This is a genomic window from Cohnella fermenti, assembly GCF_004801405.1.
Lineage (GTDB): Bacteria > Bacillota > Bacilli > Paenibacillales > Paenibacillaceae > Cohnella > Cohnella fermenti.
Genome location: NZ_SSOB01000052.1, coordinates 1 through 57,671, shown reverse-complemented (window position 1 = coordinate 57,671; position 57,671 = coordinate 1). Strand labels below are relative to the sequence as shown.

Genomic DNA, 57,671 nt, shown 5'->3' with positions numbered 1-57,671 from the left:
GTATCGATGAACGAGTCAATCGCATCGATGAACGGGTCAACCACATCGATGAGCAACAGCAACAACTGACGCTTAAGGTTGACCGCATCGATGAACGAGTCAACCACATCGATGAGCAACAGCAACAACTGACGCTTAAGGTTGATCGCATCGATGAACGAGTCGATCGTATCGATCAGAATCAGAAGCAGATGGCGGTTCAGGTCGATCAAATTTACCAGGCCGTTGTTCGTTTGGAAGATGGACAACCTCTCGATATTATTGCACTCTTAGAGAAGTCGAACAACCATTTTCTGGACCATGGGTTCGAGATTTCCGCTCTAAATAAAAGAGTGTTCCGTGTAGAGTCCGAGCTTGAGAAGTTTAGCCGGCAATAGTCTCCCCTGCACAGGTCACTTACATAAATTATTCCTGTTACCCGCACAGCCTCGCTTCTTGATGAAGCGGGCTTTTTTGTTTGGGCGAACAAATATTCGCTGACAGATGGTTGTCCGGGTTTCCCTTTAGAATGGTGTCAGATCGACATTATGATTGAGGTGAACGGAATGGAATTTATTGCATTCGTTGCGATTACGGGGATGAATCATTATTACGGGGCGAGTCTGCATAAGCCGGGCCAGCCCATCCACTTCCGGAAGGAACCGGACAATCCGCATGACGAAGAAGCGATTGCAGCGGAGATTCCCCCTATGGGGATCATCGGCTATGTTGCGAATAGCATTCACACGGTGCCGAGAGGCTGCCGGAATGCAGGTCGCATCTATGGGGAGCTGCGCCTGGCTGGCCTTCAATCGGAAGAACTTGATGTGTCATGCTTCACTAGCGCAAGCAAAGGGCGACGGATTTCGCGGGGCTGATCGACTTCTTCCTGGATCGGACGGACGATTCCGTCTATCTGGCGTTGGACAAGGCGGGATGTTCGAAGGTCGAACACTTGATGATCGATAGGCTGGCGGGCGGCAGGCTGGAAGTGCTTCATGCAGAGGCGGCTTTCTATGAGAATAAGGTATTCGCAGGCAACACGTTCGAGATGTTCCGAGCGACTGGAAGCTTGGTGGAGGTGCGGAAAGGCTTCCAGCGTCCAAGAAGAAAAAAGCAAAGAAGAAGCGGTAGAGCCTGTCGATTTGAAAATAAGCCGATGCCGCTGCGTGCAACGTTACCGCGAACGGGAGGCGGCCGGAGGCGCCGTCTATATGGCATTATGAGAGAAGAGAAGCAAGCCCGGGTACGCCCCCCCCAGGCTTGCTTCTTTCTCAGGTATCGATGATGGACGATCGACCCGGCGCTCAGCCGTGTTCGTAAGATTTGACGATGACGTCATCCGTATGAGTCCCGCCCGCGAACTCGAACGCGTCGATCCCGGCGGGAGCGGGAAGGAGCGAGGCTTCGACCGGGTTGCCCGTGTGATCGAGATAGGCATCGACCGCGATATGGTCATGGTACAGGCAGACGGCATCCCGCCAGCCCTCGCCTTCGATCAGCAGGCCGGTCGCTTCGTGCGGTGCCAGCTCGCAGCCGTTCCGCATGACGGGAAGTCTGCGGACGGCGATTCGGGGAGCCTCCGCCCCGCGATAAGGCAGGATGACGGCGGCGAGCTCCGTCCGCCCGGCGGAGACCAATGTTCGGGTCGCGACGGGGGAGCGATGGTAGTCTCCCTTCTCGAAGAGAAGACCGGTCGTTAAGCCGAGTTCGTCGGCCAACAGGTCGGGGGAGATTGGCGCATCGTTCGGCTGCTGCGCCGTCTCCGCGTATGCGATAAGCACGTTGGCGTCGCGGGCGTTCGTGCGGATCTGCCGCGCTTCGGGAACGTAGATCGCTTCCCCGCGGGGGAGGTGGAACAGTTGCTCGTAGCGGTGCCGCTCCTTCGCTTCGAACAGATCGACGATCACGCAGCAGCGGTTTTTGATGAAGAGTGTTTTGCGCGAATGGATGACGGGGTCTTCGTAGCGCGTATAGCCGAAATGGCTGGCGAACTGGTAATCGAAGCGATCGCTGGGGCGAAAGTCCCAGATCTTGCAGGAGGCGCTTGGCGGCGTCGACCAGTGCATGCTGCGGACATGCTGGTCCTGCCCGTCGACGACGACTGTGTTGTGGGCGCGGGTGGAGACGATGTGCTTGCGCTCCTTGTTCCATTCGAACAGCCCGATACCCGAATCCGCGATCAGCTCCTTGCCGCCGGTGTACACGATCACGCTGAGCGCATCGGAATGGGCGTGGCCCGCGATGCCGATCCCGGCCCGCATCGCCAGGTACATCGCGTCCCGTTCCCAGCTCTCGCGGCTGATCAGATAGCCGCCGACCGGGAAGCACGCCGCCGTTCTCTCCGAAGGCGCGGAAGGAATCCGTTCGTACCGCTCGATGGCCCCGGGTCCCAGTCTCCAGAGCAGGGAGTACGGGAGGCTCGGCTTCCCGGCATGCTTGTAGTCGGGCCGCTCGAACAGATACGCGCCGAGGCTCATGATATCTCTGAGGTCGCTCTCGGAGGAATCGCCGGTATCCCCGAACTTCGGAAGGCTGATGTCGGGTGCCATGAGATGATGAAGCAGCTCGTACATCCGCTCCAGGACCGGCGTATATTCCTTCTCGTCCATACCGACGGCTCTGAGCAGCGTGACCAGCTCATAGAGGTCCCGCATAACAACGATATGGTAGTTCGGACTGCCCTCGAACTGGGCCCCGTCGGGGTAGACGTTCTGCCGGATATAGGCGGGCAGCTCCCGAAGGCCGTAAGCGAGCCATTCCTCCGCCTCCTTCAGCTCGGGCAGGAGAAGCGCGATCGTGATCAGGCCGCGAAGCTGCATGCACGCATGATTGCCATGGTCCGCGTGGTACTTGCGGACGTAGCGGGCATGCTCGGCGAACGACTTGATCAGCTTCATCTTCGTCTCGGGCCGGAAGGACGGCGAGGCGAAGAAGGTAATGAACGCTTCCGGCAGTTGGAACATCCGCACGCCGACCGACAGCGGTTCCCATGTGTTGTGCTGAACGCGGAACGCATCGCCGAGCGGTGCCGGATTGTCGTCGATGAAGTGGCTCATCATGCGGTCGAAGCATTCGGCATACTTCTCGTCGCCGGTCAGGGCGTAGGCGCGGGAGAGCGACTTCGTGTATGCGAACCGGACGAGCTGGAGCTGGTATTGCGAGCTGTCGTAGAACCAGTCGTTCCAACGATATTCGCCGTTCTTGAAGCTGATCAGCCGCCCCTTGAGCGTCGGAATGCTGCCGGCCGCGATCAGGTCCGCTTCGCGGATTGTCTCCTTCGCATCCGCGCTGTCTCCGTATGCATTCCGCGCCGTCTCCATCAGCGAGGGGACGTCATGGACGCCGTAATAATAACGCCGGATCGACCCGTCCTCGAACCGCTTGAGGAAGGCGTTTCTCGCTTGCTCTTCTTCCTTCGCGTCCAGGTGCCGCCGAACGTCGGCGAGCTCCGGCTTGTCCGTCTTCAACTCCCCGGCGAGGAACGCCGCATCGGTCGGCTGGGGCTTCGTGTAGCGCGGGTCCAGCCGCAGTTCCTTATAGCCAGACATGGGGGTCCACTCCTTTCGGTATTCCTGTTCGGTTAGATTCCCTAGGTTCCTTAAATCCCCTAAATTCACCATATTCCCCAGATTCCCCAGATTCCCCAGATTCCCTAGTCGGTCCTTATTCCTTGATCGACCCCAGCAGCGCACCCTTGGCGAAGTACTTCTGCAGGAACGGATACACCGCGATAATCGGCAGCATGGCCAGCAGGATGGCGGCGTTCTGCACGTTCGGGCCAAGCTGGGCGGCGAGCGAGGCATCGAGCGCAGCTTCCGACGAGATGTTAGAGGACCCGATCGCCACCATCTGGCGCAGAAGCGGCTGAATCGGCCATCTCGTCGTATCGTTCAGGTAGATGATCGCGGAGAAGAACTCGTTCCAGTATTGCACCATGAAGAACAGGGCGAAGGTCGCGATGATCGGCTTCGAGAGCGGGAGCACAATCGAGAACAGGATGCGGAATTCGCCCGCGCCGTCGATTCGCGCCGCCTCGTCGAGACTCTCCGGCAAGCCCTGGAAGAACGTGCGGATGACCATGATGTTGAATGCGCTGCTTGCCGCCGGGAGCACGACCGCCCAGAGCGAGTCAATGAGGCCGAGGTTCTTGACGACGAGATAGTTCGGAATGAGGCCGCCATGGAAGATCATCGTGAAGAAAATAAACAGCAGAATGATGCGCCTTCCCGGTACGAACTTTTTGGACAAGGCGTAAGCAAGCGTAATCGAGATGATGAGGTTGACGCAGGTGCCGAGAGCCGTAATGACGACCGAATTCCGAATCGATCGCAGGAAGGTCGGCGCTTGCAGCAGGTATTCGTAAGCCGCCAGCGTCAAGCGCTTCGGAATCAGATAGAAGTTGCCCGCCAGCGACTCGGAAGGAGGGCTGAACGAGACGGCAATAATGTACAGGAACGGCAGAATGATCGTCAGGCTGAAGAGAATGAGCAGCAGGACATTCAAGCCGTCGAACGCGGAGATGCGCTTAAGTTTCATCCGGTGTCCCTCCTAGAAGATTCCGTCTTCGCCCATCCAGCGGGCGGCGTAGTTCGCGGCGAGGACCAGAATCAGGCTGACGACGGACTTGAACATGCCGACCGTGATGCCGAAGCTGTAGTTGAACTGTTCCAGGCCGACGTGGTACACGTACAGGTCGAAGACGTTGGAGACGTCGAGGTTGAGGCTGTTCGTCATGAGGAAAATCTGCATAAAGTTCGAATCAAGCGACGATCCGAGGCGGAGCAGCAACAGGATGACGATGGTGGACTTGAGGCTTGGCAGCGTGATGTGCCATATATTCTGGAAGCGATTCGCCCCGTCGACCTTGGCGGCTTCGTACAGTTCGGGGTTGATGCCGGCCAGCGCCGCGAGGAAGATGATCGTTCCCCAGCCCGCGTCCTTCCAGATGGCCTGGAACACGACAAGCGGCCGGAACCAGTCGTTGCTGATCAGGAAGTTCGCGCTTCCGCCGAACCAATCCTCGAGCACGTGATTGATGACGCCCGATGGGCCGAAGAACGAGATCGTGATGCCGTAGATAACGACCCACGAGAGGAAGTGGGGAAGGTAGACGATCGTCTGCGAGACTCGCTTGAATAGGCTGAATCGGAGTTCGCTGAGCATGATGGCCAGCAGAATGGTAACGGGGAAGAATACGATCAGGTTGTAGAAGCTCAGCAGCAGCGTATTCTTGAGCAGCAGCCAGAAGTCGTTTGTGCTGAAGAAGTCGCGGAAGTGCTCGAGTCCGACCCAGGGACTATCCCAGATGCCGATGAACGGGCTAAAGTCTTTGAAGGCAAGAAGCAACCCCCACATGGGGACATAATGGAACACGATGAAGTAGAGAATTCCGGGAGCGGCCAGCAAATAAAAAGGCCACAGCCGTTTAATATGGTTGAGACGAAGCAATCCCGTCATCTCGTTCCCTCCTACCCGGATCAAACGAGGGGATGAAGCCCCCTCGTTTGTTCGGTTTATCTAATGTTCGGTTTATCCGATAATTTGTCTGTCTTTACGGATGATCGACATTGTATTGGTCGAGCAGCTCTTGCTTGATCTTGATGCCGACGCCGTTGGCCCAGGCATCGATCTCCTTCTGTACGGCGGCCCAATCGGCTTCGCCGAGGACGTATTGCGTCATGACCGCGCTCATCTTCGAGAAGCTGTCCGGGTTCTTGGCCGCCGTCTCGGAGTTGTACGTCAGGAACGGATTCACGATGCCGAACTCGCTGATGACGTCAAGCGACTTCTTCTGCACTTCGAGAATCGCCGGAACCTTGGAGCTGGCATAGACATACGGGTCGGAACGGTTCTCAAGCACGAACGCGCTCGGCTTGTCGAGGTCGTATTGCGCCTTCTGTTCTTCGGTCTGTACGGCGACCCCGTCCTTGAATTCGCTGGAGTGAATGCCGGTTACGCCTGCCTTGGAGAAGGCGATATTCTCTTCCGATGCGCTGAAGTCGAGGAAGTCGATGATCTTCTGCACCTTCTCTTCCGGCACCGAGCTCGGAATGGCCCACAGGCCGTAGTAGCCGTTCTGCACGCCGACTCCCTTGTCGCCGTTAGGGCCTTCAAGCAGGTCGATGACGGCCAGCTCCGCGTCCGGATCGGTCTGCCGAAGCTGCTCGATGTTGGCTTCGTTCAAGTCGGAGACGTTGCCGGCGAAGACGCCAGCGACGCCAGCGAGCAGCTTGTTTCGCGATTGCTGCTGGTTCTTCAGCACCGGGGAATCCTTGTCGATCAAGCCTTGGCTCCAAGCGTCGCGCAGCCAGTCCAGATACGTCTGCTCTTCCGGAGTCTCGACGTCGCGGATCGCTTGGCCGTCCTGAACCTCCCAGTCGAACGGCATGCCCAGGGCGAAGCGGATCGGAGCCGTGCCCGAGAACGGCCCAGGAGCGCTGCCTCCTTCGGAGGCGTAGAGGGTCAGCGGAACGGTTTTGCCGCCGCCGGCCGGGTCCTTCTCCTTGAACACTTGAAGGACATTGGTCAATTCGTCCAGCGTTGTCGGCAGCTCGAGGCCGTAATCGTCGAGCCAGTCCTTGCGGATGATGAAGCTCGCATCGCCGCCGCCGTACAGGCCGCGAGGACGCGGAATGCCGTAGACCTTGTCTTCGATCTTCACATTGTTCCATACGAGGTCGTCAATGAGCTTGAGGTTCGTTGTGTTCTCGATATAAGGCGTCAGGTCGTGGAAGGCGCCCATCTTGACAAGGTTGAGGAACTTGTCGTTCTTGCCCCCGTCCATCAGCAGGAGATCGTAGGAATCCCCGGCCGACACGGCGACGGACAGCTTATCGGAGTAAGCCTCGGAAGGCACGAAGGTGATGTTGAGCTTGACGTTGGCGCGCTTCTCGATATCTTCGAGCGCTTTGTTGTTGCTGGTTGCGGGAGGATCGCCGAACAGGATGGTCATCGCTTTGATATCGGTCGGCGCCGAAGCCGTTGTCGAGGCGGACGAGCCCGCCGTCGAGGTGGAGCCGGTCGAAGATGAGTTCGCGGACTCGTCCTTGTTGCCGCCGCAGCCGGCAAGCGTGGTTCCCATCAGGGCCAGGCTGGCCAGGACGAGGAGATGTTTCTTTTGCGATTTCATGGTATTCCCCCATTTCGTAATGTCGTGCCAGGAATCGGCTTACAGATCGGATTATAGAAGGAATCGCAGAGCGGCAACATGACGGATACGAGCGAAAGTGTCACCGATTTTCACATCGAGGGGCTTAAGAGTACCTTCTGCATCGTTCGATGTACTATAATCGAGGAAGCGTCATGGAAGCCAACCAAGGCACACGATCCCATTCGAATAGAAGGAATGCCGCATGTCATCCCCGTTTATCTCGTTTCTGACCAAGAGCTTCTATGCCAAGATGATTGCGGTCATGCTTGCCGTATCCATTCTGCCACTAATTGTGCTCTCCGTCATCTCGGTCTCGGTGTCCAGCACGACGGTCAAGAGTCAGGTGAACCGCTTGAACGCCCAACTCGTCAACCAGGTCGTCGATCGGATCGAGCTGACGATGACGCGCTTCCGCGAGCTGAGCGGCCAATATTCGGCGATTCCGTCCATCCAGGACGCGCTGGTCGCCCCATCCGCCAAGTACTACGAAGACGTGGTGAGGAAAAAAGACCTGATCACGGTGCTCGGAACCGCATCCGCCGTCATCGGCAACGTGGAGGGACTGCAGGTGTACTCCGCGATTACGGGGGAGGTGCTGTCTTCGGACGAAGCGCCATCCCCGCTCGAGGATTCGCCGTACAAGCTTATCGTCGAACGGTTCCTGGAGTCGGGCGCGAATAATCAGTTCATCGACAAAAGCGATACGGCCGCGATGGGCATGCAGGACAATTCCTCCTATTACGTTAGCCGCCTGCCGATCGAGCCTTACGAGGAACTGAAGGGAGTGCTCGTCATCTCGATGAGCAACGACGAGTACCTGCGTCAGATCGAGAACATTCAGCTCGGCTCGAAGGGAGCGATCTCCCTGCTCGCGGAGAACGGCGACACGATTGCGACGACAAGCCGGCTGGGCGGCGAGGAGGATGCCGCCCGGATTGCGCATATTCTCCAGAGGTGGAGAGAGGCGGGGCAGCCGAACCAGTTCGCGATGGACGCCTCGATTATCTCAATCAAGATGACGTCCACGTACGACCGCTGGATTGTCGTCTCCGAGATTCCTTCCGGGGAGCTGAACCGAAGCGCCGACATCATCCGCAAGACGGTGACCTACTTCCTCCTTGTATTGATTCTGGTCGGGGTGCTGTCCGTCATTCTGTTCGGCTATCAGCTTTACAAGCCGCTGCAGGCGATCAAGCGGCAGGTGACCGCCTTCAAGAAGGGGCGCTTCGAGGTCCGGGACGCGAAGTTCGCGAACAACGAGATCGGCGAGCTCGGGCGCATGCTCAACACGATGGCCGTGCGCATCCAGGAGCTGCTGGACAATCTTCAGGAGTCGGAGGACCTGAAGCGAAGGCTGGAGATCCGCGCGCTTCAGTCCCAGATCAACCCGCACTTCATGTACAACACGCTGAATACGATTCGCATGTTCGCCATGCTGAAGGACTACGGCAAGATCAACGAGGTCATGGGGCGGCTGGTCTCGATGCTGCGCTATTCCATGGAGAACTTCGATCAGAACGTCCCGCTGAAGCAGGAGCTGGATTATGCCCGCGACTATGTAGAGCTGCTCAATACGAGGTACAAATGCCGCTTGAATCTGCTCTTCGATGTCGATCCGACGTTGGAGAACCTCGAGATTCCGAAGCTGAGCCTGCAGCCCCTGATCGAGAATTCGGTCTTCCACGGGATTCTCCCCATGAAGAGGGAATCCGGCCTCGTCAGCGTCAAGGTGAAGCGGATTCCGGACGACGGCGGCATTGAGATGGTTGTCGCCGACGACGGCGTCGGCATCGAGGAGGGGGAGCTTGAGAAGCTCCGGCTTCATCTGCTCCGCGAGCAGCTCGGCGACAATATCGGTTTGCTGAACGTATGGTTGCGGCTGCGGCTGCACTTCGGCAAGGCGGCGCAATTCGAATTGCACAGCGTGCCGGGGAGAGGACTGCGCATCCGGTTCCTTCTCCCCGCCGATGCGATTCATGTTAAGGAGGCAGATCATCATGAACAAAACTAGAGTGCTCCTTGTCGAGGACGAGTTCCCGGCGCGCACCGTGTTCCGCGGCATGATCGAAGCCCGGCCCGACCTGTTCGAGCTGGTGGGCGAGGCGGAGGATGGCCGGGACGGCCTTGAGATGTACCGGACACTCAAGCCGCATGTTATCGTGACCGATATTACGATGCCGGGGATGAACGGGCTGGACATGCTGCGGGAGATCGAGAGCATGGGAGACGCGCAGCCTCAGAAGATCATCCTGACCTGTCATCAGGATTTCCATTATGCGAAGCAAGCCATTCAACTGAAGGCGGCTTCGTACCTGCTCAAGGACGATTGCCTGTCCGATCCGGAGCTGCTGACCCGCACGATGGAAGAGCTGACGACACAGATGGCTACGCTCGATCGCGACCGGCAGAAGCAGCAGCAGATGGAGCAGCAACTGCGTTCCGGCGAGCTGGAGCTGGAACGCAGCCTGTTCCTGGAGCAACTGCGCAGTCCCGCCGCCGAAGCGCAGTGGCTGAGCAGCCTCAGGGAAGCGGGCTTCCCGGAGAGGGGCGGCTCCGCGGCCGCCATTCTGCTGGAGCTCGACAGCGGTTCGCTGCGGTTCTCGCTCGATCAATTGGACGAGTTGAAGCTGTGGCAGTTCGCGGGAGCGAATGTGTTGAAGGAATTGCTCGGGGGCTATTCCGCTCACAAGGTCATTTCCCTCGATAAGGGGCGGTTCCTGGGGCTGTATGCCGCAGCTCCCGAGCTGCCATTCGTCCCGGTCAACCTGGAGCATATGGTCCAGTCGTTCCATACGTTCCTCAAGATGAATGCCTTCGCCCTGCAGACGGTCTTCGACCGCGGAGTCGGGGAATGGGGCCCGGTTCTGCGGCGGCTCGCGACGAGCTCCTACCCGTTCTTCTATTCCGGAGGCCGTTCCTCGACTGCCGATGAAGGGGGCAAGCGGAATCGGTTCGAAGATGTCCCGGAGCCGATGAGTCGGCTCTGGACCAAGCGGCTGAAGCAGGCGCTGCTGGAATCGCGGCTGACCGATGCGCCGCTTGAGGAAGAGCGGGCTGCGCTGTACCGGCAATCGAAGGAGCAGCACTGGCAGCCGGAGCAGATCAAGGCGCTGTACGGCCGGGTGCTCCTCGAGCTCTCCCGGTTCACGGCGGAGGCCGAGCGGACCACCAATCTGGAGGTGGAATACCGGCGCAGCCTGGAGCAGTGCCAGACGTTCTTCGCGGTGCACGATACGACCGTCGCCTGCTTCCGGCAGCTTCGGGAGCTGCAAGGGGACAGCCGCTCGATCGATGCGTCGATTGCGGAGCTCGTTCGGCGAATGCACGAGGACTTGAGCTGCCCGTACAGCCTCGAGGAGCTGGCGGCGTCTGTCAATTACAGCGTTCCTTACTTCAGCGCCATGTTCAAGAAGACAACCGGGGAGAGCTTCGTGGTGTACCTGACCCGCCTGCGTATTGAGAAGGCGAAGCTGCTGCTGCTCACGACCGATCAGAAGACGTTCGAGATTGCCGAAGCGGTAGGCTTCGAGAATTATCGTTCCTTCAACCGCATCTTCAAGAAGGAGACGGGCATGACCCCGTCGGATTACCGCCGAGGATGAGGAAAGCGGCTCATCTCCCGGCTATATCGGCGACCGGTTCGCACAAGCTGTTGGATGAGCTCCAGGTGACGGATGGATGATGATTTTCGCTAATAGAATCGAGGGGCTTCCCTATGACAATGACTGACACTGGCGCCAACGCACGGGCAATCGAACGAATCGCCAAGCTGTACGAGCAATTGGAGAAGGACTGTCCGGCTCGTTCGGCGGAAGAAGCGCGCGGGCTTGTCGTACGGTTGGCGGAGCTTCTGTATCGCTTCATGGCGGGGGACGAGACGACGGGCGGGGAGGAGAGTCCATTGCGCCTCTCGGAAGCCTCGCGCCGGGCGTTGCTCGAGTGCGGGGAGCTGATGCGGAGCGAGATCGAGCCCGATCTGTTCGGATCGCTGCTGCAGACGGTCGCGGAGCCGGAATATCGGAGCCGTCTGGGCATGCACTACACGTCCGTTCCGAATAGAATGAAGCTGCTGAAGCCTCTGCTGATGGACGAGCTTTACGAGGAGCTGGAGCGCAGCCGGGACTGCGCGGAGCGGCTGGACAGGCTTCATGGACGCATTGCCGGCATCCGCCTCTTCGATCCGGCTTGCGGCTCGGGCAACTTCCTGATTCAAGGGTATAAGGAGCTTCGTCGGTTGGAAATGGCGATTGTGAAGCGGCGGCAACGGCTGGTTGACAGGATGGGCAAGGGTGCCTTATCCCCAAGGGTCAGTCTTGCGCAGCTGTACGGGATCGAGCTGGACAGCTTCGCCTGCGAGACGGCGCGCATCTCGCTGAAGGTGGCCGAGTGCCGGATGAATGCCGAGTTCGAGCGGGAGTTCGGGCGTGCGCAGCAGGGAGGACGGGGATATCTGGAAAAAGCGGCCGCAGTGGAGAACGAGGAGATAAAGGAGAACGAGGAGACTGGGACGGACGAGGGCAAGGGGCCTGGAGCGACGATCGTATGCGGCAATGCGATTCGGCTCCGGTGGGAGGACGTATGCCCGAGGGATGAGGGGTATGCCGTATATGTGATCGGCAACCCGCCTTTTCTGGGGGCGCGGTTGTTAAGCTCGGAGCAGAAGGAAGACATCCGCGAGGCGTTCGCCGACAGAATTGAGGAGCGGGGGCGGGGGAAGCCGGGACAAGCGAACGATCTGGACTACATAGCCTGCTGGTTCGTTCGCGGGGCCCGGTACATTCGGGGGCGGGGCGGCAATGCCAAGCTGGCGTTCGTCTCCACCAATTCGATCTGCCAAGGCGCGCAGGTGCATCATCTCTGGCCAAGCCTCCTGCAGGGCGGCGTGGAGATCGGCTTCGCCCATCGCTCGTTCCGCTGGGCGAACGATGCCAAGGACAACGCGGCCGTCATCTGCGTCATTATCGGGCTGAGGAATCGGTCGGACTTGCCCAAGCATCTGTACGACGGCGAGACAAGACGGCAGGTTCGCCGCATCTCGCCTTATCTGACCGATACGGCAGACATCGCGATTGCCGGAGGCCGCAAGCAGCCGCTCTCCGCGCTGCCGCCGATGGCCTTCGGAAGCATGCCGAACGACGGCGGCCACCTGCTGCTCAGCGACGAGGAGCGGGCGAACATCGTCGCGGAATATCCGGAAGCGGAGCGGTTCCTGAGGCGGTTCGCGGGAGCCCGCGACTTTATTGGCGGCCGCGCGAGATGGTGCATCTGGCTGGACGGGGAGGATGCGGCGCAGGAAGCGATGAGGCTGGCTCCGCTTCGCGAACGGATTCGCCAGGTCGAGCGGCATCGGCTGTCGAGCCGGCGCGAGGCGACGAGGAGGCTGGGGGCGATGCCGTATCGATTCGGCGAGGTTCGCCATCGGGAAGCTCCGGCACTGCTCGTTCCGTGCCATTCCTCCGAGCAGCGGGATTACATTCCGATCGGCCTTGTGGACAGCCGGACAATCGTCGGCAATTCGGCGCTTGCCGTCTACGATCCCGAGCCATGGACTCTCGGCGTGATCGCCTCCCGGATGCACATGGCGTGGGTGAGGACGGTCGGCGGACGAATCAAGACGGATCTCCGCTATTCTGCGGATATTTGCTACAACTCGTTTCCTTTTCCAACGATTATGGAGCCTCAGCAGCAAGCCATTGCCGACCATGTCCGCCTCGTTCTGACCGCGAGAGAAGCGTATCCGGGCCGAACGCTGGCCGAGCTCTACGATCCCGGCGCGATGCCGGAAGAGCTGCGGCTGGCGCACGAGCGGCTGGACCTGGCGATCGACGGCTGTTATCGTCCCGAGCCGTTCGGCTCCGACGAGGAGCGGCTCGAGTGGCTGATGCGGTTGTACGAGCGAATGGCGACGTGAGCAGGCGGCCTTGAGCGACTTTAAGTCCGAATGCCGTGCAAACAGGCTGTTCCGCAAGAACACTTCACCCTTAAGATGCTGGTTATAGTTCGCAAGACCCCTCCATATCGGAAAATGATATAATCTGTTTAATACAGACTTCGGAGGGAGCCCTGCAATGAAGTTTTTCGACGTGTTGCCGGATGGACTGTTCCAGCTCCTTACAGGCGCGAACAAGCAGCTCTACGCGGAAGCATTGCTGCTCATCTACGACATGTGCAGACGGAACGATTCGGCATTCGCTATCATGGTCACATCCGACAACGATTCGAGGTATCGCTTCTCGCAGGTGCTTAAGGAGAAATCCGGGGGCGAGACGCAGACGCCGTTGACTATGTTGGATGTTGGTCTAAGGCTGGAGCAGGAGAGTATTGTAAGATGAACTTAAAGATGGGCTGCATCTCTTTCCCTATGGAATCCTGCGTTGGAACGTGTATAATGGGAATAATTAGAAGTTCGGTACAATGGGGAGGGCGAAGATGAGAGAAATCAATCTTGCCGACGTAATTGGACCTCGTTCAGGAGATGGTCGGCAGCGTATTCAGTCGCGAATCGTTACAACCTCTGCCTCTAGCAAGCTTCGTTCCGAAGAGGAGATGGTCATGCTGATGAAGAGCGCGCGAAGGCGATTCCGGAAGCAGCTCGCCGAAGGGAACATCCAGATCGTAAGCAATCGCGAATGGATTCTCCGATAGGAGGGATAAGGATTGGCGGATCAATGGACTTCGGAGGAATTCCTCTCCCAAGTCAGGAACGCGAAGCAGAGAATTCGCGAGTTGGCGAACTCTTCTAAGCATGATCACTTGAAGGAGTTCCACTTGATGGGAATCGTTACTCCCCTACTAGACATGTTGGGCGCTGATCCGGCTGTCATTGTCGGGGGCAATGCCGTTGAACTCTATACTTCGGGAAGCTACAAGACGGTGGATGTCGATCTTGTTATGGTGAGGGACGATATCGCCCGGGAGTTATTCGACAGGCTCGGATTCAAGAGAGATATTGTTATGTCATCGGGATCGAGGACCTAATATTGGATAGGTTGAACGCGGCAGAGTTCTGGCAAGACGCTCGCAGCTTGGAATGGTCACGTTACTTGTTGGCCAGCCAGTTGGAGAGTGTCGATCTGATTTATCTGAGAGAGAAGGCCTCCGAGGAGAATCCGGTTCTGCTGAAAAGATTGGAAGAGACGATCGAGTGGGTGCAACGGAACGAGAGCGATTAGCGACTTCTATAAGTGTGTGTCAAGGCAGCCCGGGATACTTCTCGAGCTGCCTTCGACGTTTCTTCGCCTATTCTTCTCTTCGTCTATCCTGCCATTCGCAGAGCAGCGGAATCAGTCAGTATCCCCGCTGCCGCTCATAGCAGCGCCTGAGCCAGCATCCGCAGCGAACGCAGCCGGATGTCCTGGCTGATGCCGGAGGCGACGATCATGACTTCGTCGAAGCCGTACTCCTCCCGGTCGGCGTGAAGCTGGGCGGCGATGTCGGCGGGGGTGCCGACGAGGTGCAGCTTGCGTTCCCGGTTCGAACGGATGAGCGAACGGTCCAGCTCGGAGAGCGGATAGTCGCGCGCTTCCTCGGGCGTGAGCGGCTCCCGCAGGCGGCCCTTCATCAGGAACAGGCGGCCGAGGTCGACGGGGAGGCCGATGTACTCCGCTTCCTCGCGGGTGTCGGCGACGGAGACGGAGTAGGTGACGTTGATGACGGGCTTGTCCATGAACGCCGACGGCCGGAAGCTGGAACGGTACGCATCGAAGATCGCCTTCGACATCTCCCCGTTGAAGAACTGGGCGAACGAATACCCGACGCCAAGCTGTCCCGTGCGTACGGCGCTGTTGCCGGTCGAGCCGAGCAGCCAGGCTTCGGGCAGCGAGACGTTCGTCGGCGTGACGACGAGCTCGTCGTGCAGGCCATCGTCGACGGGGTTGCCTTCGAGAAGGCGCAGCGTCGTATGGAACTTGTCGTACAAGTCCGTCGGAATGTACGGGCGCCCTTCGGCAAGCGCACGCGTGGAACGGGAATCGCCGCCCGGCGCGCGGCCGGCGCCGAAGTCGACGCGTCCCGGAGCGAGGGCGCTGAGCGTGCGGAACGTCTCCGCGAGCTTATACGGGGCGTAATGCATCATCATGACGCCGCCGGTGCCGACGCGGATGCGCTTCGTCTTGGCCGCGAGGAACGGAGCCGCAATCTCCGGAGCGCAGCTTGCCAGCGTGCCGAGGTTATGGTGCTCGGCCATCCATATGCGGTGGTAGCCGAGCTCGTCCGCCAGCACGGCCGTCTCGACCGCATAGCGCAGCGCGTCCTCGGCGGTGCTTCCCTTGGCGATCGGGGCTTGATCCAGAATGCCGATTCTCATGCTTGTCTCCTCCATGTCTCAATATCTCTCTATCTCCAGGCTTCCGTGTGTCCCAATGCCGAATATCATCCATCATATTCCGCCCATTGTCAATTGTTCGGCCGCCCCCCGGCGAGTAAGCTTGAAGGGTATCGAAGATGAACCAGGGGGTGTCGATGTTGAACGAATCTACGAAGAGAGCGCGCGTATGGGAAGCGACCGTGCAGATTCCCACCTACGGCGTGGGCAAGCCGGACAAGAACCCGATGTTCCTGGAGAAGCGGGTGTACCAGGGCAGCTCGGGCCGGGTGTATCCGCACCCGGTCATCGACAAGATCGAGGACGAGAAGAGGCTCCAGGATTACCGGATGATTTTCCTCGAGAACGAGTACGTCCGAATCGAGATCATGCCGGAGCTTGGGGGACGGATTTACCGCGCGGTCGACAAGACGAACGACTACGACTTCGTCTACTACAATCAGGTGATCAAGCCGGCGCTTGTCGGCCTGGCGGGGCCGTGGGTGTCGGGCGGCATCGAATTCAACTGGCCGCAGCACCATCGTCCGAACACGTACGGGCCGGTCGAGTGCAAGCTGACGGAGAACGAGGACGGCAGCGCGACGGCATGGGTGGCCGAGATTGACCGGATGTACGGCACGAAGGTGACGACCGGCTTCACGCTCCATCCGGGCAAGGCGTATGTGGAGATTACCGCGCAGTTGTACAACCGGACCGACGCGCCGCAGACGTTCCTGTGGTGGGCGAACCCGGCGGTGGCGGTGAACGATCATACGCAGTCGGTTTTTCCCCCGGATGTGACGGCGGTGTTCGACCATGGGAAGCGGGACGTGAGCCGGTTCCCGATCGCGACGGGCACGTACTACAAGATGGATTACTCCGAAGGCGTCGACATCTCGCGCTACAAGAACATCCCGGTGCCGACGTCCTACATGGCGTACAAGTCGGACTACAACTTCGTCGGGGGCTACGATCATGCCAAGCGGGCCGGCCTTCTGCACGTGGCGAACCACCATATCTCTCCGGGCAAAAAACAGTGGACGTGGGGCAACGGGGAGTTCGGGCAGGCATGGGACCGCAATCTGACGGACGAGGACGGCCCGTACATCGAACTGATGACCGGCGTGTTCACTGACAACCAGCCCGACTTCACGTGGCTCCAGCCTTACGAGGAGAAGTCGTTCACGCAATACTTCATGCCCTATAAAGACATCGGTGTGGTCAAAAACGCTTCGACAGAAGCGGCGGTGAATCTGGAGTTCGATAGCGAAACGGGGATTGCCGAGGTTCATGCCTATGGAACCTCCCGGCAGGAGGGAGCCTGGATCGAGCTGGAAGGTCCCGGCGCAATCTACTTGAAGGAGCAAGTCGAGCTCGCTCCCGATGCGGCCTATCGCAAGCGGGTCGACATTCCGACGGGCGTCCGGGAGCATGAGCTTCGCCTGACCGTGAAGGATGCGTCCGGGCGGCTGCTGATCGGCTACCGGCCGAAGCGGCCCGCGGAGGAGCCGATTCCGGACGCGGCGACTCCGCTGCCGGAACCGCGCGAGCTGAAGACGAACGAGGAGCTGTACCTCGCCGGGCTTCATCTGGAGCAGTATCGCCATGCGACGTTCGAGCCGGAGGCGTATTATCTTGAAGGGCTGCGGCGCGACGAGAACGACAGCCGCATCAATATCGCTTATGGAACGCTGCTGCTGCGCCGGGGATTGTACGCGGAGAGCGAGCGGCACTTCCGCCGCGCGGTCGCCCGCGTGACATGGCGCAACCCGAACCCGTACGACGGCGAGGCGTATTACCAGCTCGGCGTGTCTCTGAAGCGGCAAGCTCGGCTGGAGGAGGCGTTCGCCGCCTTCTACAAGTCCGTCTGGTCGGCCGCCTGGCAGGACGCGGGCTACCTGTCGCTGGCGCAGATCGCCGCCGGCCGAGGCGAATTCGCCGAGGCTCTGGAGCTGACGGAGTCTTCGCTTGTCCGCAACTCGCGCAGCTACAAGACGCGCCACTTGAAGACGGCGGTTCTCCGCAAGCTCGGCCGCTGCGAAGAAGCGGTTCGCTGGTGCGAGGAGACGCTGGCGCTGGACATCGCCGACTTCGGCGCGAGCCGGGAGAAGAAGCTGGCGCTGGAGGCGCTCTGCCTTGGTGCCGAAGCTGCAGCCGCAGAGGTCGAGTTCGAGCGGCTTCTGCGCGGCGACGCGCACAACTATCTCGCGTTGGCGGAAGACTACGCAGCCGCCGGGCTGTACGAGGATGCCGCGATGCTGCTGGAAGAGGCGCCTGCTCAAGCGCGGGCATATCCGATGGTTCCCTACGCGATCGGCTATTGCCTGGCCAAGCTGGGCCGCAATGAGGAAGCGCGCATCGCCCGCGAAGAAGCGGCAAGCGCTTCACCGGACTATTGCTTCCCGAATCGCCTGTTTGAGCTCGATGTGCTGGAAGACGCCATCCTCCGGAATCCGGCCGATGCCCGCGCGCCTTATTACCTTGGCAACCTGCTGTACGATAAGAAGCGTCCGGAAGACGCCGCGCGGAGCTGGGAAGCGTCCCTCGCGCTCGACGATACGCTGCCGGTCGTTCACCGGAATCTCGCGCTGGCGTATTACAACAAGCTAGGCCGGCCGGAGCAGGCCGAGTGTTCGCTGGAGCGGGCTTACGGGCTTGATCCTTCCGACGCCCGCATCCTCTACGAGCTCGACCAGTTGTACAAGAAGCGGGGAGTGCCGCCGGAGAAGCGTCTGACGTTCCTCGAATCGCACGGGGAAGCGGTCGCCCGCCGCGACGATCTCTACCTCGAGTACGTCACGCTCCACAATTCGCTCGGGAAGCACGCAGAAGCGCTGGCTCTTCTTGGCAGCAGGATTTTCCACCCGTGGGAGGGCGGCGAAGGGAAGGCTACCGGGCAGTACGTGCTCGCTCTCGTCGAATTGGCGAAGGGAGAGCTTCGGAGCGGGAACGCGGCGGCGGCCATCGAGCGGCTTCGGCAGGCGCTCGTCTATCCGGCGAACCTCGGGGAAGGCAAGCTCGAAGGGGCTCAGGAGAACAATATCTGGTATTGCCTGGGGGAAGCCTACGATCGACTGGGACGGAAGGAAGACGCGCTCGCGGCCTACGTCAAGGCGTCGCAAGGCTTGGAAGAGCCGGCCAGCGCGATGTACTACAACGACCAGCCGCCGGACATGATCTATTACCAAGGGCTTGCGTGGCTGGCGCTCGGCAGCGTCAAGGAAGCGCGCCGCCGCTTCAACAAGCTGATCGACTACGCCGAGAAGCATCGCTTCGACGATGTGAAGATCGATTACTTCGCCGTCTCGCTGCCGGACTTCCTCGTGTTCGAGGACGACCTGAATGCGCGGAATGCGATTCACTGTCTCTATATGAAGGCGCTCGGGCTGCTTGGCCTGGGGCGGAACGAAGAGGCGGCGGAGCACTTCGCGGAAGTGCTGCTGCGGGAGCCGAATCATCAAGGCGCGATCGTTCACCGCAGCGCCGATCAACCTTGACGGGAAGGAGCGAACACGCGTGGAGACGAACAACATGAACACGAACAACCCGAACGCGAACAAACTCAATACGAACACACTAAACACGAACATGCTAAACACGAACATGCTAAACACGAATAACCTTGCGCCGGCCAATCTCGAGACGAATTTTCCCATGGGCCATGTTCCGGAGCACCTCCCCCGCAAGCTGACGATTACGATGTGGGACTTCTCCTGGTACACGATGACGCTGCCGGGAGAACCGTATCGCGATCTCGGCGCTCGGTTCGCGGAAGCGGTCGACCGGGGCTACAACACGATCCGCATCTGCGCGATGCCGTATCTGCTGTTCACTGCGGACGGCAAGCGTCCGGGGCTGCTGAAGCTGGGCAATCTCGGGGAAGTCGGGCAGCGCACCCGCTGGTACAACTGCCAAGGAGGCGCCGAGCTGGACGGCCACGCCCATCTGCTTGAGCTGTTCCGGCAGGCGAAGGAGCACGGCTGCTACATCATGCTCTCCTCCTGGGAGTATCAGCAGAGCCCGAGCTTCCTCGCTCATCCCGAGCTGCGCGACGAGCTCGCGGCGATTCCGCCGGAGGAGCGGTTCCTGGCGATCGCGAGGTCGCTGGATCAGCTTATCCGCTTCGTCAAGGCTGCGGGTTACGGGGACCGGATTGTCTACGCCGAGCTGCATAACGAGGTCGAATTCGGCCAACTGACGGCCGTCGGCACCGCCCGGGGCATTGCCGGGAGCGACACGCCGGGACTTGTCGAGGCGATGCAGCCCTATATCGAAGAGGCAATCGGCTATCTGCGGGAGAGTCATCCCGACATTCTGATGACGGCCAGCTATACGCTGAACGAGGCGTACCCGAAGGAATTCCTTGCGCGGAACATGCAGGTCGGCCACTTCCACCTCTACATCAAGGGCGTGCTGAACGAGCTGATGGCGAAGGCGGGGCTGGCGGACGAGAGCGCGGTTTTCCCCAACCCGTTCGTAAGGTCGCTGCTCCGCGATGACGCGCCTCCGTTCGAAGCATGGACGCTGCCCCCCGGCCAGGAGTGGCGGATGGAAGGCAATCCGGTCGGCATGAAGCTCATCTACCTGCACGATTGGGCCGATCCGGACAAGTGGGACCTGTTCCTGTATGAGCGCTACCCGGACCACCGGCTTGCCATGCTGCAGAAGGCGGACGACCGCTTCGACGAGGTCGCCGTCTGGAACCGCCGCTATCGGCTGCCGATCGCAATCGGGGAAGGCTACGTCGGCTATACGCCGCTGCTTGCGGGCTTCGAGGAAGGGCCGGTCGGCAAGTTCATCGCGGAATATTGCCTCCGCAAGGGCATGGCGCTCGGCTTCTGGGGGATGACGCTATGCTCGAACTGCGCGCCGCATCACCCGTTCTGGAACGACATCGCCTGGCAGCGGAAGTGGAATCGGTTCATCGCGGAATTCGAGTAGAAGGCGACTTGCTCCAAAGTCACGCAAGCCTCCAGCCTCCGGTGTCGTTCGCGCGCGCTGGAGGCTTTTTGGGAGGGCGCTGTTGAAGATGCCGAGGGGGGCCGGTGCCGGGATTTATGCGAAATTTCACATTCGTGCCGCCCGTTAACGGGCCATTCGGACGATTCTATGCGAAAAATCACATATATGGAAAAAATTCCGCCGCGAACTTCGGTATGTATGCTAAAAACCGCATAAAACTGCTCGATTCAACCTGAATCCGCGATGACGAATGTGAAAAATCGCATAAAATCGCCTGAGTCACCTGAGTCACCTGATTAGGAGAGGGGGCACGAGCCGACAGCGACGACCGGCTTCTCCATCACGTAATCGTCCATGACGTAGCCGCCGCCGATATCGGCAACCTGCGTGCGCACGGTGCGGAAGCCTTTCTTCTCGTAGACGGCGATCGATCCGCTGTTGTGGCGGTTAACCGTCAGCCAGATGGCGGACAGCCCGTCCGCTTGGCATAGATCCTCCACGAAGGCGAAGGCGCGGCTGGCGAGCCCTCTTCCCCGATGGTCCTTGCGAATGTACAGCTTGCTCAGGAACAGCTTGCCGTCATCGGGCTTCACGGCTAGGTAGCCGATCGGATTCCCCTCGAGCACAATTAAATAGTAGGAATAGCCGCCGAGGCGAAGCTGCTCAGCGATAGCCGCGGTCGACTGGAATGTCTCCACCATGTAATCGATCTGTCCCTGGGTGATGATGCTGGAGTAATGCTCGTTCCAGATGTCGTGCGCGAGTCGGGAGACAGCGGCGATCTGGTCGTTGGATTGAACGGGGTCGATGTTCAGGGACATAAGGCAAAGCTCCTTCGCAGCGATGGATTGGAATCAGGGAGATTCGAGCGGCAGTCGCCTCGAAGCTTGCCCGGACTGTTATCTCCCATTGTAGGCGGCCCCGCCCTCCGAGGCAACCTTCCCGAACGCCGCAGACCTCAGGAACGGAACACCCTTGGTCCTCCTCGATCCGTCTAACTCAAGGCGATGCTGCCATCCGGATTCGCGCGGGTTCGGACCGCCGTTCCGGCACTTCTCGCAGCGATTCTCTTGACGTCCAGAAGCGGGTAATCGTACAGATTGCCTTCGTAGACAAGCTCGAATGAGCCATGCCGCAGAAAATCATCGGGGGTCACAAGGGCGGAAGAGCGGTCCCACAGCGGAATTCCGGAGCGGCGGAGGGCTTCGGCAACGAACTGGGAGCAGAAGTAAGCGTTTTTGCGGCAGAGGTCACGGTTCATCAGCACCCCGAGCAGACCGATCAGGTTGTACCGATAGTCGTCCCGGTTCTGTTGGAAGGCGCGGATCGTTCCCCAGGCTTCCGCCCGCTGTTCATCGGTGACCCGCAGCCGAAGCAGCGCGCAGCGCGTATTCGGATAACGGCTGAACGTCCCTTCGTAGACATCCTCCTCGACGAAGCCCGCCGACAGCGGATTGCGCGGGCGCTTGCGGCCGAAGCTGTACAGGCGGCTTAATTCCGCGTCCATCGCGAGGGATGCGTGATTATAAGGGGCGGAAGTAACGCCCCGGATCAGTGTCGTAAATAAAGTCCCGGTATGGGTCAGCAGGACGTAGATAGGCTTGTCTGAGCGGCTGATGGCAGGAATCATGCGGCTTGCCCTCGCTTTCTCTTGGCGCGGCCACGCCTTGCGTTGGCTGCTGATCTTAGCGTAGCAGATAGATTCCGCGAGGGAATCGAGCAAGAGAACGGTTCGAAGCTGGACTCGGGTCGCGGAGAGGAGCCGGACCTTGGAGGGGCGAAGGACCGATTGGCGGAAAAAGCGAAGGAAGAGGGTGGACGAAGAGAGCGGCGGAGAGAGTGAGCAAGAGGGCGGCTCCATCGGCTTGCGGCATGAATCGTTCGCAGAGAAGCTTGCTTCAGTTGCTCGCGCTCAGCGCCCGAACGAAGCGGGCGAGCGCCGTTGCGGTCTCGGCGCGGCTGGCGGCGGCGTGCGGGTCGAAGCTGCCGTCCGGCTTGCCGGTGAACACCCCTGCCGCGACCAACGCGTTAACCGCTTCGACGGCCCACGGGCTTACGCGATCTCCGTCGGCGATCGGCGCGGCTGCGCCGTCCGGCAGCTTGTAGCCCTTATAAGCGGCGTAATTAAACAGCATAACCGCCATCTGCTCGCGCGTAACCGGCTGGCCGGGATCGAAGCGGTCCTGGCCGGTGCCGCTGACGATGCCGCTCTCGGCCGCCCAAGCTGCGGCTGCCGCATACCACGCTTGGCCCGGCACGTCGACGAAGGTCGAAGGCGCTTGGCCGTCCGCTTGAATGCCCTCCAGATTGGCCAGCGTCTGCGCGAACATCGCGCGCGTCATGCCGGTCTGCGGGCTGAAGCGGCCGTTGCCTGTGCCTTCGAACAAGCCGCGGGCCGTCACGAAGGCGATATTCCCGGAAGCCCAATCGGCAGCGGAGACGTCCGTGTAATCTTGGCCGTTATCGATCACGGCGTAGTCGCCGGCGGAAGCGAGCGCGAATGTGATCTTGCCTCCGGCCTCGATCGCCAGCGGAAGCACGACGTTCCTGCCGTTCTCCCGCTTGACGGCAACGTAGCGCCCGGAATTGTGGCCGTCCTGCTTCGTGACGGACAGGGTAACCGTCAGCGGCGCGCCGGTTCCGTCATACGCCGTTGGCTGGCCGTCCTTCAGCAGCTCGAATCGAACGCCGTTCGGCCGGATGCGAAGCGACAGCGAGTCGCCTTCGGCCGCCCCCATCTTCAGAAGGGCCGCGCTCGGGATCGAGACGGTTCCCGAACCGGTCTCGATCGTCACCGAGGACGATTCCAGGGCGCGAACGGGCAGTTCCACAATCAGATCCTCGATATCGTTCGCGGTTATGTTCAAGAGGTTGTCGTCGCCAAGGGCGCTCGCGGCCTGCTGCTCGGAGACGGACAGCCGGTAGCCGCCGTCGGCCGTCTCGGTCAAGGCGCCGCTAATACCGTTAAGGGCGGCGCTCTTCGGCGATGGGTCCGCCGTCTCCTCCCCGGTCTGTTCCGGAATGGAGACGGAAGGAGACGTAGGCGTTGCCGCGGCTGAGATCGTTATGCTAAGCGGCTTAACGTCGCTGCCGTAGTCGTTCTCGGCTTTGACCGTGAACGCGTACGTTCCGGGCGCGGTCGGCGTTCCTCCGATGACGCCTGCTTCGGACAGCTCCAGTCCGGCCGGCAGACCGCCTTCCGAGACGGTCCACCGGATGCCTTCTCCGGTCGCCGTCAGGGCCGCGGCATAGGCGGCTCCAACCGTGCCGCCCGCCAGCGCGGCGGCGGCGATGACCGGCGCGTCGCCGGTCGGCTCCGCGATTCCCTGCAGGGCGATCTCCTTCGTGTTGTACATGAAGATCAGCCGTTCGCTTGTCGTCACGTCCGCCACGTCGGCAATCTGCGACAGCGTCTTCGTGCCCAGCCGCAGCGTCAGCACGGCGCCGCTGCCCGAGCCGGCCGCTTCCTGGTAAACGATTCGGTTGTCGTACTTCGGAGAGGCCAGGAAGAAGGGGCCGACCCCGCTGGAGCGGAGCAGGAACTTCTCGTTGTCGCCGACGGAGGTCGCGTCGGCCCGGATGACATTGGCATCGCCGACCGTCTCGTCCTTCACCGACAGGTAGGTGCGGGTAAGAACCGAACGGATCGAATACGTGCCGTCGTTATTGGAGACGAGCTGGAAGAAGGGAGCGTCCTTCTTCATGACGCTGGTCGTCAGCTCTCCGCTCTCGTCGATCTCGTAATACGAGTTCAACGTCTCGGCTGTCAGCTCGCCGTCCACCGTGCTCCAGTTCCGCTGATAGAGCGGCTCCCAACGCGTTCTCAACTGGAAGTAAGGGCCGCTTCCGTTCGTCGGCTCTCCGTTGTAATAAGTCAAGGTGCCGAAGTTCAGATTGTCGAAGTGAACCATCGCCTGCGGGCGCGAAGCTTCCGCCGCTCGCTTGGTCCACGTCATGTCCGCGCCGCCGACCTTCGTATAGAGGGCAAGCCCTTGCTCGAAGACGGGGCGAAGCTCGCCGCGGTTAAGGCCGTTGCTGTCCCGGTCGAAGCCGGCTCCGTAATAGCCTCTGCTCGTATCGCCGAATACGTTCGGCATGGCGACGAACGGAACATCCTCGCCGTAGAGCTCCTTCGAGTACAGGTTGTACTTCGCAAGATATTCGAACGCCTTGGCCAGCCGGTTGTCGTACAAGGAATACAAGTCTTCATCCTGGTTGTAAGCGATCATGGCGAGCTCGGCCATATAGCCGAGCGCGAGCATCGCGTGCGCCTGGTCGCGGCCGGTCTCCATCGTCTGCCCGGAGTCGTTCGCGTAAGCGAAGATGGAGCCGTTCACATGGATGTCCTGGTAGAAGTTCATCGCCCGGTCGAACATCTCCGTGCTGTCGCACAGAACGCCGATCGCGAGCATGCTGACCATCGCCGCAAGATCCCAGTTGCCGTTGGCGATCATCGGCACGGCCGCGTCCTGGATAACCGGATAAACGACGTTGACCATCATCTCCTGAAGCGCCTTGAAGTCGCTGTCGGCGTACCCGGCGTATCCGCCGTCGTAATACCGGACGATCTCCGCCGCGCTGGCGAACTTGTAGGCATTGATGCCTGCGCCGAGAATGCGGTCGCGCCCGTCGATCACCTGCAGCGTCGTCGCCCAGCGGTTCAGAATATCGACGGCCGTCTCGGCGTAGGCGTCGTCCCCGGTAATTACCCATTGCAAGGCGTTGAAGTAAGCGGCATTGCCGCCCTTCTCGAAGTAGCCGATATTGCCCGAGTCCGAAGGAGAGCCGCCGCGTCCGACATTGGAGAGAGCGGTCGTCTCGTATTCGGAATCGGCCACCCCGTAAGGAACGCTGTCCAGCAGCCGCTGGTAGTCGGAATACCAAGGCTCTTCCTTGGCCAGGACATGCTGCTTCATCCGGTCCAGATCGTCCGTCGTCAGCAGGATGCCGGGATGGTTAAAGATTCGCACCTTCACGTCCGCATGCGCTTCATAGCCGCTTCCTTCGTAGTCGACGGCCAGCGTGTGAACGCCTGCGCTCAGCTCCGGAAGCGTCGCCCGCATCAAGGCTCCGTCGTAGACGACGGACGCAACGCTGCCGGTTACGCGGTAATGGGCGGGCTCCGCATCTCCGTTGACCGGGCGCCAGATCAGCTCCGCGGCGCTGCCGGCCGTCACCTGGCTGACCTCGAGCAGATCCGCCCCCGTCACCTCCTCGAAGATGAACCGATACTCCGTGTTGTCCGCCGACGTTCCGGAGCTCAGCATCGCATCGTCGGTCATTCTCACATTAAAGAGACTGAAGTTCGCATCGTCCCGCATCGTCGACAGGTGGGAGAAGATCCGATAATAGCCCGAGCTCGCATAATGATCGATGTAGAAGCGCTCGTTCCAGCCCGGAACGCTTGCCGAAGCCTTGACCTCGAACGTCCGATTCGTACTCGTGCCGCTCTCGGCGCCGCTTGCGATATTGTAATAGCGGTGGGTGTTGCTCAGGAATTGCTCCGCCGTGTAGTCATTCTGGATCGTCAGGAACTTGCCGTTGACCAGGCTCTTGAGCGAATAAGCGGTTCGGGTGGCGCCGACCTCCGGCTCCGAATGGTTCACATGGGCGAAGTAGTCAAGAACGTACAGGGCGAACGGGGAAGCCTCGGAGGCATCGGCCGTAAGGGACAGCTTCTCCGTGTCGGAGTCGACCTTGACATATTTGCCGTCGGCATTCCTCAGCTTGAAGATCATGGCGGCCGTCTTGCTGTCCGTGAAGTAATCGCCCATCCCCGGGGCGGCGAGCTTGGTGGGCACCTCCGCTTCCGTCAGAGCGGTTATTGCCGTCTGCAGCAGCAGGGCGGCCTGATCGACCTCCTCCTGGGTCGAGGCTCCGCTGTTCACGGCGATGGCCGCGCTCAGAGCGGCGGCAAGGGCGGACCACGTCTCCGGCGTGTAGACGGACTCCGTCAGCGAATTCGCTGCGGCGATAAGCGCGGTGAGCGTCGTCCGGTCCACTCCGTCGTCGGCGATCGGCGCGCCGAGAGAGACGTCCAGCGAAGGACCGGGCTGACTGGACGTGTTCCGGGAGGAGTACAGCTCGCTCGCCGCGACTGTCGAATCGTCCACCTGCGCCGTCGTCAGATGAATGCTGACGATGGACCTTCCGTTGCTTAACGCGTTGCGGACAATCGTCGACAGATCGACGGACAGCGACTCCTCTCCGTTGGACGTTGCGTTCAAGGTGGCCGTCGGAGAGCCGGCGATGTCGTTCGGGCGGTTGTTGTAGGTCAGATTGTCTTCCGTCCACGCGTCGGAGGAGCCCGACAAGGTCGATTCGCTCTCGGTGAAGACCAGTTCGTTGGGTGCGTGGGATTTGCGGAAGGTGAGCGTCATCGTCATCTCGTCGATAGCGTACCGGCTCGTATCGATCGTCGACAAGTCGAACTTGAGATAGGCGTGGCGCAGCTTGCCGTAGATCAGCTTCTTGGAATTGAGCGCGATTCCGGTGCTGTCGCCTTGATTGTTGAAGTTGGATACGAACGTATCCTCCGCGGCCGGGAAGCTCAGCGTATCGCCGGCGGCCGACGCGGCCGGGACGGAGCCCGGAACGAGGGGGCCGAACGGCATGCACGCCAAGGCGAGGCATAGGAACGATAAGATCAGCTTGATCGGCTTGTTCATGCGAATGCTCCTTCCGGAATGGATTCGTTGCTTGGACATCGTTTGGCGTTCCTCCTGACGTTAAGATAGAGTCTGCTTCGGGAAGCGCTTTCCTCAGCTATTAAACTACCAACTCTTGTCATCGCACGGAATGAAGTTTTTTAAGCTTTGTGTGCGGCGTTGTTAAGCTGTTGCTGCGGGAAATTCAGCAGGCCGGCGATCGGCGCGAGAGGGGACGAACGGGTGAGACGGTGCGAAATGAGGCGAGCGGGACGAGAAGCGGACGATGAGACAAAACGGGAAGAGACGGGAAGAGACGGGAAAAGGCGATCCCTGCGGAAGCCTGTGCTTCTCGCGGGAATCGCCTCTGTTATCGCAGCCGATTGGCGCTCTTGCTATTCGCGCCTCTCTTATCCTTGCCTCGCTTATCCGCAGTTCTCCGCTTGGTGTTCCCCTTGCGAGTGGCGGTACAGCTCTTCGTAGTACCCTCCCCGCTCGAGAAGCTCCGGATGCGTTCCGGACTCGACGATCTCCCCGTGTCGGAGAACAAGAATCCGATCGGCGTGCATAATCGTCGACAGCCGGTGGGCGATGACGATGGTCGTTCGGCCCTGCGACACGATATGCAGCGCTTCCTGAAGGAGCTGCTCCGTCTTCGAATCCAGGTTCGCCGTCGCTTCGTCCAGAATGAGCACCTTCGGCCGGAAAACAAGGATGCGGGCGAAGGACAGAAGCTGCCGCTCGCCTGCCGACAGCCCGCTGCCCCGGTCGGACAGCCTTGTGTCGTACCCCTCGGCCATTCGCCGGACAAGCGGATCGGCGCCGACGAATTCGCAGGCGCGAACGACCTCTTCCCGGGAGATCGACTCGTCGAACAAGCGGACATTGTCGATGATGCTGCCGGCGAACAGATAGGGCTCTTGCTGAATCAGGCCGACGATACGATGAAGCTGCGCCTGCGGCAGCTCGCGAATGTCGCTTCCGTCGATGAGGATGCTGCCCTCCTGCACGTCGTAGAACCGGCAGAGAAGACTTACAAGCGAGCTCTTGCCCGCACCGGTCGTCCCGACGACGCCGATCATCTCGCCCGGGCGAATGTGCAGATCCAGCCCGCGGAAGATGGGCGAGTCGCTTGCGTAGCCGAACGTAATCCGATTGAAGTCGATTCGTCCCTGCACCGACTCGAGATCGACCGGATGGGGCTCGGCAGGGTCCGTCACCTCCTGTTCCGTCTGAAGCACTCCCCAGATCCGGTTGGCCGCGACGGTGGCGGATTGCAGCGTGTTCCACTGCTGGGTAATGGCGTTGATCGGTTGGAAAAACTGGCGGATATACGTAATGAACGCGTATAGGACGCCGAATTCGAGCGTTGTGCCGAGTACGGACTTGCCGCCGACCCAGACGACGAAGGCGATCGTCAGGTTGCCGAGAAGCTCGAAGGTGCGGTTGAACATGACATTCGTCCGAATCTCGCGGACGTTCGCGGAGAAGTAGGCCTCGTTGCGTTCCTTGAACTGCTCCGCTTGCGCCTTCTGCTGCTGGAACGCCTGAATCAGGCTCATGCCCGACAGGTTCTCGGCCACGAACGCCACAAGCCGGGACAGCCGGCTGCGCGCCATCTGGTACGTCTTGCGCATATAGGAGCGGAAGGAGATCGCGATAATGGCGATGAGCGGGAGCAGGAGCAGGCAATACAGGCCAAGCGTCGAATCGAGATAGAACATCATGCCGAGAATGGCGATCAGCGTCACCCCGTCCCGCAGCAGCGTCAGCAGCACCTGGTTGAAGAACTGGTTGACCGCTTCGGTGTCGCTCGAGACATGGGTGATCAGGCTGCCGCTCGGCGTCTTGTCGAAGTAAGCCATCGACAGCTTCGCGATATGCTCGAACAATTGCTTGCGAATTCGGGCGACGATGCTCTGCCCGGCGAACTGCAGCAGATTGTTCGTCAAGTAGGTGAAGACGAGACCCGACAAGGACAAGCCGAGATAAACGGCGCAGATGACCAGGAGACTGCCGTAGTCGCTCTTGCCGGCCATCAGGTTGTCGTCGATCGCGACCTTGACCAGATAAGGCTGGAACAGCTCGGAGGAGATCGCGATCAGCGTGCAGACGACAACCCAGGCGAAGGTCGCCCGGTGCGGTCCTACATAAGAACCGAGAATTCGGAACGCCGACCGATACTCGGGCTTCTCCTGCTTGCCGGGGCCGCCGGTCTTGCGATCCATCTGCCAGTTGTTAATAGCCGTGGGCATAGCGGCTTCCCTCCTCTTGAATGGTGTGAAGCTCGGCGTACGGCCCCGGCGTCGCAACCAGTTCCTCGTGCCGCCCCCGCTGGACGATCTTGCCGCCTTCGAGCACGATGATCAGATCCGCGTGCTTAACGGCGCTGATCTTGTGGGCGATAATGATGTTCGTCTTGCCGCGGCGTTCGCGATCGATCGTCTGCACGATCTCGGTCTCCGTCACCGCATCGACGGCGCTGACGCTGTCGTCCATAATCATCAGCGGAGCCTGCATGATGAAGCCGCGCGCCAAGCTCGTCCGTTGGCGCTGGCCTCCGGACAGCGTGAGGCCGCGCTCTCCGAGCTTCGTCTCGAAGCGGTCGGGGAAATCGAGAATGTTGTCGTAGATTCTCGCTTGCTTGGCGGCCGTCTCGACCTGGTTCTGCCCGGCTTGCCGTCTCGCGAAGGCGATATTGTCGCGAATGGTCGTGCTGAACAGAAAGCCGTCTTGCGGCACGTAAGCGATCTGGCCCCGCAAGCTCTCCAGCGTAAGCTCGCGGATGTCGGTGTCGCCGAACCGGATCGTTCCGGCCGGAGGCTCATAGATTCGCAGCAGCAGCTTGACAAGCGTCGTCTTGCCGCTGCCCGTGCGGCCGACGATGCCCAGCGTCATGCCGGGCGCAAGCTCCAGGTCGATCTGCTGCAGAGAGGGACGCTTCGCCTCCGGGTAAGTGAAGGTGAGGTTCCGAATGCGGAGCGGAGAGCGCCCGAGATCGATCTCGGAGGCGTCCTCGGCCTCGACGATATCCGGCTGCACGGCAACCAGCTCCGTCAATCGTTGCAGCGATGCCCGCGACCGCTGCAGCGTATTGATGACGTTGCCGATCTGCTGCAGCGGGTTCATAAGCATGCGAATGTACATGGTGAGCGCCACGAAGTCGCCAAGCGTAATGCGATCCGTCACCGTCAGATAGCCGCCGAACGCGAGCGCCACGATAAGGGAGAGCGACCCGAGGAACGGGACGATGGCCTGGAACAGCGACGACATCCGGACAAGGGACAGTTGGTTGTCGCGGATGCGGTCGACATGCGCCCCGAAGCGGCGGATCATGATGGGCTCGACCGCGAACTTCTTCGTCACGCGAATGCCGCTAAACTGCTCTTCCGCGGATTCGGTCATCTCGCCCAGCGATTCCTGCACCTTCCTCGACCGCTGGCGAATGACGGGGCCGATCCGGGTTACGATCCACGGGATCAGCAGCAGCGGCATGACGGAGGCGGCGATCAGGTAGAGCGGAATGCCGCCCGCGATCATCGACCCGACGCAGGACAGGAGAAGCATCGTCGCCATCGATAGCTGGTTGATGCCCATCGAGATGGCCTCCCGGACACCGGTCACGTCGTTCATGAAGTAGCTGAGCATCTTGCCGACGCCGTTCTTCGAATAGTAATGCTCACTGAGCCCGGAGAAGTGCGAGAATAACCGGCGCCGGGTGATGTTCTCGAACAAGCGGCCGACGTACATGACCAGATATTGCCCGAATCCGCCGATGATCGAGTAGGACGCTCCGATGACGAGCAGCAGCAAGCCGTAGCGGGCGATATCGTTCGTCACGAGCTTGCCGCTCTGCAAGTGGTCCGTGAAGTCGCCGAGCACTCTGGGGAAGTAGGCGAAAATCAGGCTGGCGGAGGCGTGCAGCAGAATGGAGATGAGATAGAAACGCCAGGTCTGTGCAAAATAAGGTTTAAGCAAGCCTTCCGATTTCAAGTTAAATCCCTTCCTCCAGCTTATTGTGGGTCCGCGATGGTCTCCTCGCCTGGATCTGTCGAATCGGCCAAACCGTTTGACTCGGTTGAAGCGTTGGGAGCGCCGCCGGGCGGCTGTTCTTCGGAAGCGTTCTCATTCTCGTACAACTGGAACACGCGGATAAATTCGTCCATGATCGATTCCGTCGCCTTCAATTCCCCGCTGATGACCGGCTTGATCGCTTCCAGATCCGGGTCATTAACTTGCCGCTGAAGCGTTGTGCGGCGTCTCTGCAGCTTCTCCAGGAAGGAGAGCGCTCTGCCGCGGCGGAACGTCTGGGCGTTCTTGTTCTCGCATTGCTCGCGCTGTCCGTGCCTTCCTCTGTGTCCGTCACGCATGTTTTTCCACCTCGTATTGTATACATACGTATACATATGTTCGATGTATACAAATGTATACGCGATTGTGCCGAATGTCAATGTTGTCCGTTTATTCTCCATTAACAATTGAATCGTAAACTAAGCGTAAGGCGACTTCGCCCGCAACTACTACAACAAGGAAAGGAATCTGCGCATGGGCATTCATACGTACTTCCAATCGTTGACCGACCTGGAGCGCATCATCCGGTGTCCGGGCAAGTTCAAGTTCCAGGAGCACAGCGTATCGGCGCATTCATGGAAGGTCGTCCAGTACGCGAAGACGCTGGCGGACATCGAAGAGAGCCACGGAGCGACCGTCGATTGGAAAAAGCTGTACGAGATCACGAGCAGCCACGATTACGGCGAGATTTTTATCGGGGACATCAAGACGCCGGTGAAGCACTACTCGCTGGAATTGCGAGCCATGCTGCAGCAAGTGGAGGAGGGCATGGTCGCCCACTTCATCGAAGAGCACATCCCCGAGGAGTTCAAGCCCATCTTCCGTCGGCAACTGCGCGAGGGGAAGGACGATTCGGTGGAGGGACGGATTCTGGAAGTGGCCGACAAGCTGGATCAGATTTACGAGGCATTCGCGGAGCTGAAGCGGGGCAACACCGAGAAGGAGTTCGTCGTCATGTACCGTTCCGCCCTGATCAAGATCAAGGGGATCAACCTTCGCTGCGTCGATTATTTTCTGAGCGGGATTTTGCCTGACATGGTGAACGAAGGCTCGGAATCCGCCATCGACATCGCCCGAATCACGAACGAAGCCCTCGCCGACTGACGCTGAGCGCACGCCAATAGTCCCAAGAAGACGACACCGCCCGGATAACCGGCGTTGGGTGTCTTTTTTGCTTTTTGTTGATGTCGTCTTCTGTCATAATCGATATAATGAACTGGACGCAGAAGGGGAGACCATAGGGAGAAGGGACGTACGCAAGTGGACAAGCCAATGGATTACCGCGCATTCCGGAGCGTGCCCGAGATGAAGTATGTGAACGCCGACAACTTTGTCCGATATCGCACCATCATGAGATTTTTCTACCAGGAGTACAAGCGGCTCCGATACTGGATGAAGCCTGAAGATATTTACGCCGGAGTAGCGGGCGACGAGGAGCTCTCCGGTTATACTCTCGATTTATGCGTGTCCGACCTGGAGCAGCTGGAGCAGTGGGGCAATCTGGCTTCGCGGCACGACGGGGGCCGGGCTTCGACGCTGGACGAGTATATGAAGAAAAAAATGCAGTATCTGATGCGCCCCTACTCGATCGAGATCGAGAGGCTGCTGGAGACGCTTGAGAAGGTAACCGGGTATGGAGGCTCGCTGGAATCGACGCTGTTCGATTCGATTGCGGAGAAGCTGTTCGCCATTCGCCGAATGGATTGGGATTCGTCTCCCGGAGCTGCGCTGGAGCTGTGGACTTCGCTGTATGAGGCGTTCAAGAAGCTGCATGAGAATGCGGCCGACTACATCGCCAGCCTGCAGACGGCCAGAGCGGAAGAGATGATGGTGGCGGAGTCCTTCCTCGTGTTCAAGGACAGGTTGACCAACTATTTGCAAAATTTCGTTCAGGCGCTGCAGCGAAGCGCCTATAAGATAGAAGGAAACCTGGAGCGAATTAACGCAGGGGTGCGGGACTTGTTCCTCGATCGGGTGGCGGCGGAGGATTTGGACAAGCCTCGGATGGAGGAGGCTCCGTCCAAGGAATCGCTGTTGGCCGAATTGGAGCAGGGCTGGTCGAATCTGCAGCGCTGGTTCCTTGGCGACGGTCTCGCGCCTTCCGAGCTGACATTGCTTGAACGGTCGACGAAGGACGCCATCGCGCGGATCGTGCGGAGCGTGATCCGAATGCAGGAGCGCAAGCGATCCGGCGTCAGCCGCAAGAAGGAGCTGGACTACCTGGGCAGGTGGTTCGCCGGGCTCGAGAAGCTGGAGGATGCACATCAGTTGGCCGGCCTTGCGTTTGGGCTTTTCCAGACGAGGCACCTGCAAGGGGAAGATCTCCGAACGTCGGACCGCGCGGACCAGTCGATGTGGGACGAGGTTCCGACGCTTCGCAACCTCCGGTCTCGCAGCCGGAAGAGAGGGGCCAAGCAGGATTCGGACCCGATCCCGGATAACGAGGAACGGAAGCAACGGGAGCGGGAAGCGTATATGCGCAGGCAAGCGGAAGAGTGGGAGGCGATCCGGGCGCTGGTCGGCAGCGGAACGCTTCGGATCTCGGACCTCGGGCGGATTGATTCGCGTACCCGTATTCGTCTCCTTCAATGGATCGGCCGCTGCAATTCCGCTCCGAAGCATACGTTCGTGACGCCCGAAGGGGTTCGCATCGCGATGAAGAATGCCAAGACGGAGGTGCGAACGATTCTGCGCGCAGTGGACGGGGAGCTTCATCTGCCGGATTACGAATTCGAATTCGCGCTGACCGATGCGGCTCGCGAAGCGGCGGCGACGGCGGAGATGAAGGCGGAAGCCAGAACGGATGCAGGTGCGGTTGGAGCGGCAGGAGTGGACGGAGCAGCAGGTACGGAAGGGGGGAGCTCATCGTGAGGAAGAACGGAGGCGCAGCCGTCAGACAGGCCAAGCGTTCCTTCCGGTCGGAAGCGAGTGAGGCGCAAGCGCTCGAGCGCAAGCAAGCGTGCGCGCATGCCTTGCTGAACAGGCCTTGGGTATCGAAGGATAAGGACCCGGAGCTGTATTTCGCCATCAAGGATCATTACGAGGAGCTGCGGGAATGGTTCATGGATATCGCGGGCTTCCCGCTTCTGATGACGCGCAGCTTGGCGAAGCTGGATCGAACCCCGGTTGTTCCGCATGCGTGGATGGGCTTCGAGGAGTTCAGGGAAGTTCGCGATTATGTGTTCTTCACTTACGCGCTGTGGTATCTGGAGGGCAAGACGGAGCTTGATCAATTCCTGTTGTCGCACATCGTGGAAGAGGTCAAGGAACAGATGGCGATGTCGGGACTGGAGGCGGACTGGAGAATTTATCATCACCGGCTGTCGATGACGCGGGCCTTGAAGAAGCTGTCCGCCCTCGGCGTTCTGATCCTGGTGGACGGGGATGAGAGCGATTGGGCGGCGAGCGAGAGCAAGAATGCGCTGTACGAATGCTCGCCTCATTCCCGCTACGTCCTCCGGCGCTTCCCGCAAGACCTCAATTCCTATCGCGAGATGGGGGCGCTGACCGATCCGGTCGCTTACGTCGACACGGAGGACGGAGTCAATGCCCGGAAGCGGCATCGCGTGTTCCGTCGGTTCCTGCTCGAGCCGGCCGTTCTTGATAAGGAATGGGATGCGGAGCTGCTCCCCTATGTGCTGAAGCAGCGTCGGTACATCATGGATCACATGGAGCGAATGCTGGGGATGGAGGCGCGGCGTTACCGGGAAGGCCTGCTGTTCTTCCACCCTCAGTTGACGAGCGAAGCCGAGCTGTTCCCGACGCTCTCCGGAGTCTCCGATCTGGTGCTGCTGCTCGCCGGCGAGCTGCGCAGGCAACTGCATCAGGAGAGCCATTCCCGCTATAAGGAAGACAATGGCGCGGTCAGACTTGAACGCTCGGAGCTGGAGGGCTTGCTTCTGCGCTTGCAGGAGCGGCACGGAGCTTACTGGAGCAAGGAGCTGCGGGAATCGTCTTCCTCGCAGTTGGCCGAGCTGTGCATGGCCCATATGGAAGAATGGAGCCTGGGGGAACGCGAAGACAGCAATCATTTTCTTGTGTTGCCCGTCCTGGCGAGATGGAATGCGGAATATGGCCATTCGGACTTTGATTAAGGCTGATGAATGGATAGATGAGCAACGGATGAACGCATGCGCTACAAGATGGATGGGGGACTGATGATGGCTGTTGACAAGGCGATAACGAATACACCGGGAGATCGATGGTGCATGAAGCGCGTCGGCCTGCTCAACTTCTGGTATTACGATGAAGAGATCTTCGAAGCGGAGCAAGGACGGCTTATTCTGCGGGGAGCGAACGGCTCGGGCAAGTCGGTGACGATGCAGAGCTTCCTGCCGCTCGTGCTGGACGGCGACAAGCGCTCGCACCGGCTCGACCCGTTCGGCTCGCGCGACCGGAGAATTGAATATTATTTGCTTGGAGAAGCGGACAGCGGCAAGTCGGATGTGACAGGCTATCTGTGGATGGAATTCGAATGGCCGTCGCGCGGGCTTACGAAGACGATCGGCATCGGTCTTCGCGCCCGTCGCGGCGCCGCTTCCGTCCAATTCTGGGGTTTCCGCCTTGATGACGGCAGGCGGATCGGCGAGGACTTCTGGCTGTACGACCGGAATTATTGGCTCGAGCATCATTCCCGGGTTCCGTTAAGCCGAACGGAACTGGTGGAGAAGATCGCAGAGGGAGGCGAGGTCGTATTCGATCAAGCCTCCTATCGGGACATGGTCAACAAGCAACTGTTCGGCTTCGCCGATGCGGACGCTTATCTGGATCTGTTGCATCTGCTGATCCAGATTCGCAGCCCGAAGCTGTCCAAGGACTTCAAGCCTACGGCGATATACGAGATTCTTCATCATGCGCTGCCTCCCTTGCAGGAAGACGATCTTCGTCCGCTGTCCGAAGTGCTGGAGGACATGGACCAGATCGCGGATCGACTGGATGAGCTGCGTCTTCATCACAAGGAGACGGATCGGCTCCACGAGGTCTACGATCGGTACAACAAGCGCACGCTGTACGATCACTCGATTGAGCTGCTGGAGCGCAATGCGGAGTATGAAGCGCATCGGGGACAGACCGCGAGGCACGAGGAGGCGTTCAGGCAAGCCGAGCAGGCCAAGCAGCTCGCTTCGACTGATAAGGGAGTGATCGACGGGCGGCTGCAGGAGATCGCCGTCGAGCTGGACGTGCTGGAGAACCACGAGGCGATCGGCAAGCAGCGCGAGCTCGAGGCTGCCTTGTCCGCGCAAGAGGAGAATCGCAAGCATCTGGGGCTTGCCAAGGAGCGATTAAACAAGCAGCATGCAAGGGAGGCCGCGCTGACCAGAGAGCTGGACAACCAACAGGAGAAGCGAGATCGCCATATCCAGGAGCAGCACTCGACGCTGGAGGAGCTTGAAGCGATCGCGTCGGATATGGAATTCTCCGATCATTCGGTCTATCACCGGTATTGGGATCGGACGGAGCCGGACGGCGATCATTGGCGCGATCCGTGGAGAAGGGATATTCGCCAGCATCGGGAACGGCTCGACGCCGCCTTGTCCAAGGCCAAGGAGGAGCAGGATGCGGCTCGAATGGCCGCCGAGTTGGAAGTCGAGCTCGGAGACGTGCGGCAGGAGCGGGACGGACGGGAGCGCGAACGAGCGGAAGCGTTGAAGCGGCTCGAAGCGGGCAAGGATTCGTTGCGAGAGTCCATCGTATCCTGGAAGGGCTCGCTTCGCGAGCTTCCGTTCGACGACGAACGCATCCGCCGCTCGTTCGAGGCGATTACCGCGTTCGGGCCGAACGCCCGATCAACGGAAGCGCTTCGGGCGCCGATGCTTGAAGCGCTCGCTTCAAGGCGCGAATCGTTGACGGAGAATCGCTTGCAGGACCAACATGGGAAGAAGGAGCTCGAACGGGAGCGGGAGCGGGTTCGCGAAGAGCAAGAGACCTGGAAGGCGAGCCGCGAGCCGGAGCCTCCGCGCAGCGAAGCCCGTACTCGTCGCCGGGCGATGCAAGCGGCTGGCGGCGGAGCGCCGCTGTTCGAGGCGTGCGACTTCGCGGAAGGGCTGTCGGATGCGCAGGCTTCGAGAATCGAAGAAGCGTTGGAGCGCTCCGGCCTGCTTGATGCGTGGATCTCTGCGGATGGCCGGGTCGGTGTGTCGGCTGACGGTCAGGAAGATGTTTGGATTGTCCCGCAGCCCTATGAATTCGGTTATACGCTGGCGGATGTTCTGGTTCCGTCGCCATCTCCGGAGAGCGGGCTGACGGCGAATCGGATCGAAGCGGCGCTGAGGTCCGTCCTGTGGGTGGAGGACGGCGGCGCCATAAATGAGCTGAACGTGACGGGTTCGGCGATCTCCGGCTCGGGGGCATTCCGAATCGGGCCGCTGGCTGGTTCGGCGGCGTCGAAGGAGCGCGCCGAATTTATCGGCAAGGAGACGCGGCGGAGAACGAAGCAATTGGAGATTGCCAGGCTCCAGCAGGAGCTGGATCTTCTGGCTGAACAGATTGGCGAGTTAGAAGCTCGAATTGCCGCGAACCGACAGCAGGAGGAATGGCTGCTGGCCGAGAGCCGGTCGTTCCCGGCAAGCGGCGACCTGGAGCGGGAGCTGGAATCGCTTCTCGAAGCTACCTATCGGCTTCAGGCCGCGGTCGCTCAGGAGGAGCGGGTTGCCGGGCGGTACCGGCAGAAGAAGGAGGAATGGCGCGAGGCGCAGCGGCAGTTGAGCGAGCTGACCTCCTCCTGGACGCGGCTGAAGCGGCTGAAGGATCTGGAGGAAGCCGTGTCGGGCGCCAAGGATTACGACAGCGCGATTGGCGATCTATTCTCCGCATGGAGCCGGAGCATGGAGGCGGCCGCCCGGATTCAGGAGCTTCAGTCGGAGCAGCAGGCAGCAGCCGAGACGATCGAAGACGACGAGGCGCTATTGGACGAGTTGGAGGACCGGCTTCGCGGACTTGTCGCGCAAGTGGCCTCGCTGCGCAAGCTGATGGAGGAGCTTGGCTTGTCCGACATCTCGAGGCGGCTGGAGGAACTGAAGGGCGAACGCGGCCGATTGGGAGCTGAGCTGCGCGAGGCACTCTCCAGGCTGGAGGATGCGAAGGAAGCGGCGGCGCGGGCCGATGCCAGCGTCCAGCTCTATCGGGAGCAAGAGGCGGCGCTTGAGCGGGGTCTGGCGGCTTTCGAGTCCGCTTGGCATCGGGAGATGGGAAGGCAACTGGTCCTGGATTGGAGAGAGGCCTATTCGCCGGAAGGGGAGCGGGGCTTGTCGATACGGCTTGCTGCCGACATCAAGACGAGATACGATTCTGCCTTCACGGGGAAGTATGCGGACACGTTAAAAAACACGCTGCTCCAGCTCTTTAACGAAGTGCGCGGCGTTCTGACGGATTATGCGCTGGAATCGGAGATCGACGAGAGTACGGGACGGATCACCATACAGTCGATGAGCGATCGCATGAACCCGAAGATGCTGCGTCTGCTTCTGGACGAGCTGAAGAACGATGAGGAGCAGCAACGGCTGCTTCTGAGCGAGAAGGATCGGGAGCTGTACGAGGAGATCATCCTTCGCAGCGTCGGCAAGGCGATCCGGCAGCGAATCCACCGCGCCGAGAGCTGGGTGAAGCGGATGAACCGGCTGATGGAGGATCGCAACACATCGAGCGGTCTCCGTCTCAAGCTTGACTGGGAGCCGAAGGCATCCCAGAACGAACAGCAGATGGATACCGGGGCGCTGGTCGAGCTGCTGAAGCGCGACTCGCACCGGCTCCGCGAGGACGAGATCGACGCGATGATTCAGCACTTCCGTTATCAGATCGGCTATGCCAAGTCCACGGCGCAGAACGAGAAGGAATCGCTGCGCAAGCACCTGTACGAGGCGCTGGACTACCGGAACTGGTTCCAGTTCGAGCTGAAGTACAGCAAGGGAGAGCAGACCGGGTACCGGCCGTTGACGGACTCCCGCTTCAACGTGCTCAGCGGCGGCGAGAAAGCGATGGCGATGTACATTCCGCTGTTCGCCGCCACCTGGTCCCGGTATTCCGACGCGCGTGCGGACGCTCCGCGGCTGATCTCGCTGGATGAGGCGTTCGCCGGTGTGGACGATGACAATATGCGCGACATGTTCCAGTTGCTTACGGATATGGGCTTCGACTACATGATGACGTCCCAGGTGCTGTGGGGGTGCTACGATACGGTCCCGAAGCTTGCCATCTACGAGATTCACCGGCCGAAGGACGTCGACTTCGTGACCTTGTTCCGCTATCGCTGGAATGGCCGGGTGAAGGAATACGTGGATTCTCAAGGTGAGCGACAGTGAGATTGGGCGAACAGAATCAAACAAGAGCCGTACGTTACTTCGAACGCGACGGATTTCGCCGGGCGCTTGAGGCAACCTGGCGCAAAATCCGTTCGCTCGACCGGGTAGGCGGAGAGGCGCTTGTCAAGAAGGCGACGACCGATGAATGTGAAGCGATCAACGCCTTCTTCGGCTGGAATTACGAGGCTGGTGAGACGATCCGCATCCCGCTCGCGCAATTCGACTCGGAGCTGTGGGACTCTGTCTTCGAGCTTGATCTGCTTGGCTTATACGAATTGCTGCATGGGGCGCCGCTCGTAACGAACAAGGGGCGGCGCGAGGAGCAAGCGGAGGGGTGGCAGAGCTTCTTCTCGCAGGTTCGCGAAGCTGATCTTGGAGAATGGAATTCGGCGGTGCTGCGATGGCTCGATGAGCTGGAGCGTGGGGCGGGAGCGGGCATTCGACCGCTCCGCGAGTGCTACAAGTCCGACAAGGAGGCAGCTCGAAGAGAACTATTGATCGTGGTTCGAACGCTGCAGTTCTTGCTCGCCGAGCGCTCCGAATCGCCGGATTGGTTATCGGCCCGCTTGCCTATCCGAATGCCAGTGCTGGCAGCCCGAACGGCGGGAGACGCCCATGCTCTGGATGCGGGGACGGTCGCCGGTCGAATGCTTATTGCGTTCATGCGAAGCGAGCGCGGGACGGCGCCGGGGGAAGCGGGGACAGATGAACAAGGAGCAGAAGAACTGGAAACAGACGAACCGGAGGACTTGAATCAAGAGGCATTCGAGGGGCTGGACACAGGGTCCGACACACTGAGGCTTCGGGAGCTGTACCGCAGCTTTGGCATCCTGGACGATGATTTGTCTTCTCTCATTCATTTCTATCTTCCGGAGACAGGCAAGCCCGCTCTTCCTGTAGTCTGGACCTTGAGGCAGACGGAGGCGGAGCCGGCCCTTCCTCGCTGTTCGACTATTTTTGTCGTCGAGAATCCCGCCGTATTCTCGTCCATTCTGGATTCCATGCCTGACGATTCGACCGATCGGGACCGTCAGACGGCATTATTGTGCACAAGCGGACCTGCCAGCGCGGCGGCCATTCGTTGGATACAGCGCTGCATGGAAGGTTCGGACGAGGAATGTCGCCTTCTCTACTCCGGAGACTTCGACGTGAAGGGGCTTGTCATGGGCCATACCTTGTACCGCTTGTTCCCCGACTCGTTTACGCCATGGAGATTCGATGCTGCCTCTTATGAAGCGATAGCCGCGCAAGCTCCTGTCGGTCCCCCCTTCGATGAGGTCGAGAGAAGCCGCTTGGAGAAAATGTTCGTTCCCTGGGATACGGGGCTGGCGCGGTCCATGCTGCGGACGGGCTATCGGATCCATCAGGAATCGCTTGTCTCGGATTTGATCGCGGATTTCCGGCAGTTGAGAACCGATCCTCCAGGGAGGAGGGAGAGCGGTGAGCTGGAAGCTGATTCATCGCAACGGCGAATCTTTTGAAGCTGCCTTTAGTTTGCTAAACAAAAATGACATTACGCAGTTACGGAAACGGGAGGGCTGGTCTCGGGGGATCGATTGGAGCGATTATCTTCGTAATGATCAGGATTTTACTGCCTATAGGCTCCATATTATGGGTGACGACCAGACACAAGGACTTATTGCTCTTGCAGTAAGAGCAGGATTCGTAGAGCTTGGATTTGTCGAGAAAGCTCCTTCCAACAAGACGGCCGATAAAGCGTTCATGAATGCCGGAGAATTGTTATTCGCTCATGCCTGCTTGAGCAGCCTGGAGTCCAACGGGGACGGATATGTCCTGCTTCAAGCAAAGTCTAAATTAAAGGATTATTACATCGACCACTATGGTATGGAAGTCGTGAGCCTAAGAAGAAATCTTCTAGCCATTCCTCCGGTTGAATCCAGGAGACTTATTGAGTTATACTGGAACCAAAGGAGCTGATGGTCATGCCCAAGCTGAAGCCGGTTCTCGTTAAGCCGATATCTGCATCTGCTCGCCGATCGAAGCTTCAGTCTTTCTCGGATGGAGTGCTGGCTACGCCGATTCCTTCGGAACAGCGGCTCAGTGCACACGATGAGATGACCCGTCATATCCAACGCTCCAAGAGTGGACAGCCTAAAACCTAATGATTCTGATAAGTAAATAAACCGAATGAGACCGCAATTACGTCATTTGCGACTCTTCGGTTTTTTGTTATAGAGGAGATGTATGGATGAAGGAAATGAGATTGACCGGGGAGCAGCTAGGAATGATAGTCGCTTCTTACGATATGCATTTCGATGAACTGGATGATTTTCTTAACATCGAGACAGGTGAAGTGGTGAGCTTGCGAATGGATCACAGGGATGAGGAGGAAGAGGAGTTAAGCGAGATCATTGAAGAAGGCTTCGGCGAAGTCTACTTCCGAGTTCCGAAGCGCGAGTCGAGCGAGGGTTACAACGACATGGAAGAGTTCGCAGACACGGTTGCGGATCGGCGATTGCAGTCTGCATTGTTCCGTGCTTTGAGCGGAGGGCGCGGAGTGTTCCGACGATTCAAGGATGCATTGTCCGCCGATAGCCGGGAATTGGAGCGGTACTATCGATTCGTTGAGGAACGGAACCTGGTGCGTATTCTGGATTGGCTGGAGTCGATCGATGTGAAGATCGTTCTGGTAGAAGGGTGAGTGGGAGGCGAGTCTGAAGAGGGCGTCCTCTCTGAAGTATGGATAGATTCAGTTGCGATTGCGAGGAACGGCATATGAAGCTGAACAAAGTAACACTGAAGAGACATCTGAAGCAAATGAATCAAGAGCAGCTTGCCGAACTTGTTGTGGAGTGCTTCGGAATTCACAAGGATGTTGAACGCTTCGTCAGCGTCAAGCTGCTGGGCCAAGAAGCGGCGGAAGCGTTATTCCCTGAGTATCGCAAGAAAGTCGTGGATCAGTTTTTCCCTGAGAGAGGCTATGGCAAGCTGAAGTTAAAAGAAGCGAAGAAGGCAATTCATGATTTCAACAAACTGACCGGGGATTCGAAACGCGCGCTCGAGCTGAAATTCGTCTATGTCGAGAATGGCATCGAGTTCACCAGGGCTTACGGTGATATAGATGAGCGATTCTATAACAGTGTTGAATCGGTCTTTAGCGACATCGTACGCGAGATTAATGACAGCGATTCGGAAGAGCTATTCAAGCAGTATGAAGAACGCATTCACAACATTCTCGAGCGTTCTGCCGGAACAGGCTGGGGCTTCAACGAGTCTCTGTACGATGCATATTCCGAATTGTCATGGGTTTAGGGGGGCGATATGAGCAAGATAAGAGCTGTTCGACGCACGCGACCTGACGGACAGGTCAATCCAATTCACAATAAAAGCCGTATGAATCGAGAGGTTCACGTACGGTTCTGTGAGAGCCTGAAGGCGAATCTCCTTCGGGCTATTGAAGTTGTTCCGCATGAAGACTCGAGCGGTCATTCACTAAATAAACCCCGCTTTAATTTAAACCCTTCGTCTTTTCTCCTTGTCCTTCCTTCATATACAATAAAACTATTTTAAAGAAGCACGGGGAGGGAACGCGAATGGCGAACGAGCTTGTCGTCGACATTCTGATCGTCGAGGACGAATTCGGCGTCCTGCAAGGAATGAAAAACGCGATCGAACGCTCCGGCTTGCCGTTCGGCCGAATATACGCGGTCGGCAGCGCAGAAGACGCGGAATCCATTATGCGCGCCAAGCTTCCCCAAATTATCGTTACCGATATCGTTCTGCCGCGACGCTCCGGCCTCGACTTGCTGGAGGCCGTCAAGGGTACTTCGAAATACGATCCCAAAGTCATCGTAGTCAGCAGCTACAACGAATTCGAATATGCGCGCCGCAGCCTGCTGCTCGGCGCGATCGATTATATGCTCAAGCCCTTCGAGATGAACGATCTGGTCGCCAAGCTGGCGACGGTGGCGCAGCATCTGACGGAGGAGCACAACCTGCGTCATCGACACCGAATCAATGAGGAACGGGCACGCGTCGGCCATAAAGTCATGCGCAACGAGCATCTCCTCGGCTACTGTACCGAGAAGACGATGCTGCAGGAGCACATCTATCATTTTCTGCAGCTGTGGGATCTGGAATGGCTGACGACCTCGAAGTACCGGGTCATCGCGTTCGATACGGACAGCGAGCTGCCCGAACACGATAAGGAGGCGCAGCTAAGGCTGTTCTCGATCGGCAATATCTCGGAGGAGACGGTCGAGCGCCGGCCGTTCTCTTGCTTGTTCAGCAATTGGCAGCATCGATGGGTTGTCCTGACGGCGCTGCGCGATTACGACGATCTGGTGCGGGAGCTTCGGGAGAACGTTCAAAGCTATCATCGTCTGGGGCTGCGCTTCGGCATATCCGCCGCGGTGTTCTCGTTCCAATCGTTATCGGATGCGTATCATCAAGCCTTGGCCGCTCTTCATCGCGCAACGCTGGAGGACGAGCCAGAACAGCACTATGAAGACCTGGAGCAGGAAGAGACGGCGAGCGAGGATATCGACGAACAGTGCGCGGCCGCCGTACTGGACGCCGATCCGAAGCGGCTCGCGGCGTGCGTGCACGACAAGGTCGAGCAGTTGATTCGGGAGCAGGGGGCCGCTTCCCGCCGGCCGCTCGGACAGGCTTGTCTCGATTGGCTCGTTCAGTTGCAAACCTCGATCCAGGAGCGCACTGGTCTCATGTTTAATCATATCCCGCTGTCTCTGTGGGAACGGCTCGATCGGTTTGAAAGCGTTTCAAGTCTGAAAAGCGACATCGTGGACTATTTGCTTCCCTTCAGCGAGGAGCTCGCTCGGCGGTTGTCGCCGCCCGAATCGGAGCGCGCAGGCAATGCATGGATCGAGCAAGCCAAGCGCGCGATCGACGAGATGGATGCAGCCGACATCTCGCTGCATGCGGTCGCGGAACGGCTCCTCCTGCATCCGGTCTGGCTCAGCCAATTGTTCAAGAAGGAGACAGGACGAACGTTCTCGGAGTACCTGATCGATTGGCGGTTGAACAAGGCGAAGCTTCTCTTAAAAGAAAGTCCGCTTAAAATATACGAAATCGCCGAGAAGGTTGGGTATCAGGACCTGCAGCACTTCGGCAAGCTGTTCAAGAAAAGGGTTGGCGTGTCGCCGAAGGAATATCGATTCGGCAGATAGCGAAGGGGGCTCGTATGAAAGGACTCAAGCTATACGCTCGATTGAGCCTCATGCTGCTGCTCGCCGTGATCGTCCCGACGAGCGTCATCGGTTATGTCTCCTATCACCAATCCTACCGCCAGCTCCAGAATGTCACCGAGAGCTTCCTGCAGGACAACGTCGCGCATAACGCGAACCGGATGAACGAGATGATGGCGGAGATCCGCCATGAGTCGGACAAGCTGATCGGCTCCGAGGAGACCAGGCGGATCCTCAAGGCGATACCCGGCGACCGTCGAAGCGACTACGATCTGCTGCAGCGCCTTAACCGGGAGATCGATAATCTGCACAGCGACTACACGATCCGCGTATATCCCGCCGAGCCGGACAGGTCCCTCTATCTCTCTCAGGGAGCGACGGGACGCGAGGCTTGGTTCAAGCAGGCGCTCGCGCAGGAAGGGACGGGCTTCTGGCTCGCCGTGCCGGGGGAGGTCAGCAAGCGGTCCTACGAGCTGTGGTATGTGCGGCCGCTCAGAGACTTCCCTATTCTGCGGACGATCGGCGTCATCGTCATCCGCCTGCCCAGCTACGCGATGGAGAATCGTCTTGTGGCCCCGAGCAGGCAGAACGTCGTCGGCTTGTACGTCCAGGACGAGCAAGGTGCGACGATTATGTCTTCGGCGAGAAACATGCCGGAGGAGTTGCCGTTCTCGTATACGAAAGTGTCCGGGGAGATGCGCAATTATAAAGCGGACAACGAGACAGTGTATTACGCGGCATCGCGGGCGCTCGAGAACGAGAACTGGACGCTTGTCGAGGCGTTGCCCGAGAACGAGCTGATGGGACCGGTCGAGCGGATCAAGCTGTTTACCATGCTGTCCGTTACGGTCGGTCTTGTCGTCATGGGCGTTCTGATGCTGCTCATTACGCGCAGCGTCAGCCGTCCGCTCCGGGCGCTGGCGCTTCATATGCGGCGTATGCTGCTCGGGGAGCTGAACGACTTTACCGGACACACGGGCCGCAGCGATGAGATCGGGTACCTGGTGATCGGCTTCAACGCGATGATCCGCGGCATGAGAGAGAACATCGAGCGAATCCGAGGCATTGAAGAAGAGAAGCGCACGCTTGAGCTAAACACGCTTATTCATCAGATCAACCCCCACTTTCTGTACAATACGATGAATGCGATCAAATCGAGAGCCGAGCAGGCGAACGAGCGGACGATCGTCCAGATGGTGACCTCACTATCCGAGTTGCTCCGGTACAGCATCCATGCCTCGGGAGAATTGACCACGCTCGAGAGAGAACTCGCCCACGTTCAAAATTATCTGAGCATCGAGCAGCAGCGTACGAGCGAGTCGTTTACGGTGCTGTTCCAGGTGCAGCCTTCGCTGCTGCGCCTCCGCTATATGAAGCTGACGATTCAGCCGATCGCCGAGAATGCCGTGAAATACGCGATGAAGCAGCAGGAGGACGGGGATGGGAAAATATTGATCAGTGTTTATCGCGAAGCGAATCGTCTCCTGTGTGTTGTCGAGGACAACGGGCCTGGCACCGAGCTCGACCTGGCCGCTCACTTCAAAGAAATGGAGAAAGCGGAGCAGGGCCGGGATTCGGGCGTCGGCCTGTACAATGTGGACCGCCGCCTGAAGCTGAGGTACGGACCTGAATACGGCATCGCGCTGCAGCGCCGGACCGAAGGAGGGTGCCGAGTGACAATCGTGCATCCGGTACTGGAGGGCGATGAAGCCGCTCCTTCTTGCGATACCCCCCGCAAACCTTAACGCAGTCCTGTTTATTTGCGCGCTCGCCCGTTCTTATACTGGATGAGAAACGACAAGATCAGCAGAGCGAGGAGCGTTGGCAATGGAGAACGAACAGATGGGCCCCGGCGGCATTCGGGTCAGGGAGTGGGAGCGAAGCAAGCCGGATATCGTCGTATTTGTCCCCGAGGAGGATCGATATGTCGGAGACAACGAGCACTTCCTGGTGTTCCGGGCTGCGAACGGAGATTGGCTGGCCTTGTGGACCCAGAGCTCCGTCGAAGGTTACGGGGATAATCATCTCGTCTTATCCCGCAGCCGCGACCAGGTTGGCTGGGAGCAGCCGAGGACGCTTGCCGGCAGTCATCCGGGGCAGATCGGGGGACAGGCGAGCTGGGGCTTCCCGATCGTGACCGACAAGGGAAGAATCTATATTTTCTATACGAAGGACATCGGCATTCCGGATCTGGATTCGCAAACGAACGGCGAGATGGGCGTGCTCTACTCGGACGATCACGGCGTCACCTTCCGGGCCGACGCGTCGATTCCGATCCCGCGCAACCGCTACGATCACCCGGACGAGCGAGTGCCGCGCAACTGGATCGTCTGGCAGAAGCCGATTCGGGATTCGCGGGGACGCCGCATCGTCGGCGTGACGCAGTGGAGCAGCCCCGCATCGTCCCCTCCTCCGCCCAAGGGCTGGTACAGCCGCGATTCGCGCGCGATGTTCCTGCGATTCGACAATATCGACGAACACCCGGATTCGTCCCGGCTGAGCGTCGCCTGGCTGCCCGGTACAGGGCTGGGACTCGAGGTGCCGTATCCCGGGAGAGCGGACATCTCGGTGGCGCAGGAGCCTTCCGTCGCGCTGCTGCCCGACGGAAGGCTGTTTGCCGTCATGCGCACGTTCACCGGGTTTATCTGGTATGCGCTCTCTGGCGACGACGGGGAGACGTGGACCGCGCCGCGTCCGCTGCGCTATCGGGACGGGGGCGATCCGATCATGCAGCCGATCGCCTCTTGTCCGTTGTTCGAGCTGGAGAACGGCGCGTATCTGCTCGTCTTCCACAATAACGACGGGCATGTCAACGGCTTCGAGCCGCATCATGCGCTGCGCAACCGGCGACCCGCTTATGTGAGCCTTGGCGTCTACCGGTCGGAGGACGAGCAGCCGATCCGGTTCTCGGAGCCGCATCTGTGTGCCGACAATGACGACGTGATCGCGGGACCGAAGAAGACGAGCGAGATCGCCACCTATCCAAGCTTGACGCAGGCAGAGGGGCGCACCGTGCTCTGGTATCCGGATCGCAAATATTACTTGCTCGGCAAGGTCATTCCCGATGAGTGGCTGCAGCCCGCGGCCGAATGAGAAAGGAGTGGAACGCATGTCCGGAACGAGCGCCGGCCTGACCGGCCGAGAGACTGTCTCCATTCGCGGCGAGGGAACGCTGTCGAGCCGCATCAGACGCCATCGGTGGCTATACGTATTGCTGCTGCCGACTCTCGCGTACTTCTTTATGTTCAGTATTTTGCCGTATTACGGCCTCAGCATCGCATTCAAGGACTTTTCCCCGTTCGTTGGCATTGCGGACAGCAAGTGGGTCGGTCTGAAGCACTTTCGACGGCTCTTCGTCGAGAGCCCCGATTTTTACCGGCTGCTTCGCAATACGCTGCTCATTCACTTGTACAAGCTGATCTTCGGCTTCCCGGTTCCGATCCTGTTCGCGCTGCTGCTTAACGAGGTGCGCAAGTCGTTCTTCAAGCGCTTCGTTCAGACGGTCACCTATTTCCCGCATTTTCTGTCATGGGTCATCTACGGCGGCATCGTCGTCAACTTCCTGACACCGACCGGCGTCATCAACTCGACCTTCGATTCGCTCGGCATGGAGCCGATGAACTTTCTGACGGATACGGGCCTGTTCCGGCCGATTATCGTGGCCACCTCCATTATGAAGGACTTCGGCTGGAGCGCCATCATCTATCTGGCGGCTCTCTCGGGCCTCAATCCGGAGCTGTACGACTCCGCGAAGGTGGACGGGGCGAACCGTTACCATCAATTGCGTTACGTGACGCTTCCGGGCATTATGCCGATGATCTCGCTCATGCTCATTATCAACCTGAGCAATATTCTGGACGCCGGCTTCGAGCAAATTTACGTGATGATGAATCCGTCGGTGTACGCTGTCGGCGACATTATCGATACGTACGTGTACCGGATGGGACTCGAGATGGGACAATTCAGCCTGGCGACAGCGGTCGGTCTGTTCAAGGGCGTGATCGGCTTCCTGCTTGTGGTGAGCGCCAACAGCTTGCTGCGCAGGCTTGGCCAGCGTTCGATATGGTAATCGGCCGACATTGGCCAGAGAGGAGAGAAGCAAGCCTTGCAGAAAACAAATGCTTATGATTATGGGATCTACTTGCTGCTGGCGATCGCCTGTGTCATTACGATCGTCCCCGTGCTTCACGTGCTGTCCGTCAGCCTCAGCGAGCCGCAAGCCGTCTATCGCTCCAATCTGATGCTGTATCCGCGGCAGCTGTCGTGGGATGCCTACCAATACGTCTTTGCCACCCCGACCTTGGTTCGCGCCTTCGGCATTACCGTATTCATCACGGTCGTCGGGACGATGCTCAACCTGCTGTTCACCATTACCGGCGCATATGCGTTATCCAAGCGAACGCTGCCGGGTCTGTCCTTCTTCATGATTCTCGTCATCGTCGTCATGAACTTCAATGCGGGCCTCATTCCGGGTTACTTGAACGTGAAGAGTCTTGGACTGCTGAACAGCGTGTGGGCGATGATTCTGCCGGGCGTTGTCAATGCGTTTAATTTGATTCTGATGCGCAATTTCTTCATGGACCTTCCGGAGGAGATCGAGGAGGCGGCGAAGATCGACGGCTGCAGCGATCTGGCGCTTATCTTCCGTATTGTTATCCCGATCTCGCTGCCCGCGATTGCGACGATCGGTCTCTTCTACGGCGTTGCCCACTGGAACGAATTTTTTAAAGGACTCTTCTACATTACCGACAATCGGCTGTGGCCGCTGCAGGTGCTGCTGAAGACGATCGTCTTCGACAACAACCTGAACTCGCTGGTCGGCGCCAATACGTCGGACATTCTCATTGAACCGGCGAATGTTCAGGCGGCTTCGATCGTGTTCGCGACCGTGCCGATCGTGATCGTCTATCCGTTCCTTCAAAAGCATTTTGTGAAAGGGATCGTCATGGGAGCGGTAAAGGGCTGAGCGCTCACGCTGTGCGATCCAAACTTGCGATAACAAGGGGAAAAGTTAAAGGAGCCTTGTATTCTCTTATTCGTGATACCGCTATCATTAGGCTCGTATCAACCACTCACCAAAGGAGGATTTGATTGGCATGATTAACCGAATCAAAAAAGGCATGGGGGCAACAACCGGCATCGTGATGGCGGCCGCGCTAGTGACGGGCTGCAGCGGTTCCGGAGACGAAGGCTCGTCGTCTACCGCATCCAACGCAGGTGCGACAGCGACGTCGTCCGAACGTCCGACCATATCAGTGATCAAACCGCTCTACTCCAGCCACGTATACTTTCCGGATTCCGGGCTGGAGAAGATCATCGAGGACGAATTGAATATCAATCTCCAGTATGAGACGCCGCCGAGCGGAGACTACAAGACGGTGCTCAACGTGAAGCTGGCAGGCGGCGATATTCCTGACATTGTGGCGACGATGAGCCCGGGAGACTCGGAGCACAATGCGCTGATCTCGCAAGGTGTCTTCCTCCCGCTGGACGATTATCTGGAGAAGTTTCCGAAGCTGAAGGAGAGCTTCAGCGAGGAGATCTGGGATCTGATGCGCAGTCCGACGGACGGGAAGATCTACGGCGTGCCCTGGCTTCGCGACCGGGGCGGCTCGGGCATCTTCATCCGCAAGGACTGGCTCGACAAGCTCGGCCTCAGCGAGCCGAAGACGCTCGACGAGCTGTATGACGTGCTCGTCGCGTTCCGCGACAAGGACCCGGACGGCAACGGCGCCAAGGATACGATCCCGCTCGCGTTCCGCGACAACAACCTGAGCACGATCTATCCGTTCGTCACGTTGTTCGGCGGCAATCCGGGCTGGTATCCGGAGTCTAGCGATCCGAACAAGCTTGTGTTCGGACAGGTGCAGCCGGAGATGGCGGAGATGCTGGCTTATCTGAACACGCTGCGCCAGGAAGGGCTGATCGACCCGGATCTGTTGATCGGCAATACGCTCGGACTGGATAAGTTCAAGGCCGGCACTGCCGGCGTTCTGGTCGGTACGCTCGGGGACTTCCGCCAGATGGTCGAGAGCACGACGATGAAGGCCGTCATCCTGGACCCGATCACGAACGGAGATCAGGTCTGGAAGCTGGCCCTTCCGGCGCTGCCTGTCTCGCGCACGAACCAGATCTCCGCCAAGTCTCAGAATCCGGAAGCGGCGCTGCGTTACCTGGAATATCAGGTGACGGATGGCTTCGATTATATTCAATACGGGGTAGAGGGCAAGACCTACAGCGTAGAGAACGGCGTCAAGATTCCGTTTGCCGAAGACAAGAAGGACAACAACTACAATACGACAACCGGTCTGGAGCTGCTGCAGCCGGAATGGCTGTTCTCCGATACGGAGAAATTCACGAAGTTCGTCTCGGTCGACAGCGCCAACTACATGCTGGGCAAAATCGACAATTATGAGAAAAACATCGCTTTCGATTATTTGCGCACCAACATCGTATTTCCGTATCGCAATGAGGTCTGGTCGCAGCTGGACACGATCTTGAAGGAAGGATACACCAAGATGATTGTCGATAAAAACGCCGATCCGATGGCGATCTTCGAGGAGACGGTGGAGAAATGGAAGGCTGCCGGCGGCACGAAGGTCATCGACGAGGCGAATGAGCTGCAGGAGGACAAATCGGCTCCGACCTATCGTTATCAGAAGAAGTAAGCGGTCAGAACGGTAAAGGAAGCGAGAATGAATGGAGGAATGAACGTTGAGGAGATCGATTCGCAGCTGGCTGACGGGCTTGTCGGCCGTACTCCTGTTGTTGCCGCCGCTTATGGGCGGCGCGCCGCGATTCGCGTCGGCCGATCCGCTGCCGACGGCTGTCGTGGAGGAGGACTTCGAAGCCGGAACGCTCGGCGCCGCGCCGAGCGGCTGGAGTCTGCCGGCGGCAGCCGACGGCTACGCGGAGATCGCGGACAAGATCGGCTTTCCCGGAGAGAAGGCGCTTAAGCTGGTGAAGAACGGCGCTTCGTCGAACTTCACGGAATTCCGCAAGGATATGCCGAGCCGCTCGCTGCCGTTCACGGTTGCGTACGATTATATGCTCGACGCAGGCTCCGCGCGGGAGCTGTGGTTCGACGCCGATAATACGGCGGCTTTCCCTTACGCGCTGGGTTACGAGCTCAGCTATGCGTATCCCGGCAGCGTCAAGGTGCCGATCGGCAGCATGCTGACGACGAATCCGCTGGATGATCTGTCGCTCGTCAAGGGAGCCTGGTATGCCATTCAACTGCAGATCGATCCGGCGAACAAGACATACGATCTGTACATCGATCATCAACTGGCGCTGGACGGCATGTCGTTCCGCAACGAGGCGAAGTCGTTCCTGACGCAGCTTACGTTCTGGTTCGACGCTACGGCAGCCGATAGTACAGCCTATATCGACGACCTGACGATCTACGACGGCCTGCTGCCGGAGCCGGAGCCGCTGCCGGTCTATGAGCCGACGGATGCCCTCCCGACCGGCGGGGCGGACGTGGTCGCTCCGGACGATATGAGCCCGTTTGTCCTGATGGGCGACGCTTCGGAGGATGGCGACAGCGCGCTGGAGGCGGTCTACGGCATGCCGTTCTCGACTGCGCTGCAGGCGCAGACGTACACCGAACCGCCGACGACGTTCGATCTGCAGCTCCAGGCGGTTAATTCGGGTTCGATCGGGGCGGGGGATACGATTGTCTATCGTTTCTACGTCAGAAGCTTGTCCGGCGACGGCGCGCAGACGCAGGCGCTGCTGGAGAAGAACGGCACGCCGTACACCAAGTCGTTAATGGAGGGCGTGCGTGTCAAGCCGGATTGGCAATTGATCCAGTTCTCCGCGCGATCCCTGGGCGACTATGCTCCCGGCGAGGCGAACGTCATCTTCCGTCTGGGCTTCGAGCCGCAGACGATCCAGATCGGCGGTGTGCAGGTCGTCAACTACCATCAGCAATACAAGCCGGAGCAATTCGTCCAGTACGATGTGTTCGCAGACAAGTCGGTGCCGCCGTACGAAGGGGCGGAGCCGGATGCGGACTGGCGGGCGGACGCCGCCGCACGCATCGAGCAATACCGGAAGGGCGACCTGCAGGTGACGGTACTGGACGCGAACGGCGATCCGTATCCGAACGCGTCGGTTGACGTGGAGATGAAGCGGCACGCGTTCTCTTTCGGCACGTCGGTGAACGACGATTTTCTGAGCAATCCCTCATCGGCTGCCGATCTCGCGAACTATCAATATTATGTCGAGCAGTTATTCAACAGCGCCGTCATCGAGAACAACATGAAGGGGCATCGCTACAATCTGCCGGGCAAGGCGGAGCAGGTGGACGACGCGTTAGATTGGCTGGAGGGCGAAGGGTTCGCATTGCGCGGCCACAATCTGATCTGGCAAGAATGGAATTGGTCGCCCCCTTCCTTCGAAGCGGCGAAGACGGCGCCGGAGACGCTGCGCCAGACCGTGCGCGATTACGTAACCGCAATGGCGGGGACGTTCGCGGGTCGCGTGGACGAATGGGACGTCATCAACGAACCGCTCGATCACCATGCGCTGACCGATATTCTGGGCATGCCGGAGATGGCCGAATGGGTGAAGGCGGCGCGCGCCGCCGATCCGGACGCGCTGATGTACGTGAACGAGTACGACATCGGGGAAGAGCCGGTGAACTACCACTATTGGGACGAGAAGCGCAGCACCCTCGTTCAACTGCTGGAGGATCTGGCAGACGAGGGAGCGCCCATCGACGGTATCGGCTTGCAAGGGCATTACAAGGAAAATCTGCTCCCGCCGGAAGAGCTGTATGAGGTGCTCGAGCAATTCGCAGACGTCGTGCCGCATATCAAGGGTACGGAATTCGATGTCAACATCACGGATGAAGAGGTGCAGGCGCAGTATCTGCACGATTATATGACAATTATGTTCAGTCATCCGCAGGTCGACGGTATCTTGATATGGGGCTTCTGGGACGGCATGCACTATGCCAACAATGCCCCGATCTTCCGCAGAGACTGGAGCCTCAAGCCGTCCGGAGAGGCCTTTATGGATCTGGTCTTCGATCAATGGTGGACCTCTGAGAATGGCGAGACCGACGCCTGCGGCGATTATACGACGAGAGGCTTCCTCGGCGATTACGAGGTGACGGTCGAGGCGGGCGGCGAGACGAAGACGGTGTCCCTGGTGCTGGAAGCCGGCGGTACAGACATCGTTGTCCAGTTGGATACGGCGACGGTGCCCGATAGGTAACAACAACATTAGCGGGTAAGGATGGGTGAAGATGGAAGCATCGGTATCGGAGAGAGAGACGGATAAGCGCTGGCTGCCGCTCGGATCGGAGATTCCGAAGGAATTTTATTGCGATCAGCCATACGTGGTCGTAACGAAGGACGGCAGTTGGCTGTGCGTGCTGACGACGGGAAAGGGCGTGGAGGGGGAGCCGGGGCAGCATGCGGTGTCCACCATAAGCCGCGACCAGGGCAAATCCTGGACGCCGCTGACCGATATCGAGCCGGCGGACGGCCCCGAATCCTCCTGGGTCATGCCGCTTGTCGTGCCGAGCGGGAGAATCTATGCCTTCTACACGTACAACGGCGACAATCAGCGGACGGTGCTCGATGACGGAGGGCAACAGATCCGGCGGGTGGATACGCTTGGACAGATGGCTTTCAAATATTCCGACGATCACGGCCGGAGCTGGTCGGATCGCCGGTACGTCGTTCCGATTCGCGGGATGGAGATCGACCGCCGCAATCCGTATCGGGGCAGCGTCCAGTTTTTCTGGGGTGTCGGCAAGCCTTGCATACACGAGAACGACGTCTACATCGGTCTGGCGAAGGTCGGCGGCTTCGGCGTCGGGTTCATGACAAGCTCGGAGGGTGTCTTCCTCAAGAGCAACAACCTTCTGCACGAGTCCGACCCGGAGCGGATCAAGTGGGAGACGTTGCCGGACGGGGATCGCGGCATCCGGGCCCCGCTCGGACCGATCGCCGACGAGCATAACTGCGTGGGCATGGGCGACGGCTCGCTGTATTGCACGTTTCGCACGATCGAAGGCCATAACGGGGCGGCGTACAGTCGTGATGGCGGCCATACGTGGACGGAGCAGGACTATGCCCGGTATACGCCGGGAGGGAGAGCGATCAAGCATCCGCGGGCGGCGAACTTCGTCCGCCGATTCAGCAACGGTCATTATCTCATGTGGTTCCACAATCATGGGCGGAGTTGGCTCGACAATCCGGTCGAGGCATACAAGAATCGCAACCCGGCCTGGATTTGCGGCGGCGTGGAGCGGGACGGCCACATCGTCTGGTCGCAGCCGGAGATCGTGCTGTACGACGACGATCTCGATACACGGATCAGTTATCCGGACTTTATCGAGGACGACGGACGGTACTTCATCACGGAAACACAGAAAACGATCGCGCGCGTGCATCAAGTGGATAACGGGCTGCTTGAAGCGGTATGGAGCCAACACGAGCGGTGCGAGGTAGCGGAACGGGGGGCCAAGCTGTCGGTACGGACGACGGAGGGGGACGTCAGCGGACATGACTGGCCGCAGCGGCTGCCGCTCGGTCGCGGCGAGGGCTTCGCGCTCGATCTATGGCTGGACGTTCCCGATGCGTCCGCCGAGCCCGAGTTGTTGACGACGCCGATCGCGGATACGCGCGATCCGGGCGGGAGCGGAGTCGTCCTGACATGGGAGGCGGATCGCACGGTTCGTCTTCGCATGAACGACGGACGCTGCGAGACGAGCTGGAGCAGCGATCCGGGGGCGCTCGACGCGCCCGGGATGCATCATCTCGTCGTCAACGTGGATGCCGGTCCACGAGTTATTGTGTTTATCGTCGACGGGCAGCTTCTCGACGGGGGGACGGCGCGGCAGTTCGGATGGGGACGACTGCCCGCATCCATGAGTGAGCTTCGCAGTTCGGCACAGCTTCGTTTAGGCACGCCCTGGCAGCTCCGGATCGCGCAGTTGCGCCTGTACGACCGTTATCTGACCACGACGGAGGCAATAGGCAATTACCGCGCCGAGGTGTCCGTATTCGCGGCGGCGGCCGGGGAGGCGATACGATGAGCCAGGCTTGGCGCCATTCGTTTCGACTGGGCATTAATCATCACCTGCTCTTCCCTGCGTCGCTCGCGAATGCGGAGGCGCATCGAGCGACGCTGCCGGAGGTGCTGGGATACACCGAGTTCGAGCTTGTCGATATGATGAGCTGGGAGGATGGAGCGGCGCTGGAGCGTCAGCGGCGGCTCGTAGAGACTAGCGGCAAGGAGCCGATCTACAATTGTCCGCTGATGAATGCGCTCGGGCGCAATCCGCATAGTCCGGTCGAGGCGGAGCGGGAGGCGGCGCTTGCAGAGATGCAGAGTCATCTGCAACGGGCGAAGACGCTTGGCGCCCGGAAGGCCGTTATCGCGAGCGGTCCGAACGCGCCGGCGTCGCAACGGGATCGTCAGACCGAGCTGTTCGTCCGTTATGTGGCGGAGCTGTGCGGTCGGCATCCAGAGCTGACACTGATGATCGAGCCGTTCGATTCGTCCATCGGCAAAAATCTGCTGATCGGTCCGACACACGAGGCGGCCGACGTCGTGGAGCGGGTGCGCAGATTAGGCCTGGCCAACATCGGACTGCTGATCGACATGGGGCATGTGCCGCTCCAGGGGGAGACCTTCGGCGAAGCGCTGCGGGCGGCGGCGCCCTATATCGGGCATGTGCATCTTGGCAGTTGCATCATGCGCGATCCGGCGCATCCGCTGTATGGCGACAATCATCCGCCATGGGGCGATCCGCAGGGAGAGAACGACGTTCCGGAGGCGAGCCGGTTCCTGCGCGGGCTGCTCGAAGTCGGCTACTTGAAGGACGGGCCGGGGGCAGATACAGGGCAAGATGCGGGGCATTGCTCGGAGGATCGGACGCAGCTTCCTACGGTGACGCTGGAGATGCGGCCGTATACCGATCGAACGGAGCGGGATAGTGTGGAACGCTTCCTCGAGAAGCTTGACGACGCCTGGAGCCAAGCGACGGATACAACGATAATCGCGGAGCCGGGAGGGGAGCCGATATGAAATGGATGGTACGGGTCGACATGGAGGGAGTGACCGGAGTTGTTCGCATGAATCAGGTCATCCCCGGCGCGTCGGAATATTCGTTCGGACAGCGGATGATGATGCATGATCTGCACGCCTTGCTTGGCGGCCTGCTCCAGCGGCCGGAGGACGAGGTTGTACTCTACGATATTCATTTTTTCGGCACGAATATCGATCTGGAGGCATTGGGACCGAATGTGACGGCCATCTGCGGCAAGCCGCATTATACGCCCGACAACGGGAGCTTCGTCGACGAGAGCTTCGACGGCCTGATTCTTCTCGGCCTGCACGCCAAGGCGGGAATGCCGGATGCGCTGCTCGCCCATAGCTACGAGCACGATATCACGCATATGGATGTGAACGGGCTGGAGGTCGGGGAGATTGGGCTGGAGGCGCTGATGGCCGGCGAGTCCGGCGTGCCTCTGGTCATGGTCACAGCGGATTCCGAGGGAGCTGCCGAAGCCGAACGGCTCGTGCCGAACGTAGTCACGGCCGTGACCAAGCTGTCGCTCTCCGGCGAAGGGGCCGCCTGTTACCCGCCTAGTAGAACGGCGGAGCTGCTGCGGGCAGGCGCGATGGCTTGCGTGCAAGCGGTTAAGCATATTCGCCCGCTGTGCATCGAAGGGCCGATACGGCTGGAGATGCGTCTGAAGGAGGGGGATCTGCTCCGCAAGCTGCATGACCGCATACCGGAAGCCTTCCTGACGCCGAATCGGCTTGCGCTGAACGGAGACTCGGTCATCGAGGCGTGGCGGCAATACTTGACGGCAAAATCTTAGCCTGGAAAAGGGCAACGTGAAAATGTCGGAAGTTTCCTCGAAAGGGAGCCCCGAAAATCAAAGCAAGCAAAGTAAGCCGGCGCTGTGTTATTACACGGCCCGGCTTTACTTCTATAAGTGCGCCCGGCATGGGCGGTAACTAGGCGGTGCAAGTCCGCTACAGGCTTGGCAGTAGGAACTGTTAGCTGAAGGCAAGGGTGTCGGTCGCGAGGCCGAATCTGAAGGAAGCCGGAGGCAAACC

Annotated in this window: 39 protein-coding genes (1 of these 39 running past the window's edge); 28 read left to right on the top strand and 11 right to left on the bottom strand. The window is 59.5% G+C overall.

Annotated features, from left to right (window positions below; translation table 11 throughout):
• A protein-coding gene (locus tag E6C55_RS28530; RefSeq protein ID WP_136373241.1) for a hypothetical protein crosses the window boundary here: on the top strand, window positions 1-377 show its 3' portion. It extends 208 nt beyond the left edge of the window; 377 of the gene's 585 nt are visible here — the last part of the coding sequence; its start codon lies off the left edge, out of view; its stop codon occupies window positions 375-377.
• Window positions 378-545: 168 nt separating this feature from the next.
• Complete coding sequence (locus E6C55_RS28525) at window positions 546-857, top strand: HIRAN domain-containing protein (RefSeq protein WP_136373240.1); 312 nt, start codon at window positions 546-548, stop codon at window positions 855-857.
• A 429-nt stretch (window positions 858-1,286) separates the two neighbouring features.
• Here E6C55_RS28525 and E6C55_RS28520 read toward each other — a convergent pair whose 3' ends face one another.
• The 4 genes from E6C55_RS28520 to E6C55_RS28505 all read right to left on the bottom strand — a co-directional run bounded on the left by E6C55_RS28520 (window position 1,287) and on the right by E6C55_RS28505 (window position 7,111).
• A complete protein-coding gene (locus E6C55_RS28520) occupies window positions 1,287-3,530 on the bottom strand; it encodes an alginate lyase family protein (RefSeq protein ID WP_168735929.1) in 2,244 nt (747 codons plus the stop codon).
• A gap of 115 nt (window positions 3,531-3,645) precedes the next feature.
• Entirely contained in the window at window positions 3,646-4,518 is an 873-nt protein-coding gene (locus E6C55_RS28515; RefSeq protein WP_136373238.1) for a carbohydrate ABC transporter permease, read from the bottom strand.
• A gap of 12 nt (window positions 4,519-4,530) precedes the next feature.
• On the bottom strand, window positions 4,531-5,439 hold the full coding sequence (locus E6C55_RS28510; RefSeq protein WP_136373237.1) for an ABC transporter permease: 909 nt from the start codon (window positions 5,437-5,439) through the stop codon (window positions 4,531-4,533).
• Between the two features lie 94 nt (window positions 5,440-5,533).
• Window positions 5,534-7,111: an extracellular solute-binding protein gene (locus tag E6C55_RS28505; RefSeq protein ID WP_136373236.1), complete on the bottom strand. Its 1,578-nt coding sequence runs from the start codon at window positions 7,109-7,111 to the stop codon at window positions 5,534-5,536.
• A gap of 223 nt (window positions 7,112-7,334) precedes the next feature.
• Between E6C55_RS28505 and E6C55_RS28500 the strand changes: the two genes are divergently transcribed.
• From E6C55_RS28500 to E6C55_RS28475, 6 genes are all read left to right on the top strand, one after another.
• Window positions 7,335-9,143 (top strand): sensor histidine kinase, encoded by a 1,809-nt coding sequence (locus E6C55_RS28500; RefSeq protein ID WP_136373235.1) that lies wholly within the window; start codon window positions 7,335-7,337, stop codon window positions 9,141-9,143.
• Complete coding sequence (locus tag E6C55_RS28495) at window positions 9,130-10,734, top strand: response regulator transcription factor (protein ID WP_168735928.1); 1,605 nt, start codon at window positions 9,130-9,132, stop codon at window positions 10,732-10,734. The genes E6C55_RS28500 and E6C55_RS28495 overlap by 14 nt, the downstream gene beginning before the upstream one ends.
• A gap of 113 nt (window positions 10,735-10,847) precedes the next feature.
• Window positions 10,848-13,043 (top strand): class I SAM-dependent DNA methyltransferase, encoded by a 2,196-nt coding sequence (locus tag E6C55_RS28490; RefSeq protein ID WP_136373233.1) that lies wholly within the window; start codon window positions 10,848-10,850, stop codon window positions 13,041-13,043.
• Between the two features lie 157 nt (window positions 13,044-13,200).
• The gene (locus E6C55_RS28485) at window positions 13,201-13,464 is read left to right on the top strand and encodes a hypothetical protein (RefSeq protein WP_136373232.1); all 264 of its coding nucleotides are present in this window, start codon (window positions 13,201-13,203) and stop codon (window positions 13,462-13,464) included.
• 325 nt (window positions 13,465-13,789) lie between these two features.
• Window positions 13,790-14,110, top strand: coding sequence for a hypothetical protein (locus E6C55_RS28480; protein WP_136373231.1), 321 nt, complete (start codon window positions 13,790-13,792; stop codon window positions 14,108-14,110).
• Window positions 14,111-14,112: 2 nt separating this feature from the next.
• The gene (locus E6C55_RS28475; RefSeq protein ID WP_136373230.1) at window positions 14,113-14,304 is read left to right on the top strand and encodes a hypothetical protein; all 192 of its coding nucleotides are present in this window, start codon (window positions 14,113-14,115) and stop codon (window positions 14,302-14,304) included.
• A gap of 134 nt (window positions 14,305-14,438) precedes the next feature.
• Here the strand turns inward: E6C55_RS28475 and E6C55_RS28470 are convergent, their stop codons facing one another.
• Entirely contained in the window at window positions 14,439-15,437 is a 999-nt protein-coding gene (locus tag E6C55_RS28470) for an LLM class flavin-dependent oxidoreductase (RefSeq protein ID WP_136373229.1), read from the bottom strand.
• 155 nt (window positions 15,438-15,592) lie between these two features.
• On the opposite strand from E6C55_RS28470, the gene E6C55_RS28465 reads away from it, so the two are divergent.
• Together E6C55_RS28465 and E6C55_RS28460 are read left to right on the top strand one after the other, a co-directional pair.
• Window positions 15,593-18,931 carry a tetratricopeptide repeat protein gene (locus E6C55_RS28465; protein ID WP_136373228.1) on the top strand — a complete coding sequence of 1,113 codons (3,339 nt, stop codon included), beginning with the start codon at window positions 15,593-15,595 and terminating at the stop codon, window positions 18,929-18,931.
• A 157-nt stretch (window positions 18,932-19,088) separates the two neighbouring features.
• A complete protein-coding gene (locus E6C55_RS28460) occupies window positions 19,089-20,375 on the top strand; it encodes a cellulase-like family protein (protein ID WP_136373246.1) in 1,287 nt (428 codons plus the stop codon).
• Window positions 20,376-20,692: 317 nt separating this feature from the next.
• Here E6C55_RS28460 and E6C55_RS28455 read toward each other — a convergent pair whose 3' ends face one another.
• From E6C55_RS28455 to E6C55_RS28430, 6 genes are all read right to left on the bottom strand, one after another.
• Window positions 20,693-21,217, bottom strand: coding sequence for a GNAT family N-acetyltransferase (locus E6C55_RS28455; RefSeq protein ID WP_136373227.1), 525 nt, complete (start codon window positions 21,215-21,217; stop codon window positions 20,693-20,695).
• 173 nt (window positions 21,218-21,390) lie between these two features.
• The gene (locus E6C55_RS28450; RefSeq protein WP_136373226.1) at window positions 21,391-22,026 is read right to left on the bottom strand and encodes a C40 family peptidase; all 636 of its coding nucleotides are present in this window, start codon (window positions 22,024-22,026) and stop codon (window positions 21,391-21,393) included.
• Window positions 22,027-22,294: 268 nt separating this feature from the next.
• On the bottom strand, window positions 22,295-27,103 hold the full coding sequence (locus E6C55_RS28445; RefSeq protein ID WP_136373225.1) for an S-layer homology domain-containing protein: 4,809 nt from the start codon (window positions 27,101-27,103) through the stop codon (window positions 22,295-22,297).
• A 365-nt stretch (window positions 27,104-27,468) separates the two neighbouring features.
• Complete coding sequence (locus E6C55_RS28440; protein ID WP_136373224.1) at window positions 27,469-29,298, bottom strand: ABC transporter ATP-binding protein; 1,830 nt, start codon at window positions 29,296-29,298, stop codon at window positions 27,469-27,471.
• Window positions 29,282-31,036: an ABC transporter ATP-binding protein gene (locus E6C55_RS28435; protein ID WP_136373223.1), complete on the bottom strand. Its 1,755-nt coding sequence runs from the start codon at window positions 31,034-31,036 to the stop codon at window positions 29,282-29,284. Before E6C55_RS28435 ends, E6C55_RS28440 begins: the two co-directional genes overlap by 17 nt.
• Before the next feature lie 20 nt (window positions 31,037-31,056).
• Window positions 31,057-31,413, bottom strand: coding sequence for a hypothetical protein (locus E6C55_RS28430; RefSeq protein ID WP_211093666.1), 357 nt, complete (start codon window positions 31,411-31,413; stop codon window positions 31,057-31,059).
• A 175-nt stretch (window positions 31,414-31,588) separates the two neighbouring features.
• Between E6C55_RS28430 and E6C55_RS28425 the strand changes: the two genes are divergently transcribed.
• The 18 genes from E6C55_RS28425 (at window position 31,589) to E6C55_RS28340 (ending at window position 57,430) form a co-directional block, all read left to right on the top strand.
• Window positions 31,589-32,218 carry an HD domain-containing protein gene (locus E6C55_RS28425; protein WP_136373222.1) on the top strand — a complete coding sequence of 210 codons (630 nt, stop codon included), beginning with the start codon at window positions 31,589-31,591 and terminating at the stop codon, window positions 32,216-32,218.
• Between the two features lie 156 nt (window positions 32,219-32,374).
• Window positions 32,375-33,985, top strand: coding sequence for a TIGR02677 family protein (locus E6C55_RS28420; protein ID WP_136373221.1), 1,611 nt, complete (start codon window positions 32,375-32,377; stop codon window positions 33,983-33,985).
• The gene (locus E6C55_RS28415) at window positions 33,982-35,208 is read left to right on the top strand and encodes a TIGR02678 family protein (RefSeq protein ID WP_136373220.1); all 1,227 of its coding nucleotides are present in this window, start codon (window positions 33,982-33,984) and stop codon (window positions 35,206-35,208) included. The genes E6C55_RS28420 and E6C55_RS28415 overlap by 4 nt, the downstream gene beginning before the upstream one ends.
• 114 nt (window positions 35,209-35,322) lie before the next feature.
• On the top strand, window positions 35,323-39,411 hold the full coding sequence (locus E6C55_RS28410) for a TIGR02680 family protein (RefSeq protein WP_230986901.1): 4,089 nt from the start codon (window positions 35,323-35,325) through the stop codon (window positions 39,409-39,411).
• Window positions 39,408-40,892: a TIGR02679 domain-containing protein gene (locus E6C55_RS28405; RefSeq protein WP_136373219.1), complete on the top strand. Its 1,485-nt coding sequence runs from the start codon at window positions 39,408-39,410 to the stop codon at window positions 40,890-40,892. The genes E6C55_RS28410 and E6C55_RS28405 overlap by 4 nt, the downstream gene beginning before the upstream one ends.
• Entirely contained in the window at window positions 40,852-41,349 is a 498-nt protein-coding gene (locus tag E6C55_RS28400) for a hypothetical protein (RefSeq protein ID WP_136373218.1), read from the top strand. Before E6C55_RS28405 ends, E6C55_RS28400 begins: the two co-directional genes overlap by 41 nt.
• A gap of 271 nt (window positions 41,350-41,620) precedes the next feature.
• Entirely contained in the window at window positions 41,621-42,073 is a 453-nt protein-coding gene (locus tag E6C55_RS28395) for a UPF0158 family protein (protein WP_136373217.1), read from the top strand.
• A 74-nt stretch (window positions 42,074-42,147) separates the two neighbouring features.
• The gene (locus E6C55_RS28390; protein ID WP_136373216.1) at window positions 42,148-42,684 is read left to right on the top strand and encodes a DUF6155 family protein; all 537 of its coding nucleotides are present in this window, start codon (window positions 42,148-42,150) and stop codon (window positions 42,682-42,684) included.
• A 281-nt stretch (window positions 42,685-42,965) separates the two neighbouring features.
• A complete protein-coding gene (locus E6C55_RS28385; RefSeq protein WP_136373215.1) occupies window positions 42,966-44,561 on the top strand; it encodes a response regulator in 1,596 nt (531 codons plus the stop codon).
• 14 nt (window positions 44,562-44,575) lie between these two features.
• Window positions 44,576-46,324 (top strand): cache domain-containing sensor histidine kinase, encoded by a 1,749-nt coding sequence (locus tag E6C55_RS28380; protein ID WP_136373214.1) that lies wholly within the window; start codon window positions 44,576-44,578, stop codon window positions 46,322-46,324.
• Between the two features lie 82 nt (window positions 46,325-46,406).
• Window positions 46,407-47,672 (top strand): sialidase family protein, encoded by a 1,266-nt coding sequence (locus E6C55_RS28375; protein ID WP_136373213.1) that lies wholly within the window; start codon window positions 46,407-46,409, stop codon window positions 47,670-47,672.
• A 16-nt stretch (window positions 47,673-47,688) separates the two neighbouring features.
• The gene (locus E6C55_RS28370; RefSeq protein WP_136373212.1) at window positions 47,689-48,648 is read left to right on the top strand and encodes an ABC transporter permease; all 960 of its coding nucleotides are present in this window, start codon (window positions 47,689-47,691) and stop codon (window positions 48,646-48,648) included.
• Between the two features lie 36 nt (window positions 48,649-48,684).
• Window positions 48,685-49,545: a carbohydrate ABC transporter permease gene (locus E6C55_RS28365; protein WP_136373211.1), complete on the top strand. Its 861-nt coding sequence runs from the start codon at window positions 48,685-48,687 to the stop codon at window positions 49,543-49,545.
• A 130-nt stretch (window positions 49,546-49,675) separates the two neighbouring features.
• Window positions 49,676-51,247 carry an extracellular solute-binding protein gene (locus E6C55_RS28360; RefSeq protein ID WP_136373210.1) on the top strand — a complete coding sequence of 524 codons (1,572 nt, stop codon included), beginning with the start codon at window positions 49,676-49,678 and terminating at the stop codon, window positions 51,245-51,247.
• Window positions 51,248-51,293: 46 nt separating this feature from the next.
• Window positions 51,294-53,804 carry an endo-1,4-beta-xylanase gene (locus tag E6C55_RS28355; protein ID WP_136373209.1) on the top strand — a complete coding sequence of 837 codons (2,511 nt, stop codon included), beginning with the start codon at window positions 51,294-51,296 and terminating at the stop codon, window positions 53,802-53,804.
• Between the two features lie 31 nt (window positions 53,805-53,835).
• Window positions 53,836-55,635 (top strand): exo-alpha-sialidase, encoded by a 1,800-nt coding sequence (locus tag E6C55_RS28350; protein WP_136373208.1) that lies wholly within the window; start codon window positions 53,836-53,838, stop codon window positions 55,633-55,635.
• Entirely contained in the window at window positions 55,632-56,630 is a 999-nt protein-coding gene (locus tag E6C55_RS28345; RefSeq protein ID WP_136373207.1) for a sugar phosphate isomerase/epimerase family protein, read from the top strand. Before E6C55_RS28350 ends, E6C55_RS28345 begins: the two co-directional genes overlap by 4 nt.
• On the top strand, window positions 56,627-57,430 hold the full coding sequence (locus tag E6C55_RS28340) for a M55 family metallopeptidase (RefSeq protein ID WP_136373206.1): 804 nt from the start codon (window positions 56,627-56,629) through the stop codon (window positions 57,428-57,430). The genes E6C55_RS28345 and E6C55_RS28340 overlap by 4 nt, the downstream gene beginning before the upstream one ends.
• Window positions 57,431-57,671: the final 241 nt, after the last annotated feature.

Excerpts from the sequence above, each read along its gene's own strand:
- E6C55_RS28370 (WP_136373212.1), top strand. The coding sequence starts at position 47,689 with ATGTCCGGAACGAGCGCCGGCCTGACCGGCCGAGAGACTGTCTCCATT.
- E6C55_RS28525 (WP_136373240.1), top strand. The coding sequence starts at position 546 with ATGGAATTTATTGCATTCGTTGCGATTACGGGGATGAATCATTATTAC.
- E6C55_RS28390 (WP_136373216.1), top strand. The coding sequence starts at position 42,148 with ATGAAGCTGAACAAAGTAACACTGAAGAGACATCTGAAGCAAATGAAT.
- E6C55_RS28395 (WP_136373217.1), top strand. The coding sequence starts at position 41,621 with ATGAAGGAAATGAGATTGACCGGGGAGCAGCTAGGAATGATAGTCGCT.
- E6C55_RS28505 (WP_136373236.1), bottom strand. The coding sequence starts at position 7,111 with ATGAAATCGCAAAAGAAACATCTCCTCGTCCTGGCCAGCCTGGCCCTG.
- E6C55_RS28490 (WP_136373233.1), top strand. The coding sequence starts at position 10,848 with ATGACAATGACTGACACTGGCGCCAACGCACGGGCAATCGAACGAATC.
- E6C55_RS28350 (WP_136373208.1), top strand. The coding sequence starts at position 53,836 with ATGGAAGCATCGGTATCGGAGAGAGAGACGGATAAGCGCTGGCTGCCG.
- E6C55_RS28460 (WP_136373246.1), top strand. The coding sequence starts at position 19,089 with ATGGGCCATGTTCCGGAGCACCTCCCCCGCAAGCTGACGATTACGATG.
- E6C55_RS28465 (WP_136373228.1), top strand. The coding sequence starts at position 15,593 with ATGTTGAACGAATCTACGAAGAGAGCGCGCGTATGGGAAGCGACCGTG.
- E6C55_RS28470 (WP_136373229.1), bottom strand. The coding sequence starts at position 15,437 with ATGAGAATCGGCATTCTGGATCAAGCCCCGATCGCCAAGGGAAGCACC.
- E6C55_RS28360 (WP_136373210.1), top strand. The coding sequence starts at position 49,676 with ATGATTAACCGAATCAAAAAAGGCATGGGGGCAACAACCGGCATCGTG.
- E6C55_RS28440 (WP_136373224.1), bottom strand. The coding sequence starts at position 29,298 with ATGCCCACGGCTATTAACAACTGGCAGATGGATCGCAAGACCGGCGGC.
- E6C55_RS28495 (WP_168735928.1), top strand. The coding sequence starts at position 9,130 with ATGAACAAAACTAGAGTGCTCCTTGTCGAGGACGAGTTCCCGGCGCGC.
- E6C55_RS28425 (WP_136373222.1), top strand. The coding sequence starts at position 31,589 with ATGGGCATTCATACGTACTTCCAATCGTTGACCGACCTGGAGCGCATC.
- E6C55_RS28380 (WP_136373214.1), top strand. The coding sequence starts at position 44,576 with ATGAAAGGACTCAAGCTATACGCTCGATTGAGCCTCATGCTGCTGCTC.
- E6C55_RS28340 (WP_136373206.1), top strand. The coding sequence starts at position 56,627 with ATGAAATGGATGGTACGGGTCGACATGGAGGGAGTGACCGGAGTTGTT.
- E6C55_RS28515 (WP_136373238.1), bottom strand. The coding sequence starts at position 4,518 with ATGAAACTTAAGCGCATCTCCGCGTTCGACGGCTTGAATGTCCTGCTG.
- E6C55_RS28450 (WP_136373226.1), bottom strand. The coding sequence starts at position 22,026 with ATGATTCCTGCCATCAGCCGCTCAGACAAGCCTATCTACGTCCTGCTG.
- E6C55_RS28375 (WP_136373213.1), top strand. The coding sequence starts at position 46,407 with ATGGAGAACGAACAGATGGGCCCCGGCGGCATTCGGGTCAGGGAGTGG.
- E6C55_RS28510 (WP_136373237.1), bottom strand. The coding sequence starts at position 5,439 with ATGACGGGATTGCTTCGTCTCAACCATATTAAACGGCTGTGGCCTTTT.
- E6C55_RS28385 (WP_136373215.1), top strand. The coding sequence starts at position 42,966 with ATGGCGAACGAGCTTGTCGTCGACATTCTGATCGTCGAGGACGAATTC.
- E6C55_RS28485 (WP_136373232.1), top strand. The coding sequence starts at position 13,201 with ATGAAGTTTTTCGACGTGTTGCCGGATGGACTGTTCCAGCTCCTTACA.
- E6C55_RS28430 (WP_211093666.1), bottom strand. The coding sequence starts at position 31,413 with ATGCGTGACGGACACAGAGGAAGGCACGGACAGCGCGAGCAATGCGAG.
- E6C55_RS28520 (WP_168735929.1), bottom strand. The coding sequence starts at position 3,530 with ATGTCTGGCTATAAGGAACTGCGGCTGGACCCGCGCTACACGAAGCCC.
- E6C55_RS28500 (WP_136373235.1), top strand. The coding sequence starts at position 7,335 with ATGTCATCCCCGTTTATCTCGTTTCTGACCAAGAGCTTCTATGCCAAG.
- E6C55_RS28345 (WP_136373207.1), top strand. The coding sequence starts at position 55,632 with ATGAGCCAGGCTTGGCGCCATTCGTTTCGACTGGGCATTAATCATCAC.
- E6C55_RS28410 (WP_230986901.1), top strand. The coding sequence starts at position 35,323 with ATGAAGCGCGTCGGCCTGCTCAACTTCTGGTATTACGATGAAGAGATC.
- E6C55_RS28455 (WP_136373227.1), bottom strand. The coding sequence starts at position 21,217 with ATGTCCCTGAACATCGACCCCGTTCAATCCAACGACCAGATCGCCGCT.
- E6C55_RS28445 (WP_136373225.1), bottom strand. The coding sequence starts at position 27,103 with ATGTCCAAGCAACGAATCCATTCCGGAAGGAGCATTCGCATGAACAAG.